The following is a 57,450-nucleotide window of genomic DNA, read 5'->3' on the forward strand; positions in this document are numbered from 1 at the left end:
GTTAGTTATTCAGTGGCCTCCCTCCGAGCGGGCCCTTTTTTTGGGTCTAGACGAAGGCGTTCCTCGCAAAAAGACGCGCGAACCGCAGAAAGATCTGCGATTCGCGCGTCCGGATCGGTTCTCGTTCGCCGCTTAAGCGTCGAGCTCAAAGTCGCGCAGGCCCAGCGGCAGCGGGGCCGGCCGATCGCACGTGCTCTCCATGACGTAGTGCTTGCCCTGCTCGGAGGCGTCGTGGAGCCCGTGCATCGCTTCCAGCACATGATACGCCAGCTCGCCGTTGGCGCGATGCTTGCGCCCGGTCTGGATCGCCTTCGCCATATCGGCCGCGCCGACGCCGCGGGCGTTCTCCGCGTAGCCGTGCGTCAGCGGGATCTCGGACCATTCCTTCGCGCCGTGGCGCCAGATGCCGATCGGGCCGCCGAAGCCGTTCGGGTCCGGCACCTGCAGCGTGCCGAGACTGCCGTACACCTCGATGCGGGGCAAGACCGAGCCGCCCTTCACGTCGAAGCTGGTCAGGATCGTCCCGACCGGCCCGGACGCGAAGTCGAGAATGCCCGCGACGTGCGTCGGCACCTCCACCTGTACCTTCTGGCCGTACTTCGGCTGGCTCGTAATCGTGCGCTCCGGATAGGAGATGCGCGCAGATCCGGTCACGCGGGAGATCGGCCCCAGCATGGCGACCAGCGCGGTCAAGTAGTACGGCCCCATGTCGAACATCGGGCAGCCGCCCTTCTGATAGTAGAATTCCGGCGCCGGATGCCAGCTCTCGTGGCCGCCGCCGACCATGAAGGCGGTTGCGCCGATCGGCGTGCCGATCCAGCCGTCTTCGATCAGCTTTACGCACGTCTGAATGCCGCCGCCGAGGAACGTATCGGGGGCGCTGCCGACGAGCAGCCCTTTCTGCTCGGCCAGCCGCAGGACGCGTTTGGCGTCCTCGCGCGTCACCGCGAACGGTTTTTCCACGTAGACGTGCTTGCCCGCTTCCAGCGCTTGCAGACAGACCGAAGCGTGCGCCTGCGGGATGGTCAGGTTGATGATGAGCCGAATGTCGGGGTCCGCGAGCAGCTCCTCGACGGAGCAGCCCCGCACGCCATGCTCGGCGCCCTTCGCTTTGGCCCGCTCGACGTCCAAGTCCGCGCAGGCGACGACCTCCATCGAATCGAACCGGCTGCCGTTCTGGAAGTAGATGCCGCTGATATTCCCCGTACCGATAATGCCGACTTTGATCTTGTCCATGGATTCCCGTTCCTCTCTCCGGTTAAGTTACAGCTGATTGTCTTGCATGCCCGTGTATGCCGAGCCTTGCGCGTAACCCGTCTTGGCCGCCTCCGCTTTGCCCTCGGCGCACCACAGGAAGCCGCGGCGCATCATCTCCGTCACTTCGGGCAGCGCGATGATATTCGCTTGATGGCCGAGCGCGTTGTAGTAGACCCGGCCGACGCCCCAACGCTTCGTCCAGATAACCGGCATGTCGACCGCTTTGTTCAGCGAATGCGGACCCGGCGCGACCGGGAACCGCGTCGTGGCCAGCACTTCGACGGCGGGATCGACGTGCAGGTAATATTGCTCCGTGGACACCGTGAGATCTTCGAGCCCGGCGACGAGCGGGCTGGAGCTGTGCTTGATGTTGACGACGTATTCGGTCCCGTCGTTGCCGGGATGCGCCACCCACTGGCCGCCGGTCATGAACTGCCAGTCGGTGTTCTCGCGGAAGGCGTCGCACATGCCGCCGTGAACGCCCGCGAGGCCTACGCCCGATTGGACCGCTTCGGATACGTTGTTCACCCACTGCTGCTCGATCCGCCCCATCGTCCAGCAGGGCACGATGAGATCGAGCGACTTCAGCCTATCCGCATCCGCGAACGCTTCCAGCGTGTCGGACACTTCGACCTCGAAGCTTTCTTTCTCCAAAATGTCTTTGAACAGTCCGGCGACTTCCTTCGGTTGATGGCCGTCCCAGCCGCCCCATACGATCAGCGCTTTTTTCATTCGTTCTCGCTCTCCTTCGCCTCAGGCGTCGATGTCTTGCAGGACTTGCGCACGACGAGCCGGGTCGGCAGCACCTCCAGGCCGGCGGAAGCGTCTTCCGCTCCGCCCCCCAGCCGGCTCAGCAGGCGGCTCGCGGCCCGCAAGCCCATCTCGTAGAACGGCACCTCGACGGTCGTCAGCGGCGGATCGATCAGACTCGACGCGTCCGCGTTGTCGTAGCCGACGATCGGCAAGTCGTACGGCAGGCGGAATCCCCGCTCCTTCAGCCCTTGCACGAGTCCGATCGCCATCCGGTCGTTGCCGCACAGCACCGCGTCCAGCCGATCGAAGTCGGCCGCCACGCGCGCCGCCGCCTCGTACCCGCTCTTCCGGCTGTAGTTGCCCTCGTAGACGATGTCCTCGTTCCAGGCGATGCCCTCTTCCGTCAAAGCCATCCGATAGCCCTGGCTTCGGTCCGCGCTGTTGGAATACTGCGGCGAGCCGTTCAAGAAGCCGATGCGGGCGTGCCCCGACGCGAGGAGATGCCGGGTTGCGACGTAGCTCCCGCTGACGTGATCGGCGATGACGGCCGGCACGGGCAGCCCGCCGAACCGCTGATCGACGACGCAGAAGGGAACGTCCTCCTCCGCCAGCGCGCGGATCCCCGCTTCTTCATCCGGCAGCGAGCTAGCCCCAAGCACCAGACAGGCGTCGACCCGCCGCGTCCGAAACAGCGAGACGTAGTCGAACGGCTGCCCCGGATCGCGGTAGAGCAGCAGCAGCCCGTGTCCGCCGGTTCGCACCGCTTCGCCGATCCCGCTCAGGATCTCGGAGAAATAGTACGTGGAGAACAGGTGAACCTTCGGCACGTGCGGCAGCACGACGCCGATATTGCCGCTGAGCCCCCGGGCGAAGCTGGACGCCACGGCGTTTAGCTGGTAGCCGAGCCGAGCCGCGGCTTCCATCACGCGTTCGCGCGTCGCGTCCTTGATCGGGCCGACGCCGTTCAGCACGCGCGAGACGGTGGCCTCCGATACGCCCGCGAGTTCGGCCACTTCCTTGCGCGTTGCCATGCTCGCTTCTATCCTTTCGGTTGAGGCTTGATTCATAAATGTACGCGCGTACATTATCTCACCGTCTCCTCCCTGTCGTCAATCCGAATTGGCGACATCGGACAGAAAAAAATCCGCGAGCGCCTGCTCGCGGAGGATGGAATTGGTGTTTCAGACGGGAACGTGCAGTCATCCCGAAGGAAGTCGCAAGCGCATGGCGCGCCTGAACGCTCTGACGGTGCCGCCCGGAACGGCACTCACCACGACAGCGGAATTTTCACCCGTTTCGGCTCAAGCGGGGCTTCGTCAGGTACGTCCAGCGTCATCGTGAACTGCAACCCCTCGGATTCTACTTTGGGATAGGTGAGGCGGAAGGAAAAACGGTCCGTCGCCGTTCGAACCGGATTGCCGATTGGCGAATAGGTTTTTCCTGTTGCATCTACGAGATAGAGCATCGGACGCTGATTCGCGGCATCGCTGGCATCGTATTCGACCTCGGTGCGATCTGCTAGAAATGCAACATCACGAATGACAACCGATCCGCCGCCGTTGCCTGCAAGCTCAAGCGGGATCTGCCCGTTATAGGCGGCAGTACGATTCTCCGTATGATTTTCTCCGCCTCCACTCCGATTTCCCGTAACGAGCAGTGTCAGATACCGCGGCCTGGCGTTGATCTCCGCAGGAGGATCGAAGTGCAATTCTTTCTCGCCGCTGATCGCGCCGCCGCCTCCTGCATCATATAATCTTGTCTCCAAGTCGTCTTCCAATCGATAGGCTAGTTCATTGTCGTCCGAACGGACGACGACCAGCGTTGTCACCGGCGTGATCGTTACCTTTTCGACACGGAACCGATGATCGCCTACGGAAGCTTCGATCCCGGGATGGAACGTCTTGGTGTTCGGCGCCGACCTTTTAGCGGACAACGGCACCGCTACATTCCAATTTCCGCTCGTCTTTCCAATACGATTTATATCTAATTGCAGTACCGGACGATCGGGCATCTCGGCACCCGTGAGACTGATGAGGATCGTCCCTACGAAAGTGCGGTCGCCCGTGATCGTATTTTCGTGCGTGGCCATCATCGTCGGCTCTGCCCCTTGAATGCCCATATGATAATAGACCCCGACATCCTGCTCCGTGATGGCATCCTCCTTCAGATAATCGACCCGATAGCTCACTGCGATTTGCACTCCGTCATAGAATGCCTCGACCACGGTCAGCTGGATATTCCGATCCGTCACGACCTTCTCCACAGGCTCGCTCAAGTGCAATCGCTCGATCTCGCCAAGTCCGTTGTTGTAGCCGCCCTTCTTTATGAGCATCTCGATGAAAGGAATGCGGTTGAAGGCTGCGCCAACCGCCGGAGAGAGCGAGCCCCAGGCCAGCAAAACGACAACGAGACTCAAAGCCAGCGCGGGGACGGCGAATCGTATCGCGGTTCGCGATCTTCTTGGGCGCTTCGCCTGCCGATGCCGGTCCCAGATCTGCTCGAACGGGACCGAAGGAGACAGCTTCGACAGACGTTCTTGCACGGCTTGGTACGCCTCGTTCGGGAGCGGATTCATGCGCGGTCCTCCTTCGCCTGGCGGAGCGGACCCAGATCCGCCTCGTCCATTCGCAATTGCTTTAGCGCGGCATGCAGCCGGGATTTGCAAGTGCCTAGCGGAATATCGAGGATGTAAGCCGCTTCCTGCAGCGGCAAGCCGACGTAATAGTGCAAGGCGACGACCTCCCGTCTTCGTTTGGACAGCCGGTTGACGGCCTGCCACAGCTCTTGCTCCCGCTCGGTCCGGAGCAGCAGCTCGTCCAGCGAGGCATAGTCCGTCCTCGCCTCCTCCGGCATTTGCCCGAAGAAGGTGAGCCACCTCTGCTTGCGCAGCAGATTTCTCGTCAAATTCACGGTGATCCGGTACAGCCACGGCCGGATCGGCTTGGCCGCATCGAATAGATGGTATTTTTGAAACGCCCGCAGGAACGTCTCTTGGGTGACGTCATCCGCCAGCGTCTTCGAGCGGGTCAGCATAAGCGCGATTCCGTACACGTAAGGCGAGTGGGCGATGAACATCTCTCTCGCTTGCTCTTCCGACAGGGGGGACTCCGTCAAGGAACGATTCTCCTTTCTTGGCAGTTGCTATAGTAGATACACCTTCAGCGGAGAAAAGGTTCGATTCGGTCGTTCTGTTTATCCGTTCCGGATGTCTCTGCAAGCTCGTACGACGGCAGAAAACAAAAAAACCGCAAATCGCTTTGCGGTTAAGCTAGGTTCTGTTCTTGCCCAGCAGGTAGTTGTATTTGTCGGCATGCTTCTGCTCGTCGAGGATAATGCCGTACGCCGTGTCCCGGTAAATGCCGGGAGGCAGCCCGAACCAGATGCGCCGATAGTTCTCGACTGCCGCCAGTTCGCCCATGAGCGCTTTTTCCAAGCCTTCGGCATAAGTCCCGAAGCGCTCCGGCGGCTCGTTGGCGGCGGGAGGCACCTGTCGGCCCGTCAGGATCGCGTACATCTCCCTGAACATTCGGTTGTGCTGACGCTCGTCGTCTCGGATCGACGCGATCAGATCGGCTTGCGCCCGATCGGGGGCCATTCGGATGAGCTGGTCGTAGAACAGCTCGTCGTTGCGCTCTCCTTGGACGGCTTCCTTGATCATCTCGGTCGCTTCGGCGAAGCTGGTCGCCCAGACGGGTGTAAAGGTCGCCCGGTATCCGTAATCGCCGGCAGGCGGAAAGTAGGCGCCTTGAGGAAAATAGACAGCCTGAGGGTAGTAGGCGGTAAACATGCAAGGGGACCCTCCTTCAACGTTCTCCCCGCATCCTATGCGCTTCCGCCTACCGTTGTGCGACCATGCGAATGTTCTCTCCCTACAGCTCGACCATCGCCTTGATGACGTTCGACTCCGGCCTCAGCCACCCTTCGAACGATTCGATCGTCTGATCGAGCGCAGCCCGATGGGTGATATAGCCCCCGACGTCGACGCTCCCGCCTCGGACGGTGCGCAGCACGCGGTCGAAGTCTTCGCGCGTCGCGTTGCGGCTGCCTATCAGCGTCAGCTCGCGCCGGTGGAACTCGGGGTCGTGGAAAGCGATATCCGCCTTCACGAGTCCGACGTAGACGAGCCTTCCGCCATGCGCGACGAACGAGAACGCCTCCGTCATCGACCGGGCGCTGCCCGTCGCGTCGAACACGGCCGTCGGCAGGTCTCCGTCCGTCAGCTCCGCGATCCGCGCCTGCGGCTGCCGCAGCGCGCTGACCGTCGCGTCGGCGCCTGCCCAGCGCTCGCAGAAAGCGAGCCGCTCCTCGTTCAGATCCATGGCGATGCAGCGCGCCCCGGCCGCCTTGACGAAGGCCATGACGGCAAGCCCGATCGGTCCCGCGCCGACGACGAGCGCGGTCTCTCCGGCTTGCAGGCCGGAGCGGCGTACCGCGTGCGCTCCGATCGCGAGCGGTTCGAGCACGGCCGTCTCGTCGAGCGTGAGCCCTTCCGTCCGGATCAGATGAGACGCCGGCACGGCGATTCGCTCCCGCATGCCGCCGTCGAGATGGACGCCAAGCACCTTCATCTCCACGCAGCAATTGGCCTTGCCGCTGCGGCAGGCGATACACGCCCCGCAGTGCAAGTAAGGAATGACGCTGACCTGGTCCCCCTCGCGCAATCCCGCCTCGTTGTCTCCGATCCTCTCCACGACGGCGGCCAATTCATGGCCGAGAATCCGCGGATAGCTGAAGAAGGGCTGGTTCCCCTTGAACGCGTGCAGATCCGTCCCGCAGATGCCGACCCGCCGAATGCGAATGATCGCTTCGCCCTCTGCCGGTACGGGCTCGGGCAGGTCGTCGACCATCTTGAAGCGTCCGATCCGTTCGCAGATGATGCCTCTCATCCCTGTCCCCCACCTTCCGCTACGTGCGCAGATTATCGTTATAGATCGACTCGCCGCTCGCCCAAGTCGCGTTATGCACCGGCGCCAGCAGATCCAGCACCTCGCGCAGCAGCGCTTCGTCGATCGGCTCGTCCGTCCAGGCGGCGTTGCGCCGGATGTTGTCCGGATTCGCGGTGCTGACGAGCGTCGTCGGGATCCGGTCGTTCGACGTCGAGAACTGGACCGCCAGCTTCGCGATATCCTCCCCTTGCGCCGCGCAGAATTCGGCAGCCAGTCGGCATCTCGCTTTCACTTCCTCGCTCGCGGGATGCCACGCCGGCGTACCGCGCAGGCTGAGCAGTCCCATGGAGAGCGGCGACGCGTTCACGAGCCCGACCTGCCGTTCCTCGAGCAAAGGCAGCAGCCCGAGCAAGGAGGAATCGTTCAAGGCGAAGTGGCAGTACGAGATGATCGCGTCGACTTCGACTTGCGGCAGCAGTTGCTCGAACAGCGCGAGCGGCAGTCCGCAGATGCCGGAATGGCGGATCTTGCCTTCCGCCTTCAGCCGGTTCAGCATCGGGATGGCTTCCTCCAGAATGACGTCCGGCTTCGCGAATTCAATGTCATGCAGGAACAGGATGTCGACGTAGTCGGTATGCAGTCTGACGAGGCTCTCTTCCAAGCTGTCTACGATCCGCTGCGCCGAAAAGTCGAATTCGTCCGCGCCATAGCGCCCCGCCTTCGTGGACAGCAGGAAGCGGTCGCGGGGAACGTCCCGGATCGCCTTGCCCAGCACCGTTTCCGCCAGCGTCATGCCATAGTAGGGTGATACGTCGATGTAGTTGATGCCGGCTTCGAGAGCCGCATGGACGGCGCGGATTCCTTCCGGCTCGTTCGCCTCCCGGAACACCGAGCCCAACGACGAAGCGCCGAAGCTAAGCGCGGATACTTCCATTCCGGTCTGGCCGAGCTTGCGGTATCTCATTAGCGTTCATTCCCTTCTCCCCCTGCGCGATTCTCTTAGAGAATGACGCCGTCTTTGAATATCGCGATCTCGCGGAAGCCGTTCCGCTCGCTTAACGTCTGCCGCTCGCCGGATGCCAGCTGCATGATCTGCGTCCACAGCTCGTCGGTCAACGCGGTCATACTCCGGTCCGCGAGCAGCCGGCCCGCGTCGAAGTCGATCCAGTTCTTCTTCCGCGACGCGAGCTCGCTGTTCGTCGAGATCTTCACCGTCGGCACGGGCCCGCCGAACGGCGTCCCCCGTCCGGTCGTGAACAGCACGAGATGCGCGCCGGCGGCCGACAGCGCCGTGACGGAGACGAGGTCGTTGCCGGGGGCTTCGAGCAGCGTGAGGCCCGCCTTGCGAATCCGTTCGCCGTACGGCACGACGTCCCGGACGGTCGCGCGCCCGCCTTTCTGCGTGCAGCCGAGCGACTTCTCCTCCAGCGTCGAGATGCCGCCGGCTTTGTTGCCGGGGGAAGGGTTCTCGTAGATCTCCTGGTCGTGTCGGACGAAATAGGCCTTAAAGTCGTTGATCAGCGAGACGATCCGCCCGAACACCTCCGCGTCTTCGGCGCGGTTCATGAGGATCGTCTCCGCGCCGAACATCTCGGGCACCTCGGTGAGGATCGCCGAGCCGCCGGAAGCGATCAGCCGATCCGACACCGCGCCGACGAGCGGATTCGCGGTGATGCCGGACAGGCCGTCCGAGCCGCCGCACTTCAGTCCCAGCTTCAGCTTCGACACCGGCACGGGCTCGCGGCGATCCTGTTCGGCATGCGCCGCCAGCTCCTCCAGCAGCGCGGCGCCCGTCTCCAGCTCGTCCGCCTCCTCCTGCGCGGCCATGAACTTCACCCGGGTCGGGTCGTAGTCGCCGATCGCCAGCTTGAACGACGCGATCTGATTGTTCTCGCAGCCGAGCCCGACGACAAGCACGCCGCCGGCGTTCGGGTGATTCACGAGCGAAGCCAGCAACTTCTGCGTATGCTTCAAGTCGTCGCCCAGCTGCGAGCAGCCGAAGGGATGGGCAAAGTGGTAGACGCCGTCCACGCGTCCCGCCAATTCGGCCTCTCCCCGCTTCGCGAGAATCTCGCATGTCTTGTTGATGCAGCCGACGGTATTGATGATCCACAGCTCGTTGCGGATCCCGACCTCGCCGTTCGGACGGACGTACCCCTGGAACGTCTCCGGCTGCGAACGGCCTGCATCTGCCGCGGGAGCTGTCGACGCCATCTCCGGCTGTGAATGCGAATGGCTCGCGGCAACCGCAGAAGAAGACGCACCGCTCTCTCGATGCGAGTCGTTTGAACCTGCTGCAGATGCAGAAGGAACTGTCTCCGACTGCAGGCTGCCCGCATTCGCCGCCGAAGCAGCGGTACCGCTCGCCGCTGCTGCCTCGGATGGCGGTTCGTACACATAATCCAGAATCCCTTTGAGCCCCGTCTCCAGGTTGTGCGTATGCACCCAAACGCCAGGCGCCAGGTCCGATTTGGCCTTGCCGATCGAGTAGCCGAACTTCAGCACGTCCTGTCCTTGGCCGACCTGGCGGGTCAATATTTTATGCCCTTGCGGCACGTCCTCCGCCACCGCGAGCGCGGCGCCGTCCTCCAGCGTCAGCACCTCGCCTGCCGCGAACGGCCGCAGCGCGATCGCGACGTGATCGCTCGGGGTGAGCCGAATCCAATCGTTCATCCGTTTACGCCTCCTCCCATTCCGCCAAATGCTCCGCGATGCGATCGGCCAGCGCCGGCCATGCGGACAGATCTTCGCCCCACAACGCTTCGTCCGCGAGCAAGCGCCGGACCGTCGCGTGCAGCGGCTCTCCCGTATCGCCGGCCGCCTGCCAACGGTCCGCGATGCGTCCGAGCAGCCTTTCGTCGTCGCGGATCGCATAACGCGTGCCAGTCAAACTCGTGCCGATGAAGGCGTCACCGTCACGCTCGACCCGGTACAGGCGCAGCAGCGCCGCGAAGCCCCGGACGAGCCGATCCGGCAGCGCCGCGCCCGATGACGCGTAATGGGCGAGCGTCGGCAGCAGCCGGGTCTTGAATTTGCTCAGGCTGTTCATGGCGATGTCCGCGAGCCGATGCCGGATATACGGGTTCGCGAACCGTTCGAAGACGGACGCCGCATAGGCGTTCATCTCGTCCGCCGCATAAGGGAGCGCCGGCACGATCTCCTCCCGCACCGCGTCCCGGACGAACGGTCCCAGCTCGGGATGCGCGATCAGCTCCCCTACGTGCGCGATGTCGTAGAGCAGGCCGAGCGGCGTCATGAGCGTGTGCGCACCGTTCAGAATCCGCACCTTCCGCTGCTGGAACGGCGTCAGGTCGTCCACCCAATGCACGTTCAAGCCGGCTTGGACGAACGGCAGCTCCCGGTCCATCTCCGGCTCCGCCTCGATCGCCCACAGATGATAGGGCTCCGCCGTATCCACCAGGCCATCCGCGTATCCCCATTCGTCGGACCAAGCCTCCGCCTGCGCCTCTCCCGGATGTCCCGTCACGATGCGGTCGACCAGCGAATTCAGGAAGCGATTGTGGCGTAGAACCCATGTGCGGAAGCCGTCGTCCAGTCCCCAATCCGCCGCGTGGCGGAGCACCGCGTCGCGCAGCGCGTCGCCGTTGCGCTCCAGGAGCTCGCACGGCAGCAGCACGATACCTTTGTCCGCCGCGCCCCCGAAGGCGCGATAGCGGAGATGGAGCAAGTACGCGATTTTGCCCGGAAAGGAAGGGATCGGCCCGCCGGACGGCACAGGCTCTTCCCGATAAGCGAGACCCGCCTCGGTCGTGTTGGAGAGGACGAAACGCAGCGAAGGGCTCGCAGCAAGCGTCTCGAATGCGGCCCAGTCCGCATACGGATCGAATGCCTGGGCGAACACGCCGACGATCTCGGCCCGCTCCGTCGCGACGCCCTCAACGAGCCCGCGCGTCACAAGCGTATACAGGCCGTCCTGCGCCGCCAGCGCCTCGATCTTCGGCCGGCCCGAGAGGCGCGGTTGCGTCACCGCGACGCTGCCCGCGAACAGCCCCTGCTTGCGGCACTCGTGAATCATCCAATCCGCAAAGCCGCGCAGAAAGTTGCCTTCCCCGATCTGCAGCACGGTGACGGGATCGCGCTTTGCGGCTTCCCAGCGCTCCCGATCCGCTTGATCCAGCAATTCGACATTTAACGTTGGCCGCATTTGTAGAACTCCTTCGCGTTTAATCCGTACAGCTTCGCGCGTTCGGCATCTCCCCACGCCTCCGGGAGCGCCTGCTCCAGCGCGCTGACCGTCTCGTCGTAGTTCGCGGCGAGCAAGCACACCGGCCAGTCGCTCCCGAACAAGACGCGATCTGGCCCGAACAGCTCCGCGACCGCGCGCACGTAGGGCGTCAGCTGCTCCGGGCGCCAGTTCCCGTGTTCGGCTTCGGTCACCATGCCTGACAGCTTGCAGCTGATGTTGGGATGCCCGGCGATCCTCCGCATGTAGCCCAGCCAAGGCTCCATCTCGCCCGCGGCGATCCGGGGCTTCGCCAGATGGTCGATGACGCCCCGGAGGCCCGGCACGAGATCGAGGAGTTCCGCCACGGACGCCAGCTGGTCCGACTTCAGGAGCAGATCGACGGGGACATCCAGCGCCGCATAGTGGCGCAGCGCGTCCACGAAGGCCGGATCGAGCACGCCGAGGGCGTCCGGCATCTCCTGGATCATGACCCGGAAGCCGACATATTTGGGATGCTTCCGGAATCGTTCGAAGTGCGCGAGGTGCGCCGGATCATCGAGATCGAGCCAGCCGACCACGCCGAGGATCGACGCCTCCCGCTCCGCGAGGGAGAGCAGATACGACGTCTCCGCGAGCGTCGGCGCGGCCTGCACGGCGATGCTGCCGTCCAGGCTGTGGCTGGCCAGATGCGGCGCGAGGTGCGAGGGAAGGAAGTCCCGGTGCAGGACGGGGAGTTCCGGCGTGATCCAGCCGTAATCGCCCCGGGCGATCGACCAGTAGTGCTGATGAGCGTCTATGCGCATGGACAATACCTCCGATCTAGCGATGAACTACGGGAATAAGCGCTTTTACGTTCATTTTAACAGCCGAAATGGAGATGAAAATAATCATATCTTGCGAATAAGTACTCTTTTTTGATATGTTGGGGAAACAAGGAAGCAAGGGTGCCTTCACGCGGCGAAAGGAAGTTGATCCCCATGAATCCGATGCCCAAGCGGCGCTTCTCCGACGATCCGCTCTTCCCGTTCGATATCGTCCACCGGGACACGAAAAGTCCCGAGACCGAGCTGCCCGACCATCTGCACGACCGGTATGAGATCGTCTATATCCATCAAGGCAAAGGCACCTTCTTCATCGATCAATCGTTTTTCGAGATGCGGCCGGGCGACCTGTTCGTCATTCCCGGCAATACGATTCACCGCGCCTTTCCGGACGGCGTGGACCGCATCACCTCGACCGCCGTCTTCTTCGCGCCGCCGCTCCTGCGGCAGCCGGCGCTGGGGGACGGCTATGCGTGCATGCGGATCTTCGAGCAGGCCCGCCGCGAACACCGTTACAGGCTGCCGGGCACGCCGAGCGCGGAGATAGAGCGTTTGCTGGACGCGATCCAGAAGGAGCTGCGCGATCAGGCGTCCGGCTACCGGCAGGCGGTCCTGCTGGAGCTGCATCGCCTGCTGCTCGCGTTGAATCGGATGACGGGGCCAGCGGCGAGGAGAGACGCGGAGGAGGAAGTGAAGCGCGTGGGGCCGCACTGGATGCAGGAGATGCTGCGCCATATCGACCGGCACCCGGGCGGCGAGCTGTCGCTCTCGTCGCTGTCCGAGCGCGCCGCCGTCACGCCCGCCCATTTCTCGCGCGTGTTCAAGCAGCTGACCGGTATGAACGTGACGGCCTATGTGAACGCGAAGCGGATCGCCTATGCCAAGGAACAGCTGGTCGCCTCCGACGACAGCGTCGACGTCATCGCCACGCGCAGCGGCTACGAGAGTCTGCCCCACTTTCACCGCATGTTCAAGCAGCTGTCCGGCCAGACGCCCGCCGCCTTCAAGCGCAGCCGCACGATGCGGGCCGATCAGGCGCGGGCGGATCGAATACAGATAGATTAGTCGACGCTGCCAGGACGGTCTGGTGGCGAGCACCAACAGTGGCGGATGTCGTGGCGCTCGCTCCTCTCAAAAGGCGACGGCCTCCACATTCACGAAAGAGTTGTAAACGTACAACTTTTTTAACGGAGAAACCGCCAAAATAGATAATTAGATGTAAACGTACAACTTATTCGATCCGTTTTTTCCTTTTTGGCGCTTTTCATCCAAATAAGTTGTACGTTTGCAAGTAATCGCTATTTTTCACCCGATATGGGTCCGATAAGTTGTACGTTTGCAAGTTTTTGCCTTTCGTCCGCACTCCAGCAGTTTGGCACCCAATCTAACCCGAGATTTCGCTTGACTATAGGCTCCGGGACCCTCATCCGGTTCGGAAACCTCGATCGACCTCGTTTGCGGGCGTCCCGGGTTCGCGCGAGTACGGATGCCGGAGCCTCCCCGCATCGGTTCCTGCGCCGCAGCATGTCCGTCTACAACAAAATAAGGCTGCCCCCAAAGCAATTCGCTCTGGAAACAGCCTTCGCTGCAAATCCTCGCTTAGAAAATAAAGTCCTCGTCGCGCAGCGGCTCGACGTTCGTCGTGCGGACGTAGCCGTTGCCCTTCTTCGAGAAGAAGTCGTGCTGCTTGGTGCGGGTGCTGATGCCGTTCTGGACGATCGGGTTGATGTCCTCGTCCGGGAACAACGGATCGAGCCCGAGGTTCATCATCGCTTTGTTCGCGTTGTAGCGCAGGAAAGCCTTCACTTCTTCGGTCAAGCCGATCTCCGTATACAGCTGTTCCGTGTAGCGTTCCTCGTTCTCGTGCAGGAACCGCAGCAGCCCTTGCAGCGTCTCGTAGGCGGCTTGCTGCTCGTCTTCGTCGAGCTCCGCATACACTTCCTGGGCGAGCACGCCGACGTACAAGCCGTGGATGCTCTCGTCGCGCAGGATCAGGTCGATGATCTCGCCGCTGCTCGTCATCTTGCCTTGGCCGGCCAGGTACAGCGGATAGAAGAATCCGCTATAGAACAAGTAGCTCTCCAGCAGCACCGACGCGCCCATCGCCAGATACAGGTCTTTGCGCGTGCGGATATTGTTGTAGTATTGCGAGATCGTCTCCGCCTTCGTCTGCAGATACGGATTCTCCTCGACCCACTTGAAGATGCGGTCGATCTCCTCGGTCGTCGCGAGCGTCGTGAAGATGCTCGAATACGACTTGGCGTGAATCTGCTCCATCATCGCCATGAAGCCGAGGACGGCTTTGCGCTGCAGCCCTTCGACATGCTCCAGCACTTTCGGCATGCCGACGCCGCCTTGCACGGTGTCGAGCAGCGTCAAGCCGCCGAGCACTTTCATATAGAGAGATCTCTCTTCATCCGACAAGGTCATCCAGGACATCTTGTCGTCGGACAGCGGAATCTCTTCATCGGTCCAGAATTGCATGATGTTCTGGCTCCAGAACGTCGCCGTGAAGTCGTCGTCCGGCCGGTTCCAGTTAACGGCTCTGATCGCGCCCATGTCCTAATCTCCTTCGGTGGCCGCTCCGTGCGATTACACGGAGCAGCTGATGCATTCTTCGACGGACAGACGGTTCGTCCGCGTATAGTAGAGCGACTTCAAGCCCTTGCGGGAAGCGTAGATATAATAGCGTGCCAGCTGGCGCGTCGTCACGTCGCTGTTGACGTGCAGCACGGTCGAGATGCCTTGGTCGACGTGCGCTTGAATCTCCGCGATCAGGTCCAGCACCTTGAACTGGTCCATCTGATAGGCGGACTTGTAATAGAAGAAGTTGTCCTGCTGAAGATAAGGCATCGGGTAGTACGTGGTCGAGTTCGCGTAGGTCCGCGTCTCGATCTGTTCGACGATCGGCATGACGCTCGACGTCGCGTTCTGCACGTACGAGATGCTCTGCGTAGGCGCGATGGCGAGGCGGTAGGCATGGTACAGTCCGTGCGCCTTCACCTGCTCCGCCAGCGCCGCCCAATCGGCCATCGTCGGGATGGCGATCCCTTCGAACAGCGCCTTCACTTTATCGGTAACCGGACGGTAATCCGTCTCGGTATAACGTTCGAAGTAAGTGCCTTTCGCATATTCGGAACGTTCGAACCCGTCGAACGTGATGCCCGTTTCCTTGGCGATCTCCATGCTCTTCTCGATCGAATGGAAGTTCATGGTCATGAAGAACGCGCGCGCGAAGTCCTTGGCTTCCTCGCTCTCGTAAGCGATCTTGTTCTTCGCGAGGAATCCGTGCAGATTCATCGCGCCGAGGCCGACGGAGTGCAGCTCGCGGTTCGCCTTGGCGACGCCGGGGGCGTTCGCGACCGTCGTCATGTCGCTGACGGCGGTCAGCGCGGCGATGCCTTCGTGGACGGACGCTTTGATCTTCTTGCGCTCCATGACGTTCGCGATGTTCAGCGAAGCCAGGTTGCAGCTGATATCGCGGCGGATGACGTCCGCATGGCCGTAGTCGCCGATCTCCGACGTCTCCTGCAGCTGGAAGATCTCCGTGCACAGGTTGGACATCTTGATCGCGCCGATGTCCTTCAGGGCATGGCCTTTGTTCGCGTTGCTACGGTTCATGATGTACGGATAGCCCGATTCAAGCTGGATCGTCGCGATCTTCACGAGCATGTCGCGCGCGCTCATGACGACTTTCTTCTTCACGCGGTCGTCCGCGAGCAGCGTGTCGTACATCTCGTCGAGATCCATGTCGTCCATATGTTGGCCGTACGCCTTGTACACCGTATAAGGAGCGAAGACGTGCAGCGGTTTGTTCTCTTCCGCCAGCTGGTAGAACTTCGAAGGAACGATCAGGCCGATCGACAGCGTCTTGAGGCGCGTCTTCTCGTCGGCGTTGATCTTCTTGCTGTCGAGGAACTCCATGACATCCCAGCCGAAGATGTTGTAGTAGCCCGCGCCGGAGCCCTTGCGCTGTCCCATCTGGTCCGCATAGGAGAACGCGTCCTCCATCAGCTTCAGCACCGGCATAATGCCCTTCGCGGCGCCTTCGACGCCCTTGATGGACTCGCCGCGGCCGCGCAGCTTGGACAGGTTGACGGCGACGCCGCCGCCGATCTTGGACAGCTGCATGCACGTTCCGAGCACGTGGTTAATGGAGTTCAGCGCGTCGTCCATCTCGAGCAGGAAGCACGAGACCATCTCGCCGCGCCGGCTCTTGCCCGCGTTCAGGAACGTCGGCGTCGCCGGCTGGAGACGCTGCTCCATCATCGAACGGGCGAGGGCGTGCGCCGTGTTGACGTCGCCGCGGCCCAGATACAGCGCCACGATGGCGACGCGGTCCGGATAGTGCTCCAGGTAGACGGTGCGATCGTTGCTCTTCACCGCATAGTCGGTATAGAACTTCGATGCGGCCATATAGGAAGGAAACGCGAATTGATAGCTGTGCGTCACTTGATAGATCTCGTCGACTTCCGCTTCGGTATAGCGCTCGTAGATGTTCTCGTAATAGTCGTTCTCGATCATATAGCGCACCTTCGCGCGGTGATCCGTGAAGGCCAGGCTCTTGCCCGCCACTTCTTCCATGAACGCGACGACGGCTTCCCGGTCCTTGTCCAGTTGGAAGAATCCGTCCGCTCCGCGCTGCATTAACAGGTTGTTCAATTCAATGTGCCGCAACTGCGCTCACCTCCCGCATAAATTGATCCACGTCGCGCTGTGTTCCCGATAGTTCGAATTTATGAATAACCGGCACCCCGTACTGCTGCGCGATGGTGTCGGCACTGCGCGCGAAGCCTTCTCCCCAATTGCGGTTCCCGCTGGCGGATACGCCTACGAGATTCCGATGGTTACGCTCGAGAAAAGAAGATACCTTCTCCGGCACTTGGCCGAAGCCGGTCGTGTACGTGACGATAACGAAGGGCTCATCCATGGTGATCGCGTCGTCAATCTGGACGGCGGGCAAATTCAGCTTGCGAATAAACCTCCGAACGTTGCCGGTTTTCGAATCGTAGGCGATCACCATAGCCAAGCTCTCCTCTCAGTCTACTTGTATTTGCAACTGTCCGGTTCCATATGAAAGGCGCATCCGGTGGCATCAAAAAAGGCCGAATGCGCCGCTTCGGACGACGCGCTCGCGCGCCGCTTCAGTGCGTAAACCGGACACACCCTATACGCCGTAGGGAAACGTGTCGATGAACGGGCAGGTCTCCTGGCTCTGGATCGCCGCTCTCCTCCGCCTTCCCGGCCCGCTCGTCGCGGCGCCAGTGGCAACCTGGAGGAAGAACTCCCCTATACAGTGGCGGGACCGCGCCGGCTTCGCACCGGACTTCCCTATTAAGCTCTCGCCTGATCTTACACGCGATTGCACCCGTTCAAACCGATATGTAGTTGGTAGTACATAATCTACATCAAGATATTGTGCATGTCAATGGATGGAAGGAGGCTGTTCCGTCAAATTTTGGTTCGACAGGATCGGCTTGCGAGCAGTCGGGGGCGCAATCGCACGCGGGACAAGGCTTGCGCAAAATCCTGCTTGTCCGAAAAAAAGTTAGTGTCGAAAAAATACGTTCAGCGTCGATTACTAGACGACAAAAAGAGCCTTGCCCCCAGATCTTGTGTCCGATCGGGGGGAAGGCCTTGATGCCTTGCGTGAATCGCCGTCCTCGGCGTCAACCGGAATAAACGAAGCTGTAGGTGCCCGAACCGACCGCGAGGCGGACGCCTTCCGCCGTCTGCTCGGTCAAGGCCACGCCTTCGGCGCCGTCCGCCGCCCGTCCGCTCTCCGTCAGGGTCTCTAGCTTCGCGCCGGGCAGCGTAATCTCCGCCGTCGCGTTCGCCGGCACGGTCACCTCGACCGTGCGCTGCCCATCCCGCACCGACCAGCCCGCTTCGGCGCGGCCGTAGACGGACTCGAACGAAGCCCGCGCATGGCCCAGCGATTCGCCCGCGAACCGCGGATGGACGCGCAGCCGGCGGTATCCCGCTTCGCCTTCGTCCATATCCAATCCGGCTACGACGCGGTAGAGCCAATCGCCGATCGCCCCGTACGCGTAGTGGTTGTACGAGTTCATATCCTCGCTCCAGAACGAGCCGTCCGGCTTGATCCCGTCCCAGTGCTCCCAGATGGTGGTCGCGCCCTTGGTGACGGAATAGAGCCAGGACGGGTAGCTCTCCTGCATCAGCAGCTTGACCGCGGTGTCGTGGTAGCCGTTGTCCGAGAGGGCGAAGCACAGATACGGCGTGCCCACGAATCCCGTCGTCAAATGGTATTCCTGGTCGACGACCAGCTGGTTCAAGTCCTTGGCGACTCGTTCGCGCTCGGCTCCCTCGACGAGTCCGAACGTCAGCGCCAGCACGTGCGCGGTCTGCGTCGGCGCGGCCAGGCGGCCGGAAGGCGTGACGAACTCTTCGCGGAACGCCGCGACGATCCGGGCGTGCAGCGCCGTATAAAGGCGCGCGTCGTCCGCAAGCCCCAGCACGACGGCGGCGTCCCGGACGAGCCGGGTCGAATAGGCGTAGAACGCGGTCGCGATCAGGTCGCGCGGCGTCGCCCCGATATAGCTGTTCTCCTTGGCGTCGAGGCCGAGCCAGTCTCCGAAGTGGAAGCCCGTGTTCCAGAGGTACGGCTGGTCTCCTTGCGCCCGGATATAGCCGACCCAGGCCTTCATGCTGCCGTACTGTTCGGCGAGCAGCCGCTTGTCGTCATAGACCAGGTAAGCCGTCCAGGGAACGATGACCGCCGCATCGCCCCAGGCGGCCGATGAATAGCCGTCGTCACCCAGCACGTTGGGCACGACGAACGGCACGCCGCCGTCCGCCTTCTGATCCGCCTTCAGATCGCGCAGCCACTTCGTGAAGAACGGTCCGACCTGGAAGTTGAACGCGGCGGTGCGCGCGAACACCTGCGCATCCCCGGTCCAGCCGAGCCGCTCGTCGCGCTGCGGGCAGTCGGTCGGCAGATCGAGGAAGTTGCCTCGCTGCCCCCATGCGATATTGCGCTGCAGCTGGTTCACGAGCGGACTCGAGCTGTCGAACGTCCCGGTCGGCGCCATGTCCGAATGGACGACTTCGCCGACGAACCGGTCCAGCGGGAGATCCCGCTCCTGGCCCGGATACCCTTCGATCTTCACGTAACGGAAGCCTTGGAACGTGAACTGCGGAGCATACGTCTCCACGCCCTCGCCCTTGGCCGTGTAGCTCACGAGCTGCTTCGCTTTGCGGAGATTCTTCGTATAGAAGTTGCCTTCCTGATCCAGCACTTCCGCATGCTGCAGCCGGATCTCGGTGCCGGCGGGCGCTTCCACCGAGAAGCGGATGCGGCCGACCATGTTCTGGCCCATGTCCAGCACGGTCTCGCCGGCCGGCGTCCGGATAAGCGCGACGGGCTTCAGGGTCTCCGTCACGCGGGTCGGCCAGTTCTCCTGCGCGCCCAGCATGGACCGCGGACGATCGAGCGGCACCGTCGCGTGCCACGCTGCATCCGGGAACCCGGCTTCGCTCCAGCCGCCCTGTTCGAGCCGCGCGTCGTAGCGCTCCCCGTGGTAGATCTCGGCGTACAGCAAGGGGCCGGTCGACGCCTTCCAGCTCTCGTCCGACGCGACGATCTGCTCCGTTCCGTCTTCATAGACGACGTGCAGCTGTAGCAGCGCGCCGCGGCGATCGCCGTAGATGTGCCGCTGGTTCTCCCAAGCCAGGTTGCCCTTGAACCAGCCGTCCGCGACGATAACGCCTACCGCGTTGGGCCCGGCCCGCAGGCGGTCGGTTACGTCGTACGTCTGATAGGCGTGCCGCTTGTTGTAACTCGTCCAGCCCGGCGCGAGCAGGTCTTCGCCCACCCGGTTCCCGTTCACGTACAGATCGTACACGCCGGCGGCCGTCGCGTAGACGCGCGCCGAGCGGATACCGGCCCGCAGCTCGAACGGCTTGCGCAGCAGGAAGGCCGGCTCCGCCAACGGGTCGAGCGCCCGCGGATCGGGCGTGAGCCATTCCGCCTGCCATTCGGCGGCATTGAGCAGCGCCGTCTCCCACCAGGCGGTCTCGCTCCAGTCCGACTCTGCGCCATGGTTGTCCCATACCTTCACGCGCCACGAATAGCGGGTCCGGGAGCCGAGCGCCGGCCCCTCGTAGACGACGTGGACGGATTGATCCGACGGCGTCCGCTCCGTGTCCCAGAGCGGCGCGTCGAAGCCGCCGTCCGGCCCCGCGACCTGAATCCGGTACGCGGCCTGCAGCGTCCCCCGGCGATCGGATGCGAGCTTCCAGCTTAGACGCGGCTTCCGCACATCCGTCCCCAGCGGGTTGGTTCTGTAATCGTTGGTCAGCGCTATCACCATCAGTCGGCTCATGCCGCAGCAACCTCCTCTTGTGCATCTCTGTCTTCCATCATAAGATGAAGCTAATCCGAACATATAGGGTGGTTCCGACTTTATCCCATGGCGATTCGGACATTTGCGGAGGAGGACTTCGACATGACCATTCAACGTCCGATTGCGCTGTTCAGAGGAGACGATTTGTTCTCCCGGGGGCTTCCCATCTACGTAAACCGGGCGGTCGAGACCTTCGAAGTGATCGAACACCGCCACGACTTCCTGGAGATTTGCTGCGTCGCCGAAGGAGCAGGCACCCACCATATCGGCGACCGGGCGCTTCCGGTCTCGCAAGGGGACATCTTCTGGATTCCGGTCGGCGTCTCCCACGTGTTCCGTCCCGCCTCCCCGGCGAAGGCGAGATCGCTGATCGTGTATAACTGCGTCGTCTCGGTCGATACCGTGCAGCGGCTGTTGGCCTCCTTGCCCGGCGGCAGCGTCTGCCTCCCGCTGCTGGACCACACTGCGCCGCAGCGTTACCGGGACCGCGACGGGGAAGCGCAGCGCCTCTTCCGGAAGCTGCATTACGAATACGCTTCGCGCGGCGCCGCCCGCGAAGCCGCTTTGCATGCGGGCCTGCTCGAGCTGCTGCTCCTGCTCTACCGCGCGGGGACGGAGCCGGAGAAGACGCATGCCGCGCCCCCTGCCCCGGCCGGCCTGGAGGCCGTCCTGCGGCTGCTGCAAGGGCAGCCGGAGAGGCACTTGCCGCTGGCGGAAGCGGCGGCGATGTGCGGCGTCGGCGAACGGCAGTTCCACCGCCTGTTCAAGCGGCAGACCGGCATGACGCTGACCGAATACGCGCAGGACACGCGCGTCGGCGAAGCCTGCCGCTTGCTGCACATGACCGACCGGGCCGTCGCCGATATCGCCGCGGCGGTCGGCTATCAGGACCTTCCGTTCTTCAATGCGCTGTTCAAGAAGAAGACCGGCGTCGCTCCGCGCGACTACAGGCGGCGGGCCGGGGCGGAAGACGACGCGCGTACCTCATCTTAATATAAAAGGCGCGAACGCAACATCATGAGGCAACGGTTCGTACAATCATACGGAACGAGAGGAGCGTGGCCGCTTGAAGAGATTGCTGTTCCTTGCGACGTTGACCCTGTTCGCGGTCGCGGTAGGCGGATGCCGTTTTGGACCGTCCGAGAGCGGCGAAGCGCCGGTCGAGATGATTGCTTTCGCCGGTCTTGCCGAGGACGAACTGAGCCGAATCCCGACAAGTCCGAAAGATTCGGACGTGCGGAAAGTGACCGTCCGGGACGAGATCGCGCCTCTCCTGGATAAGCGCTATGACGGAAAAGAAGTATACGCCGTTACCTTCCGCCACACGGAGACAGAAGCAACGGGACCGATCACGGTCTACGTCGATTTGGATCGGCAAACGGTCGTCGGAAAAGGAGCCCCGCCCAAAGGGGCCAGTGCTCCTTGAACAAGCAAGTAAGACGGCCTCGCAGTCTTCGAAGCGAAACGTACCCCAGCCCCATGTAACGATACTTTCTATCGTTACAGAGCACGCGGGACGCACTTCAGCCCCTGTAACGATACTTTCTATCGTTACAGAGCACGCGGGACGCACTTCAGCCCCTGTAACGATACTTTCTATCGTTACAGAGCACGCGAGACGCACTCCAGCCCCTGTAACGATACTTTCTATCGTTACAGGGCACGCAAGACGCCCCCCAGCCCCTGTAACGATACTTTCTATCGTTACAGAGCACGCGGGACGCGATTCAGCCCTTGTAACGATACTTTCATCATGGCCCGTAACCGGAATTGGTCATGAAAGTTTTTATCAGAGACGTTCAGCAAAGGATTGGCGAAACCTATTCTTTCGGATACGCCGAAAAAAGACCGTCCCGCAAGCTTTGCCGGAGACGGTCTTCTTCTTCTTCTTAGCCCCGCATCCGCAGCCGGAACTCCTTCGGTGAATGCTGGTTGTGCCTTTTGAACAACTTATAAAACTGCGCCATGTTCCAGATCCCGACCTCGAAGCTGATCTCCATGATGCTCAGCTCCGTGGTGAGCAACAGGCGCTCGGCCTTCTTGATCCGGTTGAAGTTGACGTAATCGACGAAAGGGATGCCCATCGTCCGCTTGAACGTCTTGATGAAGTGGTGATAGCTCATGTTCAGCAGGGCGCGCGCGTCGTCGACGGCGATCTTCTCCCCCAGATGCTGATCGACGTAGTCGAGGACGGGTCGGAACCGCGTCAGCCCCGAGTCCCCCATCGCGTGCAGCGTCTTGCGGTTGTCGCGCCGGAGCAGGAGGAGCAGCAGCAGCTTGATCGACGAGTTGATCGCGATCTCGTATCCCGCCTCTTCGCGCTGCGACTCCTCGAAGATGTCCAGGATGAGCGCATGCGCCTCCCGCCGCGCATCCGATTGTTCATCGAAAATATAGTTCAACTGCTCGAGCGGCTGCGTGAGCTCCGAGAACAGATTCAGGTAAGGCAGGATGCTCTGGTCGAAGTGGCGCGGCAGATCGACTTGGAACACGATATATTGGATCGGCTCCGGCGACGCCTTGTGCGTGCGGTGAGGCCTGGAGGAGCCCAGCACCATGACGTCTCCCGGCCCGAGCGTCCGCAGATCCTGCATCGTCTGCACGGCCAGATGGCCGTCCACGATGGCGATGAATTCGACCTCTTTGTGGTAGTGCCAATTCCAGACGTCCCCCGGGCGTGAATCCGTGGCGGTCGAGCTCAGTTCCCATATTTTGTGGAACAATAGCGGATGCTGATAGATGACTTCTTCGTTCACGGCGTCCGCGTGCGTATCGGCGACGGCCGTCTGCTGGCGCGTATGCAATCTGCTCCCCCCCTTTCCAACAATAGCAGTATACCACTTTTGAATATAAAAGGATTAAGATTCGGCATATTCGCATGCGGCATGATTGCCTATACTGAAGACAGGAAAGCATATACATCGCCAGGAGGAATCGAACCGATGACACAACGTTTGCGCGTAACCGTATGGAACGAGAACCGCCACGAGAAAACGCACGAAAAAGTACGCTCCGTCTACCCGAACGGCATTCATGCCGCCATCGGCGAAGGGCTCGGAACCGATGAATTCGATGTCGCTTACGCGACGCTGGACGACGCGGAGCACGGCCTGACCGAAGCCCGCCTGAACGAGACGGACGTCCTGTTCTGGTGGGGCCACATGGCGCACGGCGAAGTGAGCGACGAGATCGTCGAGCGCGTGCACCAGCGCGTGCTGAAGGGCATGGGCTTGATCGTGCTCCACTCGGGCCACTTCTCCAAGATCTTCAAGAAGCTGATGGGCACGTCCTGCGACCTGAAATGGCGGGAAGCGGACGAGAAGGAACGCATCTGGGTCGTCTCCCCGGGCCATCCGATCGCCGAAGGCATCGGCGAATACATCGAATTCGAAGCGGAGGAAATGTACGGCGAGCACTTCGACATCCCGCAGCCGGACGAGCTGGTCCTGGTGAGCTGGTTCGAAGGCGGCGAAGTGTTCCGCAGCGGCTGCACGTTCTCCCGCGGCCAAGGCAAGATCTTCTACTTCCGTCCCGGCCACGAGACGTACCCGACGTATTACAACCCGCAAGTCCGCCGCATCTTGAGCAACGCCGCGAAGTGGGCCGCTCCGTCCACGCGCGAGTATCCGAAGTACGGCAACGCCAAGCCGCTGGAAGCCATCAAGGCGAAGGGCTAAGGCGAAGAGCCGGGAAAAAAGGGTAGCTTCGCGTCAGTTATGACGAAGCGAGTAGCCGGAAACGGGCCAGCGAAGGGCCGGGCAAGGGTTAATGTCGATCGTTCAAACAAGAAAAAGCTGTCTCGTCGACGGACGAGGCAGCTTTTTTGCGCTTAGAATACCGCCGAAGCCGGCTTCCCCCTTTTCCCCTCCATCCGCTGCCGACTTCACCCTTCTCCCCTCCAACCGCAGCCGGCTTCCCCGCTCCCTTTCCTCTCCCCTCTCCCTACATTCGCTGCACGCATTAGGCAACTTTGTGAATCCTTGCGCAAGAGAAGTGAAACGGTCGCCCATCTCCTGTAAAATGGAGATGACGCCTCCGTTGCGGGACATGCGGGACGAACGACGGAATGGAGATGATCGGGTGAAAGAAAATGAATTGACCGGCCGCCGCGTCTTGATCATGACGGCGGTCGAAGCCGAACGCGAAGCGGTGCTGCGCGGACTCGGCGGCGACGCGCGGTTTGACGCGCGCCTAGCGGGCGTCGGCCCGGCCGGCGCCGCGGCGCGCACGGCGGCGGCGCTGGCCGCCGAAGATTATGCGCTGGTCGTGAGCGCCGGGATCGGCGGCGGCTTCTCGGGCGTCGCGCCCGTCGGCACGGTCGCGATCGCGGACCGGGTCGTGGCGGCGGATCTCGGCGCCGAGACGGGCGAAGGCGGCTTCGCCAGCGTGGACGAGCTCGGCTTCGGCTCGTCCGTGCTGGAGGCGGACGAGCGCTTGGCGTCCGCGCTCGCCGATGCGCTGCGCGCCGCCGGCCGCGCCGCCGCGCTTGGGCCGGTACTGACGGTCACGACGGCGACAGGGTCGCAAGGGACCGCGGACGCCCTCGCGCGGCGAACGCCGGGCGCGGTCGCCGAAGCGATGGAAGGCTACGGCGTCGCGGTCGCCGCCAGCGAACGGCAGACGCCGTTCCTCGAGATCCGCGGGATCTCGAACGCCATCGGTCCGCGGGACCGCTCCGCTTGGCGGATCGGCGATGCGCTCGAAGCGCTGACCGCTGCTATCACCGTACTTAAGGAGGTTGTACATCCATGATGAGAATCGCTTACTCGCCGTGTCCGAACGACACGTTCGTTTTCCACGCCTGGACGCACGGCCTCATCCCCGGCGCGCCTGCGCTGGACGTCACGTACGCCGATATCGACATCACGAACGGGCTCGCCCTGAATGCCGACCCCGGCGGTCTCGATATCTTGAAGATCTCCTATGCCGCATTGCCTTGGGTGCATCCGGATTACGCCCTGCTGCCATGCGGCGGCGCGCTCGGCCGCGGCTGCGGACCGCTCGTCCTCACCGCCGGCGGCGCCGAAGGACCGTCCGCCTTGACCGGCAAACGCGTCGCGGTGCCGAGCGAACGCTCGACCGCTTATCTGCTGTTCCGCCTCTGGGCGGCTCAGAACGTGCCCGGCGGCGTAGGCGAGATCGTCGTCATGCCGTTCCACGAGATCATGCCGGCGGTACGGGACGGGCGGATCGACGCCGGGCTCGTCATCCACGAAGCCCGCTTCACCTACCCCGACTACGGGCTCGCGATGCTCGTCGATCTCGGGAACTGGTGGGAATCCGATACCGGCCTTCCGATTCCGCTCGGCGCCATCATCGCGCGGCGGTCGCTCGGCCTGCATGCCATCGCAGGCTGGATTCGCGCTTCGGTCGCCTACGCCTGGGACCATCCCGAAGCCTCCCGCGCTTACGTGATGGAGCACGCCCAAGAGCTGTCGCCGGAGGTGGCGCAAGCGCACATCGACTTGTACGTGAACCCCTTCACCGCGAATCTCGGCGAGGACGGCTACGCGGCGATCGACGCGCTGCTGAACCGTGCGGCGGAGGAAGGCCTCGTGCCGAAGATCGACTTGGCCGCCTTGCGGCTATAGCTTGCGAAGCGCTTGGATCGGACGCACGGGCGGAGCCGTATAGACGGCTCCGTCTTTTGGTATTCCGTCTCCAAATTTCGGCAATACGCACCGGTTCACCCCTCTGCGGCCAAAATGAACAAACGCCGCCCTAGCGCGCCGCTGTGGTGTCTTATGCTTGGCCTATTTTCTACTGGCTGCGTCTTCGGAGACATCCTCCTGAGACGCTCTGCCGCCATAAAGCAAATCTGCTTTAATAGACCCTCTTGCACAAACGCATCATTCAGGCATACAATACGTACAAGCGAAAGATGCATAGCGTACAAGCGATGAAGGAAAGAGTAAGCGGAATAGCGCTGCAGACAGGGAAGGGCCGCCACCGATTGAGAGCGCCCGGGCAGACACGCCGCCGAAGTTCATTCCGGAGCTAGCGCCTGAACGATGACGGGGACCTCCCCGGCTTCCGGTAGGGTGGCCCGTACTCCCTGCGTTAAAGGGATCAAGTGAGAACTGTGCCGGCTGCCTTCATCGGCGCGCGCTGTTCTAATTAGGGTGGTACCACGACTCCTCGTCCCTTTGCGGCGGGGAGTTTTTTGCGTTCGCGGAGCAAGATCCAGACTAACAAACGGTTCGAAGGAGAGATCACGAATGAGTCAAGTCGGCGTGGAAAGAAACAAAGAACGGCTGCGGGAGATCGACCGCCTGCTGCTGTCGCTATGGACGGAACGGACGGAAGTCGTCCGCGAAACGGGGGATGACGAGGCGTTTCGGCTGCGGTTCAAGCAGCTCATTCTGGACGCGCCGGAGCCTTCGGCCGCGAAGAAAAAGCCGCTGCTCGTCAGCCGGCAGTCGCGGCAGGCCGATACGGTCATCCCGCTCGGCGACGTCGCCGTCGGCGGTGGGCGGCCGTTCGTGGTCGCGGGTCCCTGCTCGGTGGAGAGCTACGCGCAGGTACGGGCGGTGGCCGCCGCGCTGAAGAATGCGGGCGTCTCGGTCATGCGCGGAGGCGCGTTCAAACCCCGGACCTCGCCTTACGAGTTCCAGGGACTCGGCATCGAAGGGCTGCGGATCTTGAAAGAGGTCGCCGACGAATTCGGGTTGAAGACGATCAGCGAGATCGTCGATCCGGCGCATCTGGAACTGGCTTGCGACTATGTGGACGTCATTCAGATCGGCGCCCGCAACATGCATAACTTCGAGCTGCTTAAGGCCGCCGGCCGCGTCGGCAAGCCGATTCTCCTCAAACGGGGACTGTCGGCGACGATCGACGAGTTCCTGCATGCGGCGGAATACGTCGTCTCGAGCGGCAACGGGGACGTCATGCTGATCGAGCGCGGCATCCGAACGTACGAGAAGGCCACGCGCAATACGCTCGACATCTCCGCCGTGCCGATCTTGAAGCAGGAGAGCCATCTGCCCGTGCTCGTCGACGTAACCCACTCCACCGGACGCAAGAGCATCATGGCGCCCTGCGCCAAAGCCGCGCTCGCGGCAGGCGCCGACGGCGTCATGGTCGAAGTGCATCCGGAGCCGGCCAAGGCGCTGTCCGACGCGGCGCAGCAGCTTGATATTCCGGAGTTCCATCGGTTTTACGAGGAGCTGCTCGGCTCCGGCCTGCTTGCCGCGCGTTAAGCCGATTGCCCAAGACGAGACGCAAGGATGGCCTGGCAGAGGGGAGCTCGACTGGCAGTGCTTGACTGGAAATAAGCCGCATTTTGCGGCTTATTTCCGGCCAGGCGACCTAACAGGGCAAAGTTTGAGCCGGTCATTCGCGCGCTCATGAATGAGCCAGCGCAAACCAAAAAGGACCTCTCCGGCGCTTCAACGCCACGGGAGGACCTTCTGCTTGCCGAGATCAATCTTGCAGCCTGTCGCGCAGCCAATCATTGGCCCGGCGGCCGCTGACCTCGTGCGCGCCCGGAAAGAGGTCGATCGCCAGCCGATCGGCGGCGTTCTCCGCTGAATAATACTCGGCGATGGACGCTGCCGCGCGACGAAAGCCTTCGCTCGGGAAAATCGGGTCGTGCAGGCCCGATTCCAGGAACAGCGGGCGCGGCGAGATCAGCGCGATCAGCTCGGGCGGCTCCGCGAGACGCAGCAGTCCCGGCGTGTAGTTGTCGACGCAGTGCCGGAGTCCGCCTGCCGCATCGCATCTCCTCCTCGCGCGGGTTGCCTTCGGTTGCAGGGCTCCGATGCGCCAGCCTTCGGTTCGCTAACGCTAAGCCCTCGCCCGATCAGCCGCCATTAGCGCTGCCGAGCGCCGCGGCAATCCGCCTCAGCCCTTCTTCCACCCGTGCGCGGCGCGAAGCGAGGTTGATCCGGATGAAGCCCTCGCCCTCCCCGACGAAGATCGAACCGTCGCTGACGGCCACCTTCGCTTCCTGGACGAGCAGCGTCTTCAAGGACTTGGCCGGAATGCCGAACGGCCGCAGATCCACCCATAGCAGATAGGTCGCCTCCGGAACGACGCATCGCGCCTGCGGCAGATGCTCCGCGAGGTATTCGACCGCAAAACGGGCATTCCCGCGGAGATAGTCCAGACATTGCGCCAGCCATTCCTGCCCTTCCCGATAGGCGGCCTCCATCGCGGCTGCGGACAGCGGATTCGGCTCCTTCTTGCCCAAGGCTTTGTCGAAGACGGTACGCAGCCGGTCGTCCGGCACGATGGCGAATGCCGATTGGAGGCCTGCGATGTTGAACGTCTTGCTGGGCGCGAGGCACACGACGGTCCGCTCCGCCATCCGCGGATCGGCCAACACGAGCGGACAGTGCTTGCCCGTGAGGACGAGGTCCGCATGAATCTCGTCCGAGACGACGGTGACGTCGAAGCGGACGCACAGCTCCGCGAGCCCAGCGAGCTCTTCCTTCGTCCAGACCCGGCCGACCGGATTGTGGGGACTGCACAGGATGAGCAGCCTCGCTCCCGTCTCCCGGAGTTTCCTTTCCAAATCCGCCAAGTCCATCTCATACTTGCCGTTAGCCGGATTTTGCTTCAGCGGGTTATGGACGGCCTCTCTCCCCAGGGCGGAGACGACCGAGCCGAACGGCCCGTACACCGGCGGCTGTACGATCACGCGGTCGCCCGGCGCCGTAAAGGCACGGACGGACGCTTCCAGCAGCGCGATCACGCCCGGCGCGAAACGAATCCAATCCGTCTCGATCGCCCAGCCGTGGCGTTCGGACAGCCAAGACGCCACTGCTTCCAGCGTCGATTCCGGCATCGCGGTATACATGAAGAGCCCGGCTTCCGCTCGTTTTATCAGCGCGTCTATCACCGGTTTGGGCGCTTGGAAGTCCATATCGGCGATCCACAGGGGGAGCAGATCTTCCCCGCCGAAGAGGGCGTCGGCTTCTCCCCACTTGATCGTATCCTGCACGTTTCCGGTTACATCTTCGTCGAAATTGTATTTCATGATGGCGACCTCCTGCGACATGCTCTCGTTTGGCTCCATCATAGCTTCTTATGAAGCTTTCCACAAGGTTGAACGATACCTGCTGCTGCGGTGTGAGGCTCGGCCGGTCCTTAACCGGATCGGAGAGTCTCCGGATCGGAACACTACGCGTATGCCCCGCAAAAAAACGGCTTCCGGAGCGCTCTTGGCACCGGAAGCCGTACTTCTCCCCCTCATATGGCGACGTCGATATCGATGACCCCCAGCGCCCGGGACACCTCGCGGTAGGTATCCTGCGAATGCCGCCATTCCCGCCGGTAGCCGAGACAGCTGCTGATCAGCTCGGTCCCGTTCAAGCTTACCTGTTTCCGGTAGTGAACGTGTCCGGAGATCGCGCAGGGAATCGAATGGCCGTATTCCCGAATCAAGTCCCCGTACAGGCGGCTCCCGAGAAAGGCGTTGAAATAATCCCAGTCCTTGCGCGATTCGGGAATGGTGAGCGACGCATCCGGTACGACGTGCGTGACGAAGATGATATGCCGGTCTTCATACGCAGCTAGCTGCGTCTCCAGCTTGTCGCGGAAATAACGGGCCATGTCCGCGGGCGAACGGTCCCAGCGCACGTAGCGCTTGTCCTTCCACATCCGGCCGCCCAGCTCCATCTGCAGGAAGTCGGCTTCGGCATATCGGTCCGCGTTGCCGAAGGAGAAGTCGAACCAGCCCGCATCCCCGATGACGACCCAACGGTCGCCAAGGAGGTAAGGCGCGGACGCCAAATTATGCCGGAACTGCAGCAAAGCCTCGTATGCGGTCCAGGCGTCTTCGTCCGGACGCGCGACGTTCCACAAATCGTGGTTGCCCGGCACGAACAGGCAGGGCACGCCTGCCTTCCGTTCGATCTCCTCTAGCACGCGCAACGTCACGCGATGGTCGTCCGAGACGTCTCCGGCCACGATGAGCAGCTCCGCCTCCCGCTCTCTTGCGGACCTCGCAAGGGCCTCCTGGACGGACATTTGGCCCGGCGCGTTGTTCTTGTCTACGTGCAAATCCGATAGAATCCCAATCTTCACCGCATACCACCTGCCTGACGGGTTGGCTAGAATTCGCCCTTTGCCTCATTATAAACGTGTCATAAGGCTCGTTCCAAGCCACCCGCGCGAATCTTCAAGACGAATCGGTCCAGCAAGTCCTTCAGGCTCAGAATCCGGGACTGAACGGATACGTCCAGCGCGGACATCGGCTCATCGAGGATCCGGAAGCGACAGCTGCTGCAGAAGCGACCTCGCGAGGCCCCTCACATCAGCCGCTCCATCCCCCAGCCCGCAAGCGCGCCGGCGACGACGACCGCCCACGGGGGCAGCCGCCAATAGGCTAGCATCGCATACAATGCAGCCACTGCGATGAAGTCGCCCGCGGACGCGACGGCCGTAGTCCAGATCGGGTCGTACCCCGCCGCGAGCAGCAGGCCGACGACCGCCGCGTTCGCGCCGGCGAAGGCTCCCTGCAGACCGGGAAACGCGCGGAAAGCCTGCCAGAACGGCAGCGCGCCGGCTGTCAGCAGGAACGCCGGAAGGAAGATCGCGATGGTCGCGACCGCTGCGCCCAGCATCCCGTCCGACGCGAAGCCCAAGTAGGACGCGAAGGTGAAGAGCGGCCCGGGAACGGCTTGCGCCGCGCCGTAGCCCGCCAGAAAATCCGCGTCGGACACCCACCCCGGCGTCACGACCTCGCGCTGCAGCAACGGCAGCACGACGTGGCCTCCGCCGAACACGAGGGCGCCGGACCGGTAGAAGCTGTCGAACAGGGCGGCGATTTGTCCTCCGCCCGCTTGGCGAAGCCAAGGCAGCAAGATCAGCAGGCCGGCGAACAGCAGCAGCAGGAGCGCGCCCGTCCGTCTACCGATCGGCAGGTGGGTCTCGGCCTCCGCTGCCGGGACGGACGGCTCGTTCCGCTTGCGATAGGCGAGCCAGCCGTAGACGCCGGCTGCGGCGATCGCGGCGACCTGGCTGAGCGGATTGCGCCAGAGGAGCGCTGCGGCGGCCGCCCCGATCGCGACCGTCGCCAGCGCGCGATCCGATATCCACTTGCGGCCCATGTCGTACACGGCTTGGGCGACGATGGCCACGGCGACCAGCTTCAAGCCGTGCAGCCACCCGGAGGCGGAGGCCGGTACCTGATCGGCATAAGCCGCGAACGCGATCAGCGCAAGAACGGACGGCAGCGTGAACCCGAGCCATGCCGCGAGCCCGCCCGGCAGCCCGGCGCGCATCATGCCCACGCCGATGCCCACCTGGCTGCTGGCCGGTCCCGGCAGGAATTGGCACAGCGCCACCAGATCCGCGTAGCTGCGCTCGGTCAGCCACCGTCTTTTGCGGACGTACTCTTCCCGGAAATAGCCCAGATGCGCCACCGGTCCGCCGAACGAGGTGAATCCGAGCTTCGAGGCGACCAGCCACACTTCTCCGAGCCGCCGCCAATAGCCCGGCCGTCTCTCCACCGCCGCAGCGTCTCCTTCGATTTCCTTCTTTTCCGCCATCCGATGAAGCTCTCCTTCCGTCCACAACCCTCTCATCCTCTGAATATAGCATGGAAAGGTTAACGGAAGATCATCAAAGTCGAAAAACCGGACGCCAAATCAGCGAGCCAAACTTGGGATACGCAGGCTGGCTCCGTTATACTAAGTAGATACGATATGGCGAATGGGAGGCCTTCGATTGAAAATCAGCATCTTGGATCAAGCGCCCGTCGCGGCGGGACGAAGCGCCGGAGACGCCTTGCGGGAAGCGGCTCTGCTGGCGCAAGCCGGGGACAAGCTCGGCTACGAGCGCTATTGGCTGGCCGAGCACCACGATCTGAATGGACTCGCCTGCTCCGCGCCCGAAGCGATGCTGGGCTATCTAGGGGCGCAGACCTCGCGGATCCGCCTCGGCGCCGGCGCGATTCTGCTGCCCTACTACCGCCCCTACAAGGTCGCGGAGACATTCAATCTGCTGGCGGCGCTGTTGCCGGGACGCATCGACCTGGGGATCGCGAGGTCTCCGGGCGGGCCGGCCGAATCGTCGATGGCGTTGTCCGACAACTTCCTCGAACGGGTTTGGAAGCTGCCCGAAGCGTTCGAAGAGCTGCTGCATTTCCTGGACGGCGACTTCCCGGCCGATCATGCCTACGCCAAGACCGTCGCCGCACCGACGCCGGACATCCCGCCCGAGCCGTGGGTGCTCGGCACGAGCGTGAAGAGCGCCAAGCTGGCCGCGGAGCAGGGGACCGCTTACGCCTTCGGACATTTCATGCAGGCAGACAACGCGGCGGAGGCGAGAGAAACGTACTTCCGGCACTTCCGGCCTCGCCCCGAGCGAAGACGCGAAGAACCTTACTTCCTGTTAGCCGTATCCGCCTTCTGCGCGGATACGGCGGATCGGGCGCTGGAACTGTCGCTCAGCGCCTACGCCTGGCGATTGCAGGCGGCCGCGGGAGAACGTGGCGAAGGGCTGCCGTCGGTGGCGGAAGCGAGAAGGGCGTTGGATGGCCAGGACGAGCGGGAGATCCATGCGCGCATCCGGCAGTCTTCGGCGGTCGGCGATCCCGAGGAGGTGAAGGCGAAGCTGCTCGGATTGCAGACCGACTACGGCGCGGACGAGCTGATGCTCATCTCCTATGCGCATGACTTCGCCGACCGCGTCCGGTCCTACGAGCTGATCGCAGGGGTGCTGAACGGCGCATCCGGCCGGTCCTGATGATTATCGATCACGCGCACGCGGCAAAAAGAGGCTGTCTTCTAAGGTCGTAATGCGACCTAAGAGTCAGCAGCGCGGTTTTAAATACGGCGTAATTGACGTATCAATTGACGACCTATCCACTCCTTGACGGCTGTCTCGGACGCGTGACAATCCGCGAGGCGGGTGCCGATTGATTTCATTGTGTCTTGGTGCAAATTCGTCGGATGCTGACCGATGGTTCGCCAATGGTGTATGCCAATTGGCTTTAATTGCGCTCGGTTCGGGGTCGCTCAGTAATTTAGTTGCATTCGTACATCTATTGGGGTCCATTCGGAGGTCTAGAGCGATTTACTTGTAAAAGTACATCTAATTTAGCGTAAATCTGGCCTAAACACAGAAAACGGCAGATTTAGTTGTACTTTTGCAACTAAATGGCCGTTAAGCAGGCAATATAGCAAAATTAGATGTACATTTGCATCTAAATCGTTGGATGCGGGAAAGGTGACACGGAAAGCGGATTCCGGCGTTTTCTGCTTCGCGGCTTGTCGAAGGTAAGCTTGGTGGTCGGATGGCTTGCGCTTGCCCATCATTTGCTGAAGAAGGTAGCAGTGGATCGAAAGCGAGAAATGGCGGTGCAGGGATAACCTCCCTAACATCGCCATTTCTTCGTTTTCACACGTTTATGGATGGATGAGAGCTGTCTGTCGCATGAACAGACTCGCTTTTGAGAGAACCCTCTCTTCATTCGGACGTTAGGCCAGGACGTCCACCTGGATCTCGCGCAGCAGCCGCTCGTGATCCGTCGGCCGCACCTCGCCGGCGGCGTCCGAGAGCGCATTGGCGCAGCCGGCTGCCGCGGCGTGGCGCAGGCTCCGCTCGACGGGCCAGCCGCGCACGTAGCCGTACGCGAAGCCGGCGACGAACGCATCGCCGCTGCCGACCGCGTTCACGGCTTCAAGCCGCGGGATGCGCACGCGGTACAGCTGCCCGCCCGCGCCGGCGACGGCGCCTTCGGCGCCCAGCGTCACCGCGACGTTCGGGATGCCTTGGTCCGCCAAGGCGGCAGCCGCCTGACGGAAGCCGTCCTCGCCGCCCGCCGCGCCCGCCATCCAGGGACGAATCTCGTCCTCGTTGGGCTTGATGAACGCGGGACGCGCCTTCATGCCCTCCGCCAGCGCCGCGCCGCTCGTGTCGAGGAACACTTCCGCCCCCGCGTCGCGCGCGATGCCGATCAACTCGGCGTAGAAGTCCGCGGGGCACCCTCTCGGCAGGCTGCCGGAGAAGATCACCAGCGCCGCGCCGGACGCCGCGCCGCGAATCTTCTCCCGCATCGCTTCCAGATCCAGGGACCGGATGTCCGGACCCGGCTCCAGCACCTCCGTGGAGGCGCCGTCACGGCCGTCGATGAAGTTCAGGCACAGACGGGATTCCCCTTCCGCCTCGACGAAATCCGGGACGATACCCGCTTCCCCAACCTTCTCCGCGATGAATCGGCCGTTGTAGCCGGCCGCGAAGCCCGTAGCCGTGACCGAAGCGTGGCCGAGATGCCGCAGCACCCGCGCCACGTTGATGCCTTTGCCCCCGGCGGCCGCCAGCACCCGCTCGCTCCGCATCACCGTGCCATGACGCCATTCCGGCAAGTAATACGTCTTGTCGATGGCCGCATTGAGGGTGACGGTCACGATCCGGGAAGTCATGGACGGCAGTCCTTCGCCCGGCCGATCGCGCCGCACAGGCGCATTTTCTCGATCGCCGCCGCCCGCAGGGCGTCCTTCGCCGGCACCATGTACTTGCGCGGATCGTTCTCGGCCGGATTCGCCGCGAACACGTCCTTGATCGCGTCGGAGAACACGATCCGCAGCTCCGTCGCCACGTTCATCTTCGCCATCCCGAGCGAGACGGCCCGCTTCACTTGCGCTTCCGGAATGCCGGAGCCGCCGTGCAGGACGAGCGGCACCGCGACCTTCTCCGCGATGCGGCCGATTCGGTCGAAGTCGATGTTCGGCTCGCCCTTGTAGATGCCGTGCGCGGTGCCGATCGCCGGCGCCAGCGTATGGACGCCGGTCAGCTCGACGAACCGCGCGCACTCGTCCGGATCGGCTAGCAGCGCATCGCGCTCGTCGACGACGATATCGTCCTCGACGCCGCCGACGCGGCCCAGCTCCGCCTCCACGTTGATGCCGACCGCGTTAGCCGCTTCTACCACTTTGCGGGTGAGCGCGACATTTTGGTCGAACGGGTCGTGGGACGCGTCGATCATGACGGACGTGTAACCGGCCCGAATGCACTGCATAATGACGTTGAAGTCGGTGCAGTGGTCCAGGTGCAGCGCGATCGGCACGCTCGAGCGGTTCGCCGCTACCGTGGCCGCCGCCGCGATATAGTCGGGGCCGAGGTGCTTGACCGTGCCGACCGTCGATTGAAGGATGAGCGGAGAGTTCGTCTCCTCGGCCGCTTCCACGACCGCTTGCAGCATTTCCAGCGTGTGCACGTTGAACGCGCCGACGCAGAATCCGCCTGCGCGCGCCGCTTCGAGCATGGATGTAGAAGATACTAATGCCATATGAATTCCTCCCGTTTCCTGATCCGCCTCTTGTCTAGCCGAACGCTACTTTTGCAGCTGTTTTGCTCTCGCCTGCATCGCGCTGCCGACGACGCCCGCGTCGTCGCCGCGCTCCGCGACCTTAATCCGGAGATCCGGCCGGAAGTCCGGCAACAGACCGTCCATCAGCGCCTCGCGCAACGGACCGAGCAGCCGCTCGCCCGCGAGCGCGCCGCCGCCGCCGATAATGACGACCTCCGGGCTGGTCAGATGCACGGCCGGAATGAGTTCCCGCCCCGTCAGCGTCCCGGCCCGGCGCAAGATCTCGGTCGCCAGCGCATCGCCGGCGTCCATCGCCCGGGACAAGTCCGCCGCCGCCAGATTCGCGAGCTGGTCGCCGGGGAACCATTCCTTCAATACCGTCTCGCGGCCCGCGGCGATCGCACGTTTCGCTTCGCGCACCATGCCCGAAGCGGAAGCGACCGTCTCCAGGCACCCGGTGAGTCCGCATCCGCAAGGCACGTCGATGCCGGCAACGGGACCGTGGCCAAGTTCGCCGGCCATGCTCTTGAAGCCGTAAAGCAGCCGGCCATCCTGCACGATCGCCGCGGCGATGCCGGTGCCGATCGTGAGGCCCAGGACGTTGGCGCTGCCGCGGCCCGCGCCGAAAGCGGCTTCGCCGTAGATGTACATGCGGACGTCGTTGTCGATGTGCACGGGCACGCCGAGCCGCCGCTCCAGCTCCCGGGCCACCGGAACGTCCCGCCATTCGAGATTCGTCGAATTGCGCGAGATGCCGGCATCCGGGTCTACCAGCCCGGGGATGCCGACGCCGACGCCCGCCGGCACGGAATCGCCGCCGAGGCGGCCGGCCACCTCGCGGACCATGTCGGCGATCCGGTCCAGCACCGCCGCCGAGCCCTCCCGGGCTCCGGTCGGCCGCTTCAAGGCATGCAGCACGACGCCGTCTTCGTTCACCGCGCCGCACACGATATTGGTGCCGCCGACGTCGACGCCCATCCATACGCTCATATCCGTTCCTCCTTCATAGATCGAAGCTTAATCCTTCCGAAGCGCGATCGACGCTAGATCCGGCGCGGCTCCCAGCCACCGCTCATGTCCGGTCGCCGTCCTCCGGCGCCGCGTCGGACCGCGCGACGTGCATCGCGACGCCCGCGTCCCGGAGCGCCTGCGCAATATGCGGCTGCGGCTCCCGGTCGCTGATGCAGGCGTGCAGCTTGGCCAGCGGGGCAACGGCAAACAGGGACGAGCGTCCGGCCTTCGTGCGGTCGAACACGGCCACCGTCTTGTCGGCCCGCTCCATCAGCAGCGCGGCGATGTTCGCCTCCAGCTCGGAGTACGTGCTGACCCCCTGATCGGTCAGCCCGTCGATCCCCATGAACATCGTATGAATGTTGATCGCCTTCACCGTCTGCTCCGCCAGCGGACCGCACAGCTCGAAGCTCTTGTTGCGCAGCACGCCGCCCGTCAGGACGACCTGCAGCTCCTCGTTGTCCGACAACTCCATCGCGATGTTGACCGCATTGGTCACGACGGTGATGCGGCGCCTGCGCTTCAGCGCCCGCGCGATCAGGAACGTGGTGGTGCCGCCCGTGAGCCCGATGACGTCGCCTTCCTGGACCAGGTCCGCGGCCGCTTGCGCGATCGCTTCCTTCTCCCGGTACAGCGCCTGCTGCTTCTCCCGGAAAGGAACCTCGCGCAGGTTCGGCTGGGGACCCGCGTACATGGCGCCGCCGCCCATCGTCCGAATGATCGCGCCGCTCTGCTCGAGCTCTTCCAGATCGCGCCGCGCGGTCGCTTCCGAACAGTCGAACGTACTCACGAGCTCCTGCAGCGTGATGCTGCCGTTCGCCTCCAGGTACGCGAGCAGCCGTTCCTGCCGCTCCGCCTTCAATCCGATGCGTGCCATCGGTCTCCTCCTATCGCCTTGCGACTAGATAATGACGACCTGCGTCAAATTCCGGGGATGGTCGGGGTCGACGCCCTTGGCCATCGCCGAACGGAAGCCCAAATATTGCAGCGCCGGCAAATACAAAGTCGCCCGGGCTTCGTCGCTCAAATCTTCGCCGCCGGTCTCGAACACCGCGTCCGCGAACGCCGTATCTTCGCCCGCCTTGGCCGTGACGAGCAGGACGAACGCGCCGTACGCCTTCATCTCTTCGGCGACCTTCAGCTCATAGGAGCGCGCCGTCTCGGAGACGAGCACTGCGACGAGCGTGCCGGGCTCTACGATCGACTTCGGCCCGTGCCGGAACTCCAGCGTGCCGTAACTCTCCGTCCAGACGTAGGCCATCTCCTTCAGCTTCAGGCAGACCTCCTGCGCCAGACCGAAGTAGCTGCCCATGCCGAGATAGATCGTCTTCGCGAACTGGCGTTCCGCGATCAGCCCTTCCGCGAACGCGTCCGCGCGCTTCACGACGTCGCCGGTCAGCGCCATCGCCGCAGCCAATTCGTCCAGCTTCGCCGGGCCCGCGACCGTCGCGATCGCCGCCTGCATCATAAACGTCATGCTGCTGAACGACTTCGTCATGACGGTGCTCCGCTCCTTGCCGAGCGGCGAGACGAGACATGCCGCGCGCTGGGCGAGGCCGCTGTCCTCATAGCACGTAATGCCGCAGACCGTCCAATTCGGGACGTCCTTCACGGAATCGAGCGCCAGCAGCACCTCGGTCGACTCGCCCGAACGGGAGACGCCGACGAGCAGCGTCTTGCGGCCGCGCGCCACCGCTTGGTCCCGGAACAGGAAGATCTCCGAAGACGGATGCGCGACCGCGCTGCGGCCCAGCCAGACGCGGAACGTCGCCGCCATCGTTTGCGCTTGATAATAGGATGACCCCGAGCCGATGAAGACGACTTCGTCGTACGACGTATCGGCGAGATACTTGGCGATCCAATCCTGCTGATGCTTCAATTGTTCCCATGCGGCCGCGATCGCTTCGGCCTGCCCGCCGATCTCGGGATAGGTCAAGATGCCTCGGTTCATGTTCAACCACTCCAATCGCTTCTTTTTTCCTGCTGAATGAAATTATATCGCTAAATAATGAAAATTTCAATCATTTATTATGATTGAAATTTTCTAAATGAGATTGGCATCGACAGAATCGAAAATAAGCCGTTCGATCCGCTTCCGGCTTCCAGCCTTCAGCTTCAAGAACGGCCCCTCGGCGCGCGGAACAGACAAGATCGTACAACCCTCGCCGCACGCTTTGACAAACATTGCATGCTTCTATTGATACGATGGGAGAAAAGGAAACGGGCGGTGAAACGAAGATGCATATGATCCAGATCGAGCTCCACCGGGACAAGTATCTGACGTTTATAACCGACAACGAGAAGCTGGTCGCATGGCTCCGCCGCAAGGAATTCGTGCTGCGGCAGCCGGCGGGGCCCTCCTTCAGCGCGGTCATGATCGACTCGGATGAAGCAGGCTACCGCACGGCCGTCGCGATCGAGCCCTGGCTCGAGCAGATCGCGGAGGAGGGGCAGCTCGGCCCCTTCATCGTCTCCTGTCACAAGTCGTCCGGCGGGCGGGTTCAAGATCTCGTCGTCTACGCCAACGGCAAGTACGACCGGGAGACGATCGACCGGCTGAACGAATGCGTGCGCCAATCGGCAGGCAGTCCCCCGGGCGTCTCCTTCGTCATGGGCCGGGTCCGGACGCTCCTGGACATGGATCCGGTCCAGACCAAGGACGACGACCTGTACGAGGAAGCGGCCGCGCTCATCCTGGAAACGCGGAGAGCGTCCGTGTCGCTCCTGCAGCGGCGTCTGCGGATCGGACACGCCCGCGCTTCCCGGCTGATGACGCTGCTCGAGGAGCGCGGCGTCGTCGGTCCCTACGCGAAGACGAAGCCGCGTTCGGTACTGGTGGCCGTCGGCGCCTCCGGCTCGCCCGCTTCGCGGGACGTCCTGGACGAAGCGCTCTCCTGACGCGCGGCGGTCATCAACCACGCAGCCGGATAAGTCAGACCAGCCGGCCGCGCCGGCTTAGGTAGCGGTACAGCGCGAAGCCCGCGAACGCGCAGCAGAGCGCAGAGCCGCCGATGAGCCAGAACCCGGCGCGAAGCCCGAACCATTCGGATACGCCGCCGATGACGAAGTTGCTGGCCACGCCGGCCAGGCCGACCATGATGACGGTGAAGGTGATCGCCGTATCGCTGCCCCGCGGGTACAGCTTGGCGAGCAGCGCCATCGCCGTCGGATAGATCGGCGCGATGCCGAAGCCGGAGAGGGCGAACAAGGCCGCCGCCGGCTCGCCGATCGCGACGGACAAGAGCGTGCAGACGGCGGATGCCGCGGCGAAGAGGATCATCGACTTGACGAAGCCGAACTTGTCCGCGACCGGACCGAGCACCAGCCGCGCGACCGTGAAGCAGAGGAAGAAGGCGGAGAGCATGCCGGCGGCGTCCGTCCGGTCCCAGCGGTAGCTCTTCTCGAGGAAGTTCACGAGCCAGCTGCCGACCGCAAGTTCCGCCACCACGCCGAACGAGAGCAGCACGATGACGAACCAGGCGATCGGATCGCGGATGTAGTCCCGCCAGGCGAGCGGCGCCTCGTGCGACTCGCCGTCCCGGCGCGGGAACCGCGCGAGCAGCGTCGGGACGAGCGGCAGCGCGCACAGGGACAGCAGCGCGGCGAACATGCCGCGCCAGCCGAGCTCCGCGCCGCCCGCGTAGCTTGCGCCCATCAGTCCCGTCGCCGCGAGCGGCGCCGCCGTCGAGCTGAGGCCGTAGAAGAAATGGGATAAGTTCATCATGGTGCCGGTGTATTTGGTGAAGATGCGGGCGCTGAGCAGCGCGAGCACGATCTCCAGCAGGCCGTTCCACAGATTCAGAAAAAAGTAACCGAAAGCAAACGCGTAGAACTGTCCTGCCGCTCCGATCAGCCAGCCGGACGCGGCCATGCAGGCGAACGCCGCCGCGCAAGCCGCCTTGATGCCGTAACGGCGGACGAACAAGCCCGCGAACGTGCAGGCGATCAGGAACCCGATCGAATTCAGCGACAGCGCGAGACCCATCCTCGTCTCGCCGACGCCGAATTCCGACTGGATCGCGGGCAGCGCCGGACCTTTGAGGTTCTCGGAGATGCCGAAGACGAGGTATCCGGCGAAGACGACCAGCATGAGCATGACGAAGTTGCCCCGGCCCGTCTCCGGCCTCGTCTTCTGAAGCATGTTTTGCATAGGATTCAAGAATTCAACATCCTTTCTGCGAGCCATGGCCATACCGCCGCGAGCGTCATTTCCAGATTCGATTGTCCCGCGTCGTTCACGAACGGCGCGCTGCGGCGAAAATAGTCGGCGTGGCCGCCCAGAATCGGCACGCCGCGCACGGCCGCGGGCGCATACTTGTCCGCCTGCCACGCGGGGACCCGAAAGGCGCCGGCCGCGCGCCAGCCGCCGAAGCTGCCGATCCGGCAGATCGGATCGGCCGGCTTCCTCACGCCCTCTCGCGCTCCTTCATGCTCACGCACCGGCTCTCCCGGCGTCTCACGCTCATGCACAGGCACTCCCGCTCCTTCGCGCTTCAGCCCTTCCACGCCTACACGCTCCCGCACCGGCTCTCCCGCGCCCTCCTGCTCGCGCTCCGTCACCGGCGCCCCAGCGCCCGCATCTCGGCGCAACCTCTTGCCCGCCGCGTACAGATACAGCACCGAGCCGCGGAGCGCCTCCGGGATGCGGCAGCGCGGCGATCCGATCATCACCGCCGCGTCCGGCTCGCCGCCATCCCTCGCCAGCCGCAGCTGCGCCGCGTGCACGGCCGCCACCCCGCCGCCGCTGTGGCCGATCAGGATCGTCCGTCCGGCAGGCGCAGGGGTCTCCATCGCTTCGAGCGCGCGGCGTCCGCCGATCGACCGCTCGTAACGCCCGAAGCGCAGCTGCAGGTCGTGCCGCATCTCCCGCAGTTGGGCGACCGCGCTGCGCGACCAGTCCCCATAGGGAAACAGCAGCTCCGAGTGGACGGTGCATCCCGCGTCCGCGAGCTTGGCGGCGAGCGCCTCGCGCAGCCCTTCCATGAAGTGGGGTGCCGTCTTCACCCCGGCCAGCAGATATAATCTAACGGGACGGTCCCTGCGCATATCGCTCTGCATCGGCTATCCTTTCCATATCGCTCGGATGGGTGTCGCGGAACCAACGGACGAGCAGCGGCGGGTTGACGTCGCTCAGGGAGGCGATCGCCAGCTTCTGATGCATCGTGACCGCGCCTTCCGCGCTGCCGATCAGCCGGAGGGCGTAGTCGTCCGCCGCGCCTTCGGCCTGCCGCGATACCGCGTTCGATACCGGCAGCGACGCGAAGCTCAGAACCGAGAGCAGCAGAAGGATCAGGGGCAGCGCGGACCAGTCCGCCCGCCCGCGGATGCCCCATTCGGCCCCTTTTCGCCGGACGATGCGTTCGTACAGCCACCCCCCGGCGGCGAGCGCGACGAAGGTCGAGCCGACCGCCCCTGCGGCGCTCCATTCGAGGTGGTGCATCACGTAGTGGCCCATCTCGTGCGCCATGATCTGCAGAATCTCCGGCTCGCTCAGCTTCTGCAGCGTCGTATCCCACAGCACGATGCGCAGAGAGGAACCGATACCGTTCACGTACGCGTTCATCGCGTTCGTCTTCGCGGACATCTCGACCTCGTAGACGCGATGCGCCGGGATGTCCGCTTTGGCGGCCAGGTCCAGAATGCGCTGCTCCAGCTTGGGGTCCGACAAAGGCGCGAATTTGTTGTACAGCGGGTCGATGACGACCGGCTGGACATACATCATGAACAGCGTGAACGGGATGGAGATGAGCCACAGCTTGAGCCACCAACGGCCGCGGCGGGAGAGGATCCAGAAGGCGACGGCCGTCACCGCGAGCGACGTCGCGTAGCCGACGCCGAAGTCGACGAGTTTGTCTCTCAGCCAGCCGGAGAGCGGCTGCGTCGAGATGCCATAACTGCGCGACACGCCATAGCCGAGCACCCGCAGCGGCAGATAGAGCAGGAACGAAGCGGCATTCACGAGCAGCACGAAGACGGGAAAACGGACGACGGCCGGCAGCCGCCGGCGCTCCAGCGCTTCGTTCCAGCGCCGCGCGGCGCCGCCGAGGAGCAGAATGCCGTAGATTAGCCATTCCCACGGGCCGCTTAGGAAAAAGATCCAGTTCCTCGCCGCGTTCAGCGTCTCGCTGTCCCGCAGCTGGCCCGGGGTAAAGAAAGTTGCTGGATCGGCCGGCGTGCCCTGATACGCGGCGGGGACATTGTTCGGCGACGTATAGCGAACGTACAGGGCCATCGCAACGGCATAGACGACGAACAGGATGGCATAACGAAGCAGCTTGGCTGATGGTCGCATGAATGCGGTTCCCTCCGGGCAAGTCAGGTCGCTGAATCTCAATAGAACCATCATAATGACCGCTTCAGGGAATTGCAAAAAAATTCCGTCCCTGCATTCGCGCCGAACGGTGCGGGCGCTAGCGGAAAATCGGATAAATGGGCGCTTGCATAGGCCGCCGGGCATCCGTCACATACATTAGGATTAGGCTGATCACCCGACAACGAGGCCTGCGGTGGTGATAAAAATGGGTTATCCCGTCGGCGAAGCAGGTTACGGTCACGGTATGGGAGGGGCGGCGTTCGCGCTGGTCATATTCGTCTTGCTGGTCATTATCTTGAGGGCCGGCTACTAAGATTCGTATGAAGATAAAGCGGTTGAACGGGAAGGCTACCCGTTCAACCGCTTTATCTGTTCATCCGCTTGGATCCCTCATCCGTCCATGGGGCCGGCCCCGCGCCCGCCGTACATATCTTCGGTCCGCGCGCTCCTCGCCGATTCGCGGTACTCGCCCGGCAGCAGGCCATACTGCCTCTTGAACTGCTTGCACAGATAGGACGCATCGGCGAAGCCGCATCGCTCCGCAACCGACTCGAGGGGCGCTTCGGACCGCTCGAGAAGCTGCCGGGCGCGGCTGAGCCGCAGATCGCGCAGCATCTGCATCGGCGTGAGCCCGTACTGACGCCGGAAGGCCTTGTCCAGATAGTTCGGACTGAGCCGGACCAGGCTGCCGAGCTCCTCCCGCGTCAGCTTCTCGTGCAGCCGCAGCGACATCTGGTGGACGAGGCGGGAGAACCGGTCCTCGGTCGACAGGGACGTCTCCGGGCGTTCGGGACGCCCCGCCCGCTCCCAGCCTTCCAGGATCTGCGCCGTCAGCTGCAGCGCGAGCGAAGTCAGCGTCAGATCGCGGAAGGCCCCCGCCGGATGCCGCCAAGCCTCGAGCAGCTTGGCGAACGCGGCCTCGAAGCGGATCGGGTCGGAGAGCGTCACGACCGGCGAGATCCGCAGCAGCCGGAACAAGTCGAACTGGTGCGAGCAGAGCACGGCCGCCTGCATCCATAGATGCGTCCCTGCGCCGTCCGCGTATTCCGAGAAAGGGAGATTCGGCGGATGCAGCATGACGTCTCCCGCGCGTACGGCGATCCGCCCGCCGTCGGTCCCGGCCGTCGTCACGCGCCCCGCCTTCACGTAGCTGATGATCCAATTCGGATACATCTGATCTTCGATGCGAAGCTGCTCGTAGCTCGATTGGCGCACGGTGTGCAGACGGGCCGACCAAGGTCCTTGCATCCAATCCATCGGCTTCGCAGGCATGGCGCCCACCTCCCGTTCCTCCTACTTTACCGGCGAACGTCCCGTTTGCCTAGCCCTTGCCGACCTCCTGCGTGCCGCCATCCGCCCCGCCGCCCGGTTCGCGCTCCGGCGCGCAAGCGTACACCGCCAGCTTGAAGTCTTCGCCCGCCTCGACGGCGTGCCACTTCCCGTGCGCCTGGAAGGCGCGGTGGGTCCTGCAGCCGACGCACTGGGACAGGCATCGCGTCAAGTCGATCCGCACGCCCTCCGCCGCCAGCGCGTTCAGCTCGGCGCCGTATTGATGCTGAGTCAGATTGCGGATGCAGCAGGCAATCCGCAAAGGCGTGTCGCTCATCGCGGCCGTTCAGCAATCCTCTCGGGCCACGAAGCCCGTATAGGCGGAGCGGCCGTCCCGCGCGATCAACGGACCGTTGCGGTATACGCTGCCCGTGTCGGGGTTGCGCATGCCGTCTACCGAATACTGGATGACGTAGCCTTTGCGCGTGTCCGTCTTGCTGCGGTTCGGCGTGCTGCGGTGGAAGAGCAAGGAGTGGAAGGCGACCATGCTGCCTTTCTTCAATTCGACCGGAACGCCTTCTTCTTCGCCGTAGTAGCAGATGTAGCCGATGTCCGTCTTGATGTGCGGCACGAAGCCCTTGCGGTGCGTCCCGGGCTGCACCCAGATGCAGCCGTTCTCGAGCGTCGCGTCCTCCAAGGCCAGCCAGCAGGTGAGATAGTGGACGGGATCGGTCGGCGCGTAGCCGTTGTCTTGATGCCACGGAAAATCGCGGCTCGCTTCGGGACGCTTGTAGACCGACTGGTCCCAGTACAGCTTCGTGTCCGGTCCGAGAATGGCCGTCGTCAGATCGACGAAGCGCGGGTCGGCGATGAAGCGCTGAAGCGCGGGATGGCGGAAGTTGATATTGGTCGTGAAATTGATGGTGCCCGCCGCGCTGATGAAGTCGCCCTTTCGCGCTTGGGCGAGCAGCTCTTGCTCCGCCTCTTCGTCGAGGGCGTCGACGATCGCGCGAATCCGGTCCATCTCCTCGGCGGAGAAGAGATCGCGCAAGATGATATACCCCTGCCGCTCGTAATCTTGAAGCTGCGCCGCGGTAATCTCTAACGCTTTGGGCTCGTCTGCGTTTACGCTCTGGCTCATGGGAACCGCTCCTTTGGGATTGAGGATGAATGCGGATACATCCTCATTGTCCGTATTCGCAGCTCCCTTCTCAATGTAGCGTTTACGCCTACCATGGTAGGATTTACGCCTGGCGGACCGCCGGCCGCGCCAAGACAAAGAAAGGACCGCCGGCGATAACCGGCAGTCCTCCCGAACGTACAAGTCATGCGTTGACGAATGCGCTCCCCGCGACGTTTTTGCCCCGCGCGAGCCAGACCTTGAAGCCCGGATTCTTCTCCGGGATGACCAGCGCTTCGGTCGAGAAGTACCGCATCGTGTACCCGCAGCGGCGGTAAGGACTCTTGTTGGCGGCGGCGCCGTGAATGATGCGGGAGTCGTGCAGCGAGCATTCGCCCGGCTCCAGCTCGAAGTACACGGCTTGGCTCTCGTCCACGTTCTTGATCTGCGTGGCGAACAGGTTCGTGCGGTTGTCGATATCCTCGTAGTCGGAGAAGCCGTTGTCGTGCGTGCCGGGAATGACGCGCATGCAGCCGTTCTCCTTCCAGCTGCGGTCGATGGCGAGCCAGACGGTGACGATCTTGTCGAAGGCGCTCAGCCGGCCGTTCCAATAGGCCGAGTCCTCGTGCCACGGCGTCGCGCGGCCCACGTAAGGGTCTTTGCAGATGAAGTGGCTCGACCACAGTCCGATATTCGGCCCGATGATCGGCTCGACCAGATCGAGCACCTCGTCGCTCAGCAAGTAATCGAGCAGGCGCTCGTCGCGGAAGTGCGGGGTGTCCAGCTCATCCGACAGCTTCGATCCTTTGAGCGCGAGCTGCTCTTCGAAGATGCCCGTCAGCGCGCTCATCTTCTCGGGACTGAACAGCGGCTTCTTGTGGAGCAGATAGCCTTGTTCGCGGTAATATTGCGTTTGTTCCGGCGTGAGTACGGGAGCGTTCATGGTCATTCATCCCTTCTGGCATAGGTGGATTGGTTATCTCTTGCCCTTATTGTAGATGCTCTTCCCTGCACGCGCTTCCATTCTATTCTGAAATAGTACGCTTATCTTCCGGTCTTCGCCGAAATGCGCTACAATCGCAGAAGAGCTTCCAAGGAGGTGCGCCCATGCCGACCGATCGGGGCTACCCGGATCGACTGACGATCGACCAATTCATGACCGACGCGTCCCATTGCCTGTTCCGCCAGACGCTGCACGGCCACGTCTCGCTGCATTGGCACGAATTCTACGAGCTCACCTTCGTCCTATCCGGCGAAGGCGTCAACACGGTCAACGGCAAGGACATCCCGGTGCGCGCGGGCACCTTATTCCTGCTCACGCCCGCGGACTTCCACGAGATCCGCCCGCTCCCCGGCCGGCAGCTCGAGATCTACAATCTCATCTACCGGGAAGAGTGCATGGACGCGGAGCTTCGCGGGCTGCTCCTGGCGCCGGATTGTCCCCGGCTCGCGGAGCTGGACGGAACGGCGTCTCCCGCGATCGCCGAAGCGTTCGCCCTGATCGAAGCCGAAGCGCGCGCGGCCGAGCCGGATGTCGGCTCGCGTCTCCTGTTCCGCGGCGCGCTCGACCGGATCCTGGTCGCGCTGTATCGGAACGCGCAGGACGGCGGAAGCTCCCGCGCGGAAGCCGGTATCCCCGACCGGCATCCCGTGAACATCCAGAACGCCCTGCTCTACATTCAGCATCACTTCCGGGAGCCGATCGCGCTGGAGGACGCCGCTCGCCAATCCGGCCTGTCCTCCCATTACTTCAGCGAGCGATTCCGCCTGACGACCGGCACGACGTTCCAGCAGTATCTGCTGAATCTGCGGCTGCAGTACGCGCGGGCGCTGCTGCGGGCGTCGGCGCTGCCGGTGTCCGAGATCTGCTTCGTCTCCGGGTTCAATACGCTCGCGCACTTCGAGAAGATGTTCAAGCGGCGCTACGGGCATCCGCCGAACGCGGGCCGGACGGGCCGATCGCCGCTGCCGCGCGGATAGCGGTTCCGCTTCCGAATTTTGCAAGCCTTCTTCCCTAACGGGGCCCAAATTAGGTACAATGAGAGAGGGTTGTCCGCAAGGGCGGCGCTACATTATTCATGGAAAAGGATAATTCGAATATGATCATTCAACCGAAAACGCGCGGCTTCATCTGCACGACCGCGCATCCGGACGGATGCGCCAGCCAAGTGCAGCGGCAAGTGGAATATGTCCAATCGCAACCGGCCATCGAAGGCCCCCGCAACGTGCTCGTCATCGGCGCGTCGACCGGCTACGGTCTCGCCTCGCGCGTCGTCGCCTCGTTCGCATCTAGCGCGAATACGATCGGCGTCTACTTCGACAAGGCCGCCGAAGGCGCGCGCACCGCTTCGGCCGGCTGGTACAACTCGGCGGCGTTCGAGCAGGCCGCCCGGGATGCCGGGCGCAAGTCGTTCAGCATCGTCGGCGACGCGTTCTCCGACGAGATCAAGACGAAGACGATCGGGCTGATCAAGCGCGAGTTCGGCGCCGTCGATCTCGTCGTGTACAGCGTGGCTTCGCCGCGCCGCACGCATCCGAAGACGGGCGAGACGTTCTCTTCGGTCATCAAGCCGCTCGGCGACACGTACTCGAACAAGACGGTCAACTTCCACACCGGCGAAGTGACGACCGCTTCGATCGAGCCCGCCACCGAGGACGAGGTTCGGCAGACGGTCGCCGTCATGGGCGGCGAAGACTGGCAGATGTGGATCGACGCGCTGCAGGATGCCGGCGCGTTGGCCGCGGGCGCCACGACGGTCGCCTACACGTACATCGGACCGGAGATTACGCACGCCGTCTACCGCGAAGGGACGATCGGACGCGCGAAGGAAGACCTCGAAGCGACGGGTCTGCGCCTGAACGAGCAGCTCTCCGCCACCGGCGGCCGCGCGTTCGTCTCCGTGAACAAGGCGCTCGTCACCCAGTCGAGCTCCGCGATCCCGGTCGTGCCGCTGTACATCTCCGTGCTCTACAAGGTGATGAAAGAGCGCGGGCTGCACGAGGGCTGCATCGAGCAGATGTACCGCCTCTTCTCCGAGCGCCTGTACGGCGCTTCGCCGGCCGCGGTCGACGAGAAGGGACGCATCCGGATCGACGATTGGGAGATGCGCCCGGAGATTCAAGCCGAAGTCGCGAGGCTGTGGGCGGAGCTGACGACGGAGAACGTCTATGAGCTGTCCGACCTCGAAGGGTACCGCCGCGAGTTCTTCCAGCTGTTCGGCTTCGAAACGAGCGGCATCGACTATGAAGCGGAGGCGAACCCGGACGTCGCCATCCCGAATCAGCAATAACCGCATCTAGACGCGCGAAGGGCGTGCCGGCAAGGTCTTGGTGACCTTGCCCGGCACGCCCTTTTTGACGGTTCGGAGCGAACGCGCGCACCGGACGGCTTTTGGCCCCACCGGCGCCGTCGCAGCCGCTACTTCTTGGCCGTCACGTCGTCGACGAACGTCACGCGGTCGGCCCGGTACTGTCGGACGGCCGCCTCCACCTGGGCGGGCGTCAGCGCCGCATCTTGCGCGTGATAGACCCAATCCACGTCCATGACGTACGACCGCTTCTTCGCCGTGTCCAGCAGTCCGTCCGGCAGGAACCAGAGGTTGAAGTGGATCGCCATGTCCTGCCTGGGATAATACTTGCCTCCGTGCGCGGAGAGCCGCTTGCCGTCCAGGTAGTAGACGATCTGCTTGTCCGCGACCGTCATGACCAGCTCATGCCAACCCGCATAGCTGCCAGGATGGTGGTCCTGGGCCGTATCCTGGCGCCAGGGCTCGTTGCGGTACGTATACCAGGACGTGTGCCAGAGCGCGGGCTTCGCGACGCCCCATCCGCCGTTCGGCAGCAGCTCGAAGTCCAGCTCGCTGTACTTCGGATCGTCGTCGCGCGCCATCGGGGAGATGGTGAAGAACGTCTGGACGATGCCGTCCCCGTCCGGTCCGGATACCGGGGCGTCGGTGAATCGTACCCGGGCGGCGTACGTGCCCTCCCGATACTTCGTCGCGGCCGTGAAGATCTCCGCTTGGCGCGTCCCCTTGCCCGTCCCGTCCGTGCTTGCCTGGAGCCGCGCCAGCCGGTTGCCCGCGTTCGCCGGATCGTTCACGAACGTCACCTGCTCCGGCGCCCACGACGTTCCCTTCGGCCCCGGTCCGCCCGCATAGCCGCGCAGCGTCCAGCCGTGCTGGCCGAGCTTCGCGTCCCGGGCGTCCGCGTAGCTGAAGTCGTCGAACATCGCCCGCTTCGCCTGCGGTCCGCCGCCCTCCGGCTTGCCCGAGCTCGCCGTGCCCCATACCTCGATCTCGACATAGTGATTGTATCGATTCGCGCTGCTCCCGCCCGCATAGAGCCGGACATAGCGGGCGCCGACGGTCGGGAAGCGCACGCGCATGCCCGCCTCCGTCTCCGCGTACTGCATGTCCTTCCCTTGACCGAAGCCCGCGCTGTTGTCCCGGTCGTTGTTGAATACGGTCGTCACGCCGCTCCGAAAGCTCGGGTCGTCGGATAGCTGCACGATGACGTCCCGATAGGTTCTTCCATCCGCAAAATAATGCCAGAACTTCACCTTGTTGACGTCGTAGCGCTTGCCCAAGTCGATCTGCACCCACTGCAGTCCGCTCGATACGCTCGCATAGCCGGCGCTGCTCTTCACGCCGTTCGTGAGGGCGCCGCCGCCAGCGAATCCCGCATAGCCCGACGTTGCAGGCTTGCCTGCCGCCAAGTTGACCAAGGGCTCCGCGTGCGCCTTCGGCCAGGACGCGACGCCCGTCAGCAGGAGGATCGCCGCCATCGTCCGCAGCGCTCCGGTCTTCCATTTGAATATCAGTTTCGATCATCCGCCTCTCTATCCGTCGTTGCATACGGCCGTCTACTGACCGCAACCGGCGCATCCGTCCCCCTCTCGTAAAATTTTCATATAGAATAGGCTATCCCTTCCGACTTTGTCAAACCGGTCTAGACGCCTAGGACCAGGGATTTCCCCGGCTCCGGATCGGTCTTTAGACATAGCGGGGGACGGAGGGGATGGGGATGGTTCCAAGAAATAAATTCCATATCCCGCTGCCGTCAAGAGTGGAGAGCGAACATGAAAAGCCCGCGCTGAATCGCCCCAGAGGCGGCCGCGCGGGCTTCTATCTTATGATTCTATCGCCTCAATCCCAGAGCCGCTCGAACGTCACGCGCTCGACGTCTCCTTCCATGCCTTCGGGCAGTCGAACGTCCACCCTGACGTCCGACGGCGCTTCGACGCGCAGGTTGAGCCGCCCTTCCTCCAGCCGCCATCGGACGGCGACGTGACCGCCTTCCGGCAGCGGAACGGCGCCTTCCGCCCACGTCAGGCCGCTCGGCTGAGGGGCGATCTCGACGGACTGCCAGCCCGCGTCCGACCGCTTGACGCCGAGGATGCTCGCACCGAGGAAGTAGCCCGGCGCCGCGGACCAGGCGTGGCAGTGGCTGCGCGTCAATTGGTTCGGATTGGCCCGGTTCTCGTCGAAGTTCGGGTACATCTCCCAGCACGTCGTCGCGCCGTGGTCCAGCATCAAGCCGTAGTGCTTGCGGATATCGTCCAGCAGATGCCGATGGTTGCCCGATTTCTCCAGCGCTTCGTAATAGAAGAACGACATGAACGGGCTGCCGATCTGGACGAACGCGGGCGGCGGCGAGAGGAGATAGTCCTCCATCGCGGAGCGGCGCTCCCCCTCGGCCACGTCGCACAAGTAAGCGACGACTTGGGTCTGCATGCTGAAGACGCTCGAACGGCGGCCGTCCGCGTGAATGCAATCCAGGTACGCGCTTCGCGCCTCGTCCCACAGCTTCGCGTTGATCGCCCGGGCCAATGCGTCCGCCCGTTCCTCGTAACGGGGCGCTTCTGCGTCTGCGCCGGCCGCTTGCGCCAGGCGCGCCGCCTGGCGCAGGGCTTTGACCAAGAACAGATTCTGGTGCGTCACGATGCCGTCGCCCGGCTGGTCGATCGGCGCCCAGTCCAGCAGATTCCACCCTCGGATGAAGAGCAGGCCCGAATCGTCCAGATGCTGCAGATAATGGTCCAGCGTATGGCGGACCGCCGGCCAGATCGACCGCGCGAACGCCCGGTCGCCGGTGTGCGCCGCGTATTCCTCGCAGGCAATGATCCAGAAGAACGTCCAGTTCGGGATGACGCTGCTCCAGGCGCTCGGTACCTGATCCACGTAGAGCGGCGTCATGTCGGCCGAGCCCGGCACGAGATTCAGGCAGCGCTTCACGATGTCGGTCGCGCCGAAAACGTAATAGTTGACCAGCGCTTCGTTGCGGCTGTCGCCCACCCAGAAGACCTGTTCGTAGGCGGGACAGTCCACGAAGGTGTCCTCCATGCAGAGCCGGGTCGTATGCTTGCTCATCTCCCAGATCTCGTTCAGCTGGGCGTCCGAGCAGCGGAATCGGCCGATCTCCGCGACCGGGTACGTGCTCTGGTTCAAGTAGACTTCGTGCAGCTTCACCCGCTCCGTCTCGCCCCGGATCGTCAGGATGAGATAGCGGAATCCGCGCCGGACCGGCGACAGATAGCGCTGCCTGCCCGCCCGGCAGACGTACCGGAACGTATTGTCGAGTCCGTAGGTATGCTGAATATATTCGTCGCGCACGTATTCGACCCCGTAACCGTCCACGATCGTGCCGGCCGGCGCTTCGATCTCGAAGCCGACGAAGCCCGATCGCTCCCGTCCCAGATCGATGACGAGCTCGACGTCTCCGTCCGCGAACCCCGGCAGCGCCGCCGGTTCCGGCACGGGGAGCACGGCGTTCTGGAGCGAGAGCGGCACCGACCGGCGCTCCGCGACCGTCCGCCAGACGCTGGCGCCGAAGACGTCGTCCTCCGTGTACATCGAAGGATCCACCGGGCGGATCCACGACCGGTAGGCCGCGAGCTCCGCCGACGACGCGCAAGTCCGGAGCGACTCATAGTCGGGATGATCCTTGCGCATCTCGCGGTGGCCCGGCCGATGGTCGATCCACTCGGAATGATCGAACGGACCGACGGTGACGAACGGCGCCGCCGTCTCTCCCGCCTCTCCGATCGGGGCGCGGAGCGCGAACGGCACGTCGCCGTCCACGCCGATATGGAAGCTCCCGCCGTGATCGCCGACCGTGACGTCGACGAGCACGAGATGCCCGCCCGCGCTTAGCTTCAGATCGTAGTAGCGCTCCGGCTGCTCCCCGCGCCACGTCTCGTACGGCACGCCGTCGACCAGCAGTCGGTTCATCCGGCCGCCCGGAAATCCGATCGTCACGTCCCCGTCCCGTTCCAGTACCAGTTCCGTCGCCAAGTAACCGCAGTAGGCAATCGGATTGGCATGATTCGCACTCTCCGGCACCATCTGGTTGCGCAGGTCCAGCGCGGCGACGAACGCGGGCGCCTGGACCCGGTGCAGCGACATCACGGATGCCGGGTAGAACTTCTCCTCCGTCAGGAAAGGAATATCCCGCGGCACGAGCGTAAGCCAGGGCGCCGTCCCCGCCGCTCCGATCGTTCGCGCCTTCGCCCAATGGCCGTCGTCGAAGCCGGGTTCGATCCACCGATCGTCTCCGGCGCGCGCATCGATGACTTCGGCGAACCCTTGCTGGCAGGCCATGCGAGGCGACCCCGCCTGCTGTCCGCCCAGCCGCTCCGTCGTCCACTCGCCGTCCGTCGCGGCCAGCACCCGTCCGTTCGCCTCCGCTTCGGCCAGCAGCCCGCCGCGTCCCCGAATATAATAGAAGTTGGAGACGCCGAAGTGCAGGACGAGCGCCGCGATCGTATTCGCCCCGCCCGGCCGCAGCAGATGTCCGATCTCGTAGGTATCGTAGAATTGCTCCTTCGGCCAGGACCTCACCGGCCCGCGGCCGACCTGCGTCCCGTTGACGTACAGCACGTATCTCGAATCCGCGCTGATATGCAGACGCGCGGATCGATCGACGTCCGCCGGGACGTCGAACGCGCGCCGGAAGCACCGCCATTCGTTCCGCGGACTGTCTTCCGCGCCGCCCCAGATCCAGGAAGCCTGCCAATCTCTGCTGGTCATCTCGCTCCACCTTTGTTCGCTATGGATTTGATATCTCTCTCATTCTACCCCTTCCATATCGTTAGAAAAGGGTTGATCCTGCCAATATGGAGGGGTATGCTGACAATAGAGAGGAGGCCTTCATCGGATGATCAAGCGCTCGGTCGAGGTGACCCCCGCCCGCCTGTTTCTCGGCGAGGAGCTGCCCTTCTATATCAACCAAGTGTCGGAGTCGTATTCGCTGCAGCTTCATACGCACGAATTCACGGAGATCTGCTACGTCTTCGAGGGCCACGGCTTTCACTATATCGGAGACGAGACGCTGTCCGTGACGCAGGGCGATCTGTTCGTCCTGCCGCTCGGGGCCTCCCACGTCTTCCGCCCCCGTTCGACAGACCGAAGATACCCGCTGGTGGTGTACAACTTCCTCTTCGACGCCGAGCGGATGGCGGACGCGCTGCGGGGCTTTCCGGGACTGGACGGCCTGGGGGCGGCGATGCGCCAGCTCGATCTCCTCCCTGCCGGCGACCGGCCGGAGTGGCGACGGCTGAGGGACGCGTCAGGCATCTTCCGGACGTTCTTCGCGGGCGCCTACCTGGAGTTCCTCGGCCGCCGGACCGGGTTCGTCCCGCGGATCTACGCCTCGTTCATCGTGCTCCTGACGGAACTGGAGCGGCAGCTTGCCGCCACGGAGACGGGCGGCGCTTCACAGCCGTCGCCCGGCGCGCTGGCGGTCGCGCTCGACTTCATTCACGGCGCCGCCGGCTCCTCCGTCACCGCCGCCCAAGCCGCCGCGGCGGCACAGCTGAGCGAACGCCAGCTGCACCGGTTGTTTCCGAAGGCCACCGGTTTTACTTTTACCCAGTACGTGCAGAACCTGCGCATCGAACGCGGCTGCGAGCTGCTGCGGTCGACGCGGATGACGGTGCAGCAGGTCGCCGAAGCCGTCGGCTACCAGGACAAGGGCTACTTCACGGACCTGTTCAAGAAAAAAACCGGGCTGACGCCCCGCGCGTACCGCCAGCGCTGAGGCCGATACATTCCCGCGCCCGCGTTGCCCCATCTTCCGCCGAAGGAGCGAAGCAGCGTCCATGAACCCTCCCATTCAACGCATCCGCCTGTCGGACGCGATTCCCCGGGTCTACCGGGCCGATTATTATCCTTTTCGCGCCCAGGAGCGGATCGGTCCGCGCCTGTCGCTCGTTCATACCTTTCTCTACGTCTATCAAGGCAGCGGCACGCTGACGATCGGCGGCACCCCTTACCCCTGCGCCGGCGAAGACCTGTTCTACATCCCGCCGGGCGTCGCCCACCGGTTCCGTTCGGCGTCGCCGCCGATGGTGCACGCTTCCGTCTATTTCGACTGGCTGCCGTCTCTCCCGCGCGAAGGCGACATGACGCTGTTCCGCTTCGGCGACCAGCCCTTCCCGCTCGCGGAATGCTCGCCCCGCATCCGGTTCGAGGACGGACCCGAGCTCCCCGAGCGCATCCGCGCGCCCAAGCGAAGCAAGTGGATGCAGGCCTACCTAACCGTCATCGACGAGATGGAGAATCCTCGGCCGGAGGGAGAGCTGCTGCGGCGCGCCTGGTTCGAGCTGTTCGTCGCCGGACTCGCCCAGCAGCTCCGCCGCAATCCCGCGCCCGCCGGCGACCGCAGGATGCGCGCCGTCGTCCGCCTGATCGAGGAACACCCGGACCGCCCTTTTTCCGTCGCGGACTTGGCTGCGCGGTTCGAGATGAGTCCCTCCTATTTTCACCGCCTGTTCGCGGAGGAGACGGGGATGAGCCCGAACGCATACGCAACGCTCCGCAAGCTCGACCTCGCCAAGAAACGGCTCCGGGAGACGAACGACACCGTGACCGCGGTCTCGGATTCGCTCGGCTTCGGCTCGCTCCACTACTTCTCCCGCGTATTCGCCAAGCACTTCGGCGAATCGCCGGCCGCCTACCGCCGGCGGGCCCGGGAAGGCTACCGCCAAGAAGAGTAGAGAATCGTGCAACCCTGCCACGATCGTACAAATACAGGCGCGCGCCGGCTTGCTACAATGGGGGCATTCCTCACCCCAAAGGAGCGTGCCCCGATGCGCGATTTCGATCCGATCCGTTTCAGACAAGTACATCTCGACTTCCACACTTCCGAACATATCGAAGGCGTCGGCGCCGATTTCGCGGAGGACGACTTCATCGGCAGCCTGCGCCGGGCGAACGTCGACACCGTGAACGTCTTCGCCATGTGCCATCACGGCTGGAGCTACTTCGACACCCGGGTCGGCGCGCCTCATCCACACCTGGCGACCAATCTGCTTCCCCGCATGCTGGACGCGTGCAAGCGCCACGACATCGAAGCCCCGGTCTATATCACCGTCGGCTTCAACGAGCGCTCCGCCCGCGAGCATCCCGAATGGGTCGCGGTCGCTCCGGCCGGCATGGGCCGCTACGGCCCCCCTTCGGACGACCCGGCGGCGCCCCGGACCACCGGCTTCGACGGCTGGCACATGATGTGTCTCAATACGCCTTATCTGGACTACATCGTGGACTACACCCGCGAGGTGATCGAGCGATTCGATCCGGTCGGCATCTTCTACGATATCGTGGGCGAATACCCGTGCGCTTGCGAATACTGCCTCCGCAGCTTGGCCGAGATGGGGCTCGAAGCAGGGAATCACGAGCATCATCGCCGGTTGGCTCAGCAGGTGTACCTCCGCTACCTGCAGCGCACTTCCGAGCTGATCTGGTCGCTGAACCCGAAGACGCGGCTGTACCACAATTGCTGTACGGAACGGATGGGGGACAAGTCCGCCTATCCCTACTACTCGCACTACGATATCGAATCGCTGCCGAGCGGCGGATGGGGTTACGATTACTTCACGAGCATGGCGCGGTACATCCGCAACCTGGACTTCCGTTATCTGGGCATGACGGGCAAATTCCACAAGTCGTGGGGAGAGTTCGGCGGCTTCAAGAGCGCGACGGCGCTGAAGTTCGAATGCGAGCAGATGCTCGCCTTCGGCGCCCGGATCTGTATCGGCGACCAGCTTCATCCGAGCGGTCGGATGGACGCCTCTACGTATGCGGCGATCGGGGAAGCGTTCGAAGGCATCGCGGACAAGGAACCCTGGTGCGCCGATACCGCGGCCGTGGCGGATATCGCCATCCTGTCCGCAGCGGCCTGGACAGGTTCCGGCGAAGTCCGGGACAGCGACATGGGCGCCTATATGATGCTGGAGGAGAGTCATCAGCTGTTCGATATCATTGACGATAGCATGGACTTCTCCAAGTACCGCGTGCTGATTCTGCCGGATGCCATCCGGGTGAACGACGCGCTGAGGCGCAAGCTGGAAGACTATCTCGGCGCGGGGGGCAAGATCATGCTCAGCGCGGAGAGCGGGCTGCGGCAGGACGAGGAGACGTTCGCGCTGGACGTCGGCGCCGATTACCTGGGCCGCTCCGAATGGGAGATCGACTACACCCAGGCGGCCGAGGACTTGGCAGGCGAAGGCGGGCTCGTCGCGTCGCCGTTCCTGAACTACGAGCCCGGCCGGCGGATCGAACCCCGATCGGCGGACGCGGAAATCTGGGCGAGCACCTGGCGACCGTACTTCAACCGCACGAACGGGCACTTCTGCTCCCATCTTCACGCGCCCGCCGCGGAACCGACGGGGCACCCCGCCGTCATTCGGCACGGGAACGCGGTCTACTTCGCGCAGCCGTTGTTCCGCGCCTACCGGAAGCACGGCGTCCGGCTCTACCGCGACTTGTTCCTGGCCTGTCTCCGGCGGCTGCTGCCGAACCCGACGCTCCTCACCGACCTGCCGTCCGCCGGCAAGGCGAACCTGACGCGTCTGCCCGGTCCGAACGGCGACGCCTACGTGCTGCATCTGCTGTATGCCGTCCCGATCCTGCGCGGCGATACGCAGGTGATCGAGGACATTCCGACGCTGCGCGACGTATCGGTGCGGGTGAAGTTGGACCGGGCGGTCCGGGAAGTGCGCATGCTGCCCGATCTGGCCCTCGTGCCCCATCACGTAGACGAAGCGGGCTACGCTTCCGTGTCGGTGGACGTGACCGGGCATCGCATGATCCAGTTCATCGTGTAGGCATGCGAAAAAAAGGGACTGTCTCCGAAGGCCGATTAGGCCCGTAGGGACAGTCCCTTGATGCGTTTTCGCCAGCGTCACGTCCAAATTTGGATCATTGCCG

The 57,450-nt window shown here is 63.5% G+C and carries 49 protein-coding genes, 1 pseudogene and 1 riboswitch; of the genes and pseudogenes, 15 read left to right on the plus strand and 35 right to left on the minus strand.

Annotation, left to right across the window (positions count from 1 at the left end; all coding sequences use genetic code 11):
* Positions 1 to 132: 132 nt before the first annotated feature.
* The 11 genes from H7C19_RS29995 to H7C19_RS30050 form a co-directional block, all read right to left on the minus strand.
* Positions 133 to 1,236 carry a Gfo/Idh/MocA family protein gene (locus H7C19_RS29995; protein ID WP_185672782.1) on the minus strand — a complete coding sequence of 368 codons (1,104 nt, stop codon included), beginning with the start codon at positions 1,234 to 1,236 and terminating at the stop codon, positions 133 to 135.
* A 27-nt stretch (positions 1,237 to 1,263) separates the two neighbouring features.
* Positions 1,264 to 1,989, minus strand: coding sequence for a ThuA domain-containing protein (locus H7C19_RS30000; protein WP_185672783.1), 726 nt, complete (start codon positions 1,987 to 1,989; stop codon positions 1,264 to 1,266).
* A complete protein-coding gene (locus tag H7C19_RS30005; RefSeq protein WP_185672784.1) occupies positions 1,986 to 3,041 on the minus strand; it encodes a LacI family DNA-binding transcriptional regulator in 1,056 nt (351 codons plus the stop codon). The genes H7C19_RS30000 and H7C19_RS30005 overlap by 4 nt, the downstream gene beginning before the upstream one ends.
* Before the next feature lie 236 nt (positions 3,042 to 3,277).
* A complete protein-coding gene (locus H7C19_RS30010) occupies positions 3,278 to 4,585 on the minus strand; it encodes a DUF4179 domain-containing protein (RefSeq protein WP_185672785.1) in 1,308 nt (435 codons plus the stop codon).
* On the minus strand, positions 4,582 to 5,124 hold the full coding sequence (locus H7C19_RS30015; RefSeq protein ID WP_246470102.1) for an RNA polymerase sigma factor: 543 nt from the start codon (positions 5,122 to 5,124) through the stop codon (positions 4,582 to 4,584). The genes H7C19_RS30010 and H7C19_RS30015 overlap by 4 nt, the downstream gene beginning before the upstream one ends.
* 154 nt (positions 5,125 to 5,278) lie before the next feature.
* Positions 5,279 to 5,797, minus strand: a complete 519-nt coding sequence (locus tag H7C19_RS30020) for a ferritin-like domain-containing protein (protein WP_185672786.1) — start codon at positions 5,795 to 5,797, stop codon at positions 5,279 to 5,281.
* Between the two features lie 82 nt (positions 5,798 to 5,879).
* Positions 5,880 to 6,896 carry a zinc-binding alcohol dehydrogenase family protein gene (locus H7C19_RS30025; RefSeq protein ID WP_185672787.1) on the minus strand — a complete coding sequence of 339 codons (1,017 nt, stop codon included), beginning with the start codon at positions 6,894 to 6,896 and terminating at the stop codon, positions 5,880 to 5,882.
* A 19-nt stretch (positions 6,897 to 6,915) separates the two neighbouring features.
* Positions 6,916 to 7,860 (minus strand): aldo/keto reductase, encoded by a 945-nt coding sequence (locus H7C19_RS30030; RefSeq protein ID WP_185672788.1) that lies wholly within the window; start codon positions 7,858 to 7,860, stop codon positions 6,916 to 6,918.
* A 35-nt stretch (positions 7,861 to 7,895) separates the two neighbouring features.
* Complete coding sequence (locus H7C19_RS30035) at positions 7,896 to 9,569, minus strand: UxaA family hydrolase (RefSeq protein ID WP_246470103.1); 1,674 nt, start codon at positions 9,567 to 9,569, stop codon at positions 7,896 to 7,898.
* Between the two features lie 4 nt (positions 9,570 to 9,573).
* A complete protein-coding gene (locus tag H7C19_RS30045; RefSeq protein ID WP_185672789.1) occupies positions 9,574 to 11,061 on the minus strand; it encodes a tagaturonate reductase in 1,488 nt (495 codons plus the stop codon).
* Positions 11,046 to 11,885 carry an amidohydrolase family protein gene (locus H7C19_RS30050; protein ID WP_185672790.1) on the minus strand — a complete coding sequence of 280 codons (840 nt, stop codon included), beginning with the start codon at positions 11,883 to 11,885 and terminating at the stop codon, positions 11,046 to 11,048. The genes H7C19_RS30045 and H7C19_RS30050 overlap by 16 nt, the downstream gene beginning before the upstream one ends.
* 174 nt (positions 11,886 to 12,059) lie before the next feature.
* Here H7C19_RS30050 and H7C19_RS30055 point away from each other — a divergent pair, with 174 nt between their 5' ends.
* Complete coding sequence (locus H7C19_RS30055) at positions 12,060 to 12,968, plus strand: helix-turn-helix domain-containing protein (RefSeq protein ID WP_185672791.1); 909 nt, start codon at positions 12,060 to 12,062, stop codon at positions 12,966 to 12,968.
* Positions 12,969 to 13,502: 534 nt separating this feature from the next.
* Here the strand turns inward: H7C19_RS30055 and nrdF are convergent.
* The 4 genes from nrdF to H7C19_RS30075 all read right to left on the minus strand — a co-directional run bounded on the left by nrdF (position 13,503) and on the right by H7C19_RS30075 (position 20,248).
* On the minus strand, positions 13,503 to 14,462 hold the full coding sequence (gene nrdF, locus H7C19_RS30060) for a class 1b ribonucleoside-diphosphate reductase subunit beta (protein WP_185672792.1): 960 nt from the start codon (positions 14,460 to 14,462) through the stop codon (positions 13,503 to 13,505).
* Positions 14,463 to 14,495: 33 nt separating this feature from the next.
* On the minus strand, positions 14,496 to 16,580 hold the full coding sequence (nrdE, locus tag H7C19_RS30065; protein ID WP_185672793.1) for a class 1b ribonucleoside-diphosphate reductase subunit alpha: 2,085 nt from the start codon (positions 16,578 to 16,580) through the stop codon (positions 14,496 to 14,498).
* Positions 16,567 to 16,926, minus strand: coding sequence for a class Ib ribonucleoside-diphosphate reductase assembly flavoprotein NrdI (gene nrdI / locus H7C19_RS30070; RefSeq protein ID WP_185672794.1), 360 nt, complete (start codon positions 16,924 to 16,926; stop codon positions 16,567 to 16,569). Before nrdI ends, nrdE begins: the two co-directional genes overlap by 14 nt.
* Positions 16,927 to 17,085: 159 nt before the next feature.
* Positions 17,086 to 17,290, minus strand: a riboswitch (cobalamin riboswitch).
* A 282-nt stretch (positions 17,291 to 17,572) separates the two neighbouring features.
* Positions 17,573 to 20,248 (minus strand): alpha-L-rhamnosidase, encoded by a 2,676-nt coding sequence (locus H7C19_RS30075; protein ID WP_185672795.1) that lies wholly within the window; start codon positions 20,246 to 20,248, stop codon positions 17,573 to 17,575.
* Positions 20,249 to 20,371: 123 nt separating this feature from the next.
* Here H7C19_RS30075 and H7C19_RS30080 point away from each other — a divergent pair, with 123 nt between their 5' ends.
* Complete coding sequence (locus tag H7C19_RS30080; RefSeq protein WP_185672796.1) at positions 20,372 to 21,262, plus strand: AraC family transcriptional regulator; 891 nt, start codon at positions 20,372 to 20,374, stop codon at positions 21,260 to 21,262.
* Between the two features lie 73 nt (positions 21,263 to 21,335).
* The gene (locus H7C19_RS30085) at positions 21,336 to 21,695 is read left to right on the plus strand and encodes a hypothetical protein (protein ID WP_185672797.1); all 360 of its coding nucleotides are present in this window, start codon (positions 21,336 to 21,338) and stop codon (positions 21,693 to 21,695) included.
* 463 nt (positions 21,696 to 22,158) lie between these two features.
* Here H7C19_RS30085 and H7C19_RS30090 read toward each other — a convergent pair whose 3' ends face one another.
* Positions 22,159 to 23,073, minus strand: coding sequence for a helix-turn-helix domain-containing protein (locus H7C19_RS30090; RefSeq protein ID WP_185672798.1), 915 nt, complete (start codon positions 23,071 to 23,073; stop codon positions 22,159 to 22,161).
* A 138-nt stretch (positions 23,074 to 23,211) separates the two neighbouring features.
* On the opposite strand from H7C19_RS30090, the gene H7C19_RS30095 reads away from it, so the two are divergent.
* From H7C19_RS30095 to H7C19_RS30110, 4 genes are all read left to right on the plus strand, one after another.
* A complete protein-coding gene (locus tag H7C19_RS30095) occupies positions 23,212 to 23,946 on the plus strand; it encodes a ThuA domain-containing protein (protein WP_185672799.1) in 735 nt (244 codons plus the stop codon).
* 370 nt (positions 23,947 to 24,316) lie between these two features.
* A complete protein-coding gene (locus H7C19_RS30100; protein ID WP_185672828.1) occupies positions 24,317 to 25,021 on the plus strand; it encodes a futalosine hydrolase in 705 nt (234 codons plus the stop codon).
* The gene (locus H7C19_RS30105; protein WP_185672829.1) at positions 25,021 to 25,860 is read left to right on the plus strand and encodes a 1,4-dihydroxy-6-naphtoate synthase; all 840 of its coding nucleotides are present in this window, start codon (positions 25,021 to 25,023) and stop codon (positions 25,858 to 25,860) included. Before H7C19_RS30100 ends, H7C19_RS30105 begins: the two co-directional genes overlap by 1 nt.
* Positions 25,861 to 26,487: 627 nt before the next feature.
* Positions 26,488 to 27,471 carry a bifunctional 3-deoxy-7-phosphoheptulonate synthase/chorismate mutase gene (locus H7C19_RS30110; RefSeq protein WP_185672800.1) on the plus strand — a complete coding sequence of 328 codons (984 nt, stop codon included), beginning with the start codon at positions 26,488 to 26,490 and terminating at the stop codon, positions 27,469 to 27,471.
* Between the two features lie 602 nt (positions 27,472 to 28,073).
* Here H7C19_RS30110 and H7C19_RS30115 read toward each other — a convergent pair.
* The 4 genes and pseudogenes from H7C19_RS30115 to chrA all read right to left on the minus strand — a co-directional run bounded on the left by H7C19_RS30115 (position 28,074) and on the right by chrA (position 31,767).
* Positions 28,074 to 29,252: a MalY/PatB family protein gene (locus H7C19_RS30115; protein WP_185672801.1), complete on the minus strand. Its 1,179-nt coding sequence runs from the start codon at positions 29,250 to 29,252 to the stop codon at positions 28,074 to 28,076.
* A gap of 212 nt (positions 29,253 to 29,464) precedes the next feature.
* Entirely contained in the window at positions 29,465 to 30,301 is an 837-nt protein-coding gene (locus H7C19_RS30120; RefSeq protein WP_185672802.1) for a putative phosphoesterase, read from the minus strand.
* A 95-nt stretch (positions 30,302 to 30,396) separates the two neighbouring features.
* Positions 30,397 to 30,483: pseudogene (locus H7C19_RS35820) on the minus strand (ABC transporter ATP-binding protein); the annotation flags it as partial.
* 42 nt (positions 30,484 to 30,525) lie between these two features.
* Positions 30,526 to 31,767, minus strand: a complete 1,242-nt coding sequence (chrA, locus tag H7C19_RS30125) for a chromate efflux transporter (protein WP_185672803.1) — start codon at positions 31,765 to 31,767, stop codon at positions 30,526 to 30,528.
* Between the two features lie 178 nt (positions 31,768 to 31,945).
* On the opposite strand from chrA, the gene H7C19_RS30130 reads away from it, so the two are divergent.
* Complete coding sequence (locus H7C19_RS30130; RefSeq protein WP_185672804.1) at positions 31,946 to 32,965, plus strand: LLM class flavin-dependent oxidoreductase; 1,020 nt, start codon at positions 31,946 to 31,948, stop codon at positions 32,963 to 32,965.
* A gap of 353 nt (positions 32,966 to 33,318) precedes the next feature.
* Here the strand turns inward: H7C19_RS30130 and H7C19_RS34500 are convergent, their stop codons facing one another.
* From H7C19_RS34500 to H7C19_RS30155, 6 genes are all read right to left on the minus strand, one after another.
* On the minus strand, positions 33,319 to 33,609 hold the full coding sequence (locus tag H7C19_RS34500) for a hypothetical protein (protein WP_221469562.1): 291 nt from the start codon (positions 33,607 to 33,609) through the stop codon (positions 33,319 to 33,321).
* Between the two features lie 90 nt (positions 33,610 to 33,699).
* Entirely contained in the window at positions 33,700 to 34,680 is a 981-nt protein-coding gene (locus tag H7C19_RS30135) for a 1-phosphofructokinase family hexose kinase (RefSeq protein ID WP_313732047.1), read from the minus strand.
* On the minus strand, positions 34,641 to 35,510 hold the full coding sequence (gene fba / locus H7C19_RS30140; RefSeq protein ID WP_185672806.1) for a class II fructose-1,6-bisphosphate aldolase: 870 nt from the start codon (positions 35,508 to 35,510) through the stop codon (positions 34,641 to 34,643). Before fba ends, H7C19_RS30135 begins: the two co-directional genes overlap by 40 nt.
* A 45-nt stretch (positions 35,511 to 35,555) precedes the next feature.
* Complete coding sequence (locus tag H7C19_RS30145) at positions 35,556 to 36,521, minus strand: ROK family protein (protein WP_185672807.1); 966 nt, start codon at positions 36,519 to 36,521, stop codon at positions 35,556 to 35,558.
* 82 nt (positions 36,522 to 36,603) lie between these two features.
* Positions 36,604 to 37,419: a DeoR/GlpR family DNA-binding transcription regulator gene (locus H7C19_RS30150; protein WP_185672808.1), complete on the minus strand. Its 816-nt coding sequence runs from the start codon at positions 37,417 to 37,419 to the stop codon at positions 36,604 to 36,606.
* Positions 37,420 to 37,443: 24 nt separating this feature from the next.
* Positions 37,444 to 38,493, minus strand: coding sequence for an SIS domain-containing protein (locus tag H7C19_RS30155; protein ID WP_185672809.1), 1,050 nt, complete (start codon positions 38,491 to 38,493; stop codon positions 37,444 to 37,446).
* Positions 38,494 to 38,780: 287 nt separating this feature from the next.
* Here H7C19_RS30155 and H7C19_RS35375 point away from each other — a divergent pair, with 287 nt between their 5' ends.
* Positions 38,781 to 39,440, plus strand: a complete 660-nt coding sequence (locus H7C19_RS35375; RefSeq protein WP_281385048.1) for a DNA translocase FtsK — start codon at positions 38,781 to 38,783, stop codon at positions 39,438 to 39,440.
* Between the two features lie 34 nt (positions 39,441 to 39,474).
* Here the strand turns inward: H7C19_RS35375 and H7C19_RS30165 are convergent, their stop codons facing one another.
* Genes H7C19_RS30165 through H7C19_RS30175 form a run of 3 tightly spaced genes read right to left on the minus strand, consistent with a single transcriptional unit; the run spans position 39,475 to position 42,834 of the window.
* A complete protein-coding gene (locus H7C19_RS30165; protein WP_185672830.1) occupies positions 39,475 to 40,692 on the minus strand; it encodes an MFS transporter in 1,218 nt (405 codons plus the stop codon).
* Between the two features lie 5 nt (positions 40,693 to 40,697).
* Positions 40,698 to 41,600, minus strand: a complete 903-nt coding sequence (locus H7C19_RS30170; RefSeq protein ID WP_185672811.1) for a hypothetical protein — start codon at positions 41,598 to 41,600, stop codon at positions 40,698 to 40,700.
* On the minus strand, positions 41,566 to 42,834 hold the full coding sequence (locus H7C19_RS30175) for a M48 family metallopeptidase (protein WP_185672812.1): 1,269 nt from the start codon (positions 42,832 to 42,834) through the stop codon (positions 41,566 to 41,568). Before H7C19_RS30175 ends, H7C19_RS30170 begins: the two co-directional genes overlap by 35 nt.
* Positions 42,835 to 43,060: 226 nt before the next feature.
* Between H7C19_RS30175 and H7C19_RS30180 the strand changes: the two genes are divergently transcribed.
* The gene (locus H7C19_RS30180) at positions 43,061 to 43,168 is read left to right on the plus strand and encodes a sporulation protein YjcZ (protein WP_185672831.1); all 108 of its coding nucleotides are present in this window, start codon (positions 43,061 to 43,063) and stop codon (positions 43,166 to 43,168) included.
* 77 nt (positions 43,169 to 43,245) lie between these two features.
* Here the strand turns inward: H7C19_RS30180 and H7C19_RS30185 are convergent, their stop codons facing one another.
* From H7C19_RS30185 to H7C19_RS30200, 4 genes are all read right to left on the minus strand, one after another.
* Positions 43,246 to 44,127 (minus strand): helix-turn-helix domain-containing protein, encoded by an 882-nt coding sequence (locus tag H7C19_RS30185; protein ID WP_246470106.1) that lies wholly within the window; start codon positions 44,125 to 44,127, stop codon positions 43,246 to 43,248.
* Between the two features lie 49 nt (positions 44,128 to 44,176).
* Positions 44,177 to 44,461, minus strand: coding sequence for a hypothetical protein (locus H7C19_RS30190; protein ID WP_185672814.1), 285 nt, complete (start codon positions 44,459 to 44,461; stop codon positions 44,177 to 44,179).
* 9 nt (positions 44,462 to 44,470) lie between these two features.
* Complete coding sequence (locus H7C19_RS30195) at positions 44,471 to 45,265, minus strand: phytanoyl-CoA dioxygenase family protein (protein WP_185672815.1); 795 nt, start codon at positions 45,263 to 45,265, stop codon at positions 44,471 to 44,473.
* A gap of 184 nt (positions 45,266 to 45,449) precedes the next feature.
* A complete protein-coding gene (locus H7C19_RS30200) occupies positions 45,450 to 46,187 on the minus strand; it encodes a phytanoyl-CoA dioxygenase family protein (RefSeq protein WP_185672816.1) in 738 nt (245 codons plus the stop codon).
* A 164-nt stretch (positions 46,188 to 46,351) separates the two neighbouring features.
* Between H7C19_RS30200 and H7C19_RS30205 the strand changes: the two genes are divergently transcribed.
* The gene (locus tag H7C19_RS30205; RefSeq protein WP_185672817.1) at positions 46,352 to 47,224 is read left to right on the plus strand and encodes a helix-turn-helix domain-containing protein; all 873 of its coding nucleotides are present in this window, start codon (positions 46,352 to 46,354) and stop codon (positions 47,222 to 47,224) included.
* Positions 47,225 to 47,343: 119 nt separating this feature from the next.
* Positions 47,344 to 48,534: an enoyl-ACP reductase FabV gene (gene fabV / locus H7C19_RS30210; protein WP_185672818.1), complete on the plus strand. Its 1,191-nt coding sequence runs from the start codon at positions 47,344 to 47,346 to the stop codon at positions 48,532 to 48,534.
* Between the two features lie 128 nt (positions 48,535 to 48,662).
* Here the strand turns inward: fabV and H7C19_RS30215 are convergent, their stop codons facing one another.
* Both H7C19_RS30215 and H7C19_RS30220 read right to left on the minus strand, forming a co-directional pair.
* On the minus strand, positions 48,663 to 50,027 hold the full coding sequence (locus H7C19_RS30215) for a discoidin domain-containing protein (RefSeq protein ID WP_185672819.1): 1,365 nt from the start codon (positions 50,025 to 50,027) through the stop codon (positions 48,663 to 48,665).
* Positions 50,028 to 50,388: 361 nt separating this feature from the next.
* Positions 50,389 to 53,271, minus strand: a complete 2,883-nt coding sequence (locus H7C19_RS30220; protein WP_185672820.1) for a family 78 glycoside hydrolase catalytic domain — start codon at positions 53,269 to 53,271, stop codon at positions 50,389 to 50,391.
* A gap of 127 nt (positions 53,272 to 53,398) precedes the next feature.
* Between H7C19_RS30220 and H7C19_RS30225 the strand changes: the two genes are divergently transcribed.
* The 3 genes from H7C19_RS30225 (at position 53,399) to H7C19_RS30235 (ending at position 57,347) form a co-directional block, all read left to right on the plus strand.
* Positions 53,399 to 54,280, plus strand: a complete 882-nt coding sequence (locus tag H7C19_RS30225) for a helix-turn-helix domain-containing protein (protein ID WP_185672821.1) — start codon at positions 53,399 to 53,401, stop codon at positions 54,278 to 54,280.
* A 61-nt stretch (positions 54,281 to 54,341) separates the two neighbouring features.
* Positions 54,342 to 55,238 carry an AraC family transcriptional regulator gene (locus tag H7C19_RS30230; protein WP_185672822.1) on the plus strand — a complete coding sequence of 299 codons (897 nt, stop codon included), beginning with the start codon at positions 54,342 to 54,344 and terminating at the stop codon, positions 55,236 to 55,238.
* Positions 55,239 to 55,331: 93 nt separating this feature from the next.
* Entirely contained in the window at positions 55,332 to 57,347 is a 2,016-nt protein-coding gene (locus H7C19_RS30235) for an alpha-amylase family protein (protein WP_185672823.1), read from the plus strand.
* Positions 57,348 to 57,450 lie beyond the last annotated feature (103 nt).

Origin of the sequence: Cohnella nanjingensis, assembly GCF_014212125.1 — a bacterium.
GTDB lineage: Bacteria > Bacillota > Bacilli > Paenibacillales > Paenibacillaceae > Cohnella > Cohnella nanjingensis.

Bases quoted from the DNA above. Each gene is read 5' to 3' on its own strand.
- H7C19_RS29995 (WP_185672782.1), bottom strand. From the start codon at position 1,236: ATGGACAAGATCAAAGTCGGCATTATCGGTACGGGGAATATCAGCGGC.
- H7C19_RS30000 (WP_185672783.1), bottom strand. From the start codon at position 1,989: ATGAAAAAAGCGCTGATCGTATGGGGCGGCTGGGACGGCCATCAACCG.
- H7C19_RS30005 (WP_185672784.1), bottom strand. From the start codon at position 3,041: ATGGCAACGCGCAAGGAAGTGGCCGAACTCGCGGGCGTATCGGAGGCC.
- H7C19_RS30010 (WP_185672785.1), bottom strand. From the start codon at position 4,585: ATGAATCCGCTCCCGAACGAGGCGTACCAAGCCGTGCAAGAACGTCTG.
- H7C19_RS30020 (WP_185672786.1), bottom strand. From the start codon at position 5,797: ATGTTTACCGCCTACTACCCTCAGGCTGTCTATTTTCCTCAAGGCGCC.
- H7C19_RS30025 (WP_185672787.1), bottom strand. From the start codon at position 6,896: ATGAGAGGCATCATCTGCGAACGGATCGGACGCTTCAAGATGGTCGAC.
- H7C19_RS30030 (WP_185672788.1), bottom strand. From the start codon at position 7,860: ATGAGATACCGCAAGCTCGGCCAGACCGGAATGGAAGTATCCGCGCTT.
- H7C19_RS30035 (WP_246470103.1), bottom strand. From the start codon at position 9,569: ATGAACGATTGGATTCGGCTCACCCCGAGCGATCACGTCGCGATCGCG.
- H7C19_RS30045 (WP_185672789.1), bottom strand. From the start codon at position 11,061: ATGCGGCCAACGTTAAATGTCGAATTGCTGGATCAAGCGGATCGGGAG.
- H7C19_RS30050 (WP_185672790.1), bottom strand. From the start codon at position 11,885: ATGCGCATAGACGCTCATCAGCACTACTGGTCGATCGCCCGGGGCGAT.
- H7C19_RS30055 (WP_185672791.1), top strand. From the start codon at position 12,060: ATGAATCCGATGCCCAAGCGGCGCTTCTCCGACGATCCGCTCTTCCCG.
- nrdF (WP_185672792.1), bottom strand. From the start codon at position 14,462: ATGGGCGCGATCAGAGCCGTTAACTGGAACCGGCCGGACGACGACTTC.
- nrdI (WP_185672794.1), bottom strand. From the start codon at position 16,926: ATGGTGATCGCCTACGATTCGAAAACCGGCAACGTTCGGAGGTTTATT.
- H7C19_RS30075 (WP_185672795.1), bottom strand. From the start codon at position 20,248: ATGAGCCGACTGATGGTGATAGCGCTGACCAACGATTACAGAACCAAC.
- H7C19_RS30080 (WP_185672796.1), top strand. From the start codon at position 20,372: ATGACCATTCAACGTCCGATTGCGCTGTTCAGAGGAGACGATTTGTTC.
- H7C19_RS30095 (WP_185672799.1), top strand. From the start codon at position 23,212: ATGACACAACGTTTGCGCGTAACCGTATGGAACGAGAACCGCCACGAG.
- H7C19_RS30100 (WP_185672828.1), top strand. From the start codon at position 24,317: ATGCGGGACGAACGACGGAATGGAGATGATCGGGTGAAAGAAAATGAA.
- H7C19_RS30105 (WP_185672829.1), top strand. From the start codon at position 25,021: ATGAGAATCGCTTACTCGCCGTGTCCGAACGACACGTTCGTTTTCCAC.
- H7C19_RS30110 (WP_185672800.1), top strand. From the start codon at position 26,488: ATGAGTCAAGTCGGCGTGGAAAGAAACAAAGAACGGCTGCGGGAGATC.
- H7C19_RS30115 (WP_185672801.1), bottom strand. From the start codon at position 29,252: ATGAAATACAATTTCGACGAAGATGTAACCGGAAACGTGCAGGATACG.
- chrA (WP_185672803.1), bottom strand. From the start codon at position 31,767: ATGGCGGAAAAGAAGGAAATCGAAGGAGACGCTGCGGCGGTGGAGAGA.
- H7C19_RS34500 (WP_221469562.1), bottom strand. From the start codon at position 33,609: ATGGCGATGTTAGGGAGGTTATCCCTGCACCGCCATTTCTCGCTTTCG.
- fba (WP_185672806.1), bottom strand. From the start codon at position 35,510: ATGGCATTAGTATCTTCTACATCCATGCTCGAAGCGGCGCGCGCAGGC.
- H7C19_RS30145 (WP_185672807.1), bottom strand. From the start codon at position 36,521: ATGAGCGTATGGATGGGCGTCGACGTCGGCGGCACCAATATCGTGTGC.
- H7C19_RS30150 (WP_185672808.1), bottom strand. From the start codon at position 37,419: ATGGCACGCATCGGATTGAAGGCGGAGCGGCAGGAACGGCTGCTCGCG.
- H7C19_RS30155 (WP_185672809.1), bottom strand. From the start codon at position 38,493: ATGAACCGAGGCATCTTGACCTATCCCGAGATCGGCGGGCAGGCCGAA.
- H7C19_RS35375 (WP_281385048.1), top strand. From the start codon at position 38,781: ATGCATATGATCCAGATCGAGCTCCACCGGGACAAGTATCTGACGTTT.
- H7C19_RS30165 (WP_185672830.1), bottom strand. From the start codon at position 40,692: ATGCAAAACATGCTTCAGAAGACGAGGCCGGAGACGGGCCGGGGCAAC.
- H7C19_RS30170 (WP_185672811.1), bottom strand. From the start codon at position 41,600: ATGCAGAGCGATATGCGCAGGGACCGTCCCGTTAGATTATATCTGCTG.
- H7C19_RS30175 (WP_185672812.1), bottom strand. From the start codon at position 42,834: ATGCGACCATCAGCCAAGCTGCTTCGTTATGCCATCCTGTTCGTCGTC.
- H7C19_RS30180 (WP_185672831.1), top strand. From the start codon at position 43,061: ATGGGTTATCCCGTCGGCGAAGCAGGTTACGGTCACGGTATGGGAGGG.
- H7C19_RS30185 (WP_246470106.1), bottom strand. From the start codon at position 44,127: ATGCCTGCGAAGCCGATGGATTGGATGCAAGGACCTTGGTCGGCCCGT.
- H7C19_RS30190 (WP_185672814.1), bottom strand. From the start codon at position 44,461: ATGAGCGACACGCCTTTGCGGATTGCCTGCTGCATCCGCAATCTGACT.
- H7C19_RS30195 (WP_185672815.1), bottom strand. From the start codon at position 45,265: ATGAGCCAGAGCGTAAACGCAGACGAGCCCAAAGCGTTAGAGATTACC.
- H7C19_RS30200 (WP_185672816.1), bottom strand. From the start codon at position 46,187: ATGAACGCTCCCGTACTCACGCCGGAACAAACGCAATATTACCGCGAA.
- H7C19_RS30205 (WP_185672817.1), top strand. From the start codon at position 46,352: ATGCCGACCGATCGGGGCTACCCGGATCGACTGACGATCGACCAATTC.
- fabV (WP_185672818.1), top strand. From the start codon at position 47,344: ATGATCATTCAACCGAAAACGCGCGGCTTCATCTGCACGACCGCGCAT.
- H7C19_RS30215 (WP_185672819.1), bottom strand. From the start codon at position 50,027: ATGGCGGCGATCCTCCTGCTGACGGGCGTCGCGTCCTGGCCGAAGGCG.
- H7C19_RS30220 (WP_185672820.1), bottom strand. From the start codon at position 53,271: ATGACCAGCAGAGATTGGCAGGCTTCCTGGATCTGGGGCGGCGCGGAA.
- H7C19_RS30225 (WP_185672821.1), top strand. From the start codon at position 53,399: ATGATCAAGCGCTCGGTCGAGGTGACCCCCGCCCGCCTGTTTCTCGGC.
- H7C19_RS30230 (WP_185672822.1), top strand. From the start codon at position 54,342: ATGAACCCTCCCATTCAACGCATCCGCCTGTCGGACGCGATTCCCCGG.
- H7C19_RS30235 (WP_185672823.1), top strand. From the start codon at position 55,332: ATGCGCGATTTCGATCCGATCCGTTTCAGACAAGTACATCTCGACTTC.